The sequence below is a fragment of the Enterobacter sp. AG326 genome (genome assembly GCF_004362415.1).
Classification (GTDB): domain Bacteria; phylum Pseudomonadota; class Gammaproteobacteria; order Enterobacterales; family Enterobacteriaceae; genus Enterobacter; species Enterobacter asburiae.
In genome coordinates this window covers 1,389,282-1,446,952 of the sequence record NZ_SNXG01000001.1, presented here as the reverse complement: position 1 = coordinate 1,446,952, position 57,671 = coordinate 1,389,282, and the positions used below count along the sequence as shown (strand labels likewise).

The window sequence follows — 57,671 nt, the reverse complement described above, 5'->3', positions numbered from 1 at the left end:
GAAGCTTTTGCCAGCGCCAACACCGATATGGTGCAGTCTACGCGCGCGGTAATTTTCTCTCGCGGCCAGCAGCTCCAGCAGGAGATTGCCGAGCGCGGCCAGTTCTTCGGCTGGCAGGCGCTGGTGCTGTTCCTGGTGAGTCTTGGGCTGGTTCTGCTCTTTACCCGCATGATCATCGGCCCGGTGAAGGGCATTCAGCGTATGATCAACCGCCTGGGGGAGGGGAAATCGCTCGGGGATACGGTCGCCTTTAAAGGTCCCCGCGAGCTGCGATCCGTGGGCCAGCGCATTATCTGGCTGTCCGAGCGCCTGGCGTGGCTCGAATCACAGCGCCATCAGTTCCTGCGCCATATCTCTCATGAGCTTAAAACGCCGCTGGCCAGCATGCGTGAAGGAACGGAGCTGCTGGCGGACGAAGTGGCCGGGCCCCTAACGCCAGAACAGAAAGAAATTGTCGAGATCCTGGATAACAGCAGCCGCAATCTGCAAAAGCTGATTGAGCAACTGCTGGACTACAACCGCAAGCTGGCAGACGGGGCGGTAGTACTGGAAAACGTTGAGATTGAGCCGCTGGTGGATATGGTGATCTCCGCCCACAGCTTGCCAGCAAGAGCTAAAATGATGCATACCGGCGTCGAGCTCAATGCGCCTACGTGCCTGGCTGAGCCTATGCTGCTAATGAGCGTACTGGATAATCTTTACTCCAATGCGGTGCACTATGGTACTGAATCCGGTAACATTTATATCCGAAGTAATACGAATGGTTCACGGGTGTTTATTGACGTCGCAAACACCGGCACCCCGATCCCCGATGACGAAAAAACCATGATCTTCGAACCCTTTTTCCAGGGGAGTCATCAGCGGAAAGGCGCGGTTAAAGGAAGCGGTCTGGGCTTGAGCATCGCCCGGGACTGCATACGACGCATGCAGGGTGAGCTAAACATTGCCGCGGACGAACGTTCAGATGTTTGCTTCCGTATCGAACTGCCCCTGAGCCGGAAAAATCAATAAAATGAATCTATGTCTGGTGAGTATGTCACACGTCTTTTTCCGCGCCGTACGCGCGGTGTTTTCCAGCAAAACGCTTCGCCTGAGCCTGCCCTGTTTATTTCTGGCAGGGTGTGTTTCCCATGCGCCACAAAGTGCCATTAGCGATAAACAGGAAGATAAATGGCCCGATAACCAGCTGGCAGATTTCCTCTCAACCCGCTGTGACGACATCTGGAACCTGTCAGGACATGACGTTGAAAGCAACCCGCTGTTCTGGCTGCGTGGAATAGACTGCGCCCAGCGTCTTGCGCCGGTAGACGCCCGCTCGAAGGCGGCGATGCTGGATGACGACACCTGGCAGGACGCTTTCAAGCGTGGGATTTTACTCGCAGATGCGAAAATCACTCCCGTTGAACGCCGCGTCAATGTGACCCGACTGGACACGTACGTGGTCAATCTTCCGGTGCAGGTACGTCCGGTATACCAGCTCTGGCGCGACGGGCAGACATTACAGCTTCAGCTGTCTGAAGAGCGCTCCCGCTACAGCAAGCTGCAACAGTCAACCGACAGCGAGCTTGATACGCTGCGTCAACAGCAGCAACATTTACGTACGCAGCTGGATACCACGACGCGCAAGCTGGAAAACCTGACCGATATCGAAAGGCAGCTCTCGTCGCGTAAATATCAGCCGGGGAGTTCATCCGCGGCACCGGACAGCGATACGCCGAAACAAGAGGATGTGAAGCATGACGAGCCGTAAACCTGCCCATCTGTTACTGGTGGATGACGATCCCGGGCTGTTAAAGCTGCTGGGGATGCGTCTGGTGAGCGAAGGCTACAGCGTCGTCACCGCTGAAAGCGGGCTGGAGGGGCTCAAGATCCTCAGCCGCGAGAAAATAGATCTGGTGATAAGCGACCTGCGGATGGACGAAATGGACGGCCTGCAGCTGTTTGCGGAGATCCAGAAGCAGCAGCCGGGTATGCCCGTGATTATCCTGACGGCGCACGGGTCGATTCCGGATGCGGTTGCCGCGACCCAGCAGGGGGTCTTCAGCTTCCTGACCAAGCCGGTGGACAAAGACGCGCTTTATAAAGCTATCGACAGCGCGCTGGAACATGCTGCCCCGGCGGGGGATGAAGCGTGGCGGGAGTCCATCGTCACCCGCAGCCCGATTATGCTGCGTCTGCTTGAACAGGCCCGGATGGTGGCGCAGTCCGACGTCAGCGTGCTCATCAACGGCCAGAGCGGAACCGGAAAAGAGATCCTGGCCCAGGCGATCCATAACGCCAGCCCGCGCAGTAAAAACGCCTTTATCGCCATTAACTGCGGCGCGCTTCCGGAACAGCTGCTCGAATCTGAACTGTTTGGTCACGCCCGCGGCGCATTCACCGGCGCGGTTAGCAGTCGGGAGGGGCTGTTCCAGGCCGCGGAAGGCGGCACGCTGTTCCTGGACGAGATTGGCGACATGCCCGCACCGCTGCAGGTTAAACTTCTCCGCGTGTTGCAGGAGCGAAAAGTTCGCCCGCTGGGCAGCAACCGCGATATCGATATTAACGTGCGCATTATTTCCGCCACCCACCGCGACTTGCCAAAAGTGATGGCGCGCAACGAGTTTCGCGAAGATCTCTACTACCGTCTGAACGTGGTGAATCTGAAGATCCCCGCGCTGGCGGAGCGTGCGGAAGACATTCCGCTGCTGGCGAACCATCTTTTGCGCCAGGCGGCCGATCGCCATAAACCGTTCGTGCGCGCGTTTTCCACCGATGCGATGAAGCGGCTGATGGCCGCAGGCTGGCCGGGTAACGTGCGCCAGCTGGTGAACGTGATTGAGCAGTGCGTGGCGCTGACCTCCTCACCGGTGATCAGCGATGCGCTGGTGGAGCAGGCGCTGGAAGGGGAAAACACGGCTCTGCCGACGTTTGCGGAAGCGCGGAATCAGTTCGAGCTGAACTATCTGCGCAAGCTATTGCAGATTACCAAAGGCAATGTGACCCACGCGGCGCGCATGGCCGGACGCAACCGCACCGAGTTCTACAAGCTGCTGTCGCGCCACGAGCTGGAAGCAAACGATTTTAAAGAGTAATGCCGTATGGTACTGTGAGCAATCGATTACGAGGCAGCTTACAGGCAAGAGTTTAAGGACCCACCATGAAAAAGATTGATGCGATTATTAAACCTTTCAAACTGGATGACGTGCGTGAAGCGCTGGCGGAAGTCGGCATCACCGGGATGACCGTGACGGAAGTGAAAGGTTTTGGTCGTCAGAAGGGCCACACCGAGCTTTACCGTGGCGCAGAGTACATGGTCGACTTTCTGCCGAAAGTAAAAATTGAAATCGTGGTCAGCGACGATATCGTCGATACCTGCGTGGATACCATTATCCGCACGGCGCAGACGGGCAAAATCGGCGACGGTAAAATCTTCGTCTTTGACGTGGCGCGCGTGATCCGTATCCGTACCGGCGAAGAAGACGACGCCGCGATTTAACATTGCCAACGGTTTTGTAGGCCGGGTAAGGTGCAACAACCCGGCGAAAAAAAGCCCCTCGAACGAGGGGCTTTTTCATTACAGCACCTTATGGGGCCCGAAACATTCGTAGTGAATATTGTCTTTGTTCACACCCAGCTCCACCAGCTGCTTCGCGGCATACTGCATAAACGCCACCGGCCCGCAGACGTAGAACTGCATGTCCGGCGCGCTAAACGCCCCTTCCATCAGGCTTAAATTCATCAGACCTTCGCTGTCAAACCGCGCGGCCGCGCGGTCTTTATCCGTCGGCAGGCGATACCAGGTGTGCGCGGTGAAGCGCGGCAGGGAGGCTCCGAGCGTTTTCACTTCATCCGCAAAGGCGTGCACATCGCCGTTTTCCGCAGCGTGGAACCAGTTTACCTGCGCCCCGTGGTTTGCTTTCGCCAGCGTATCGAGCATCGCCAGCATTGGCGTTTGGCCGACGCCCGCAGAGATCAGCGTAACCGGGGTATTCGCTTCAACCGCCATGAAGAAATCACCCGCCGGCGCGGCCAGATGAACCACGTCGCCCACGTTAGCTTCGTTGTGGAGCCAGTTGGAGACCTGACCGCCGTCCTCACGCTTCACGGCAATGCGGTAGCCTTTGCCGTTTGGCTTGCGGGTAAGAGAATACTGGCGGATCTCCTGATGCGGGAAACCTTCAGGCTTCAGCCACACGCCCAGATACTGGCCTGGCTGGTAATCGGCAACCGGCTGTCCGTCCACCGGCTCAAATTCAAAGCTGGTAATCAATGCACTGCGCGGGGTTTTCTCGACGATGCGGAAGGCGCGCGTGCCTTCCCAGCCGCCGTTCTTGCTGGCGTTTTCGCTGTAGATCTGCGCTTCGCGGTTGATAAACACGTTTGCCAGCACGCCGTAGGCTTTACCCCACGCGTCCAGCACCTCCTGGCCCGGGCTGAACATCTCGTCCAGCGTGGCCAGCAGGTGGCCACCCACAATGTTGTACTGCTCGGGCTGGATCTGGAAGCTGGTGTGCTTCTGCGCGATTTTTTCCACCGCGGGCAGCAGCGCAGCCAGGTTTTCAATATTGCTGGCATAGGCCGCGATGGCGTTGAACAGCGCTTCGCGCTGATCGCCGTTACGCTGGTTGCTCATGTTGAAAATTTCTTTGAACTCCGGGTTATGCGTGAACATGCGATCGTAGAAATGGGCGGTGAGTTTAGGGCCGGTTTCCACCAGCAGGGGAATGGTGGCTTTAACGGTAGCGATGGTTTGGGCGTCGAGCATGAGCGCATCCTTCTGATGTGACTTTAATGATGTATTTTAAATGCATCTTATAAAAAATACCCCTGCGTTGTAAATGGTTCTTTGCAAGATGAAAAATATGCATCACAAACCTGAAAAGAAATCCGCTGGAAAGGGCGAGAGCTTTATTCCTCAAACCCTTGCGTGGCGCGCAGGAAAACGTTTGCGTAAAATCGTTTGTCAAGACCTGTTATCACAGAACTAATCAGTTATACTGTTGCCCGTCGTCCAACAGGACTGCCTTTTCAGGCCAAAATTTACTTGTTAGCTGAGTCAGGAGATGCGGATGTTAAAGCGTGAAATGAACATTGCCGATTATGATGCCGAACTGTGGCAGGCTATGGAGCAGGAAAAAGTACGTCAGGAAGAGCACATCGAACTGATCGCCTCCGAAAACTACACCAGCCCGCGCGTCATGCAGGCGCAGGGTTCTCAGCTGACTAACAAATATGCTGAAGGTTACCCGGGCAAACGCTACTACGGCGGTTGCGAGTACGTTGATATCGTTGAGCAGCTGGCTATCGACCGTGCGAAAGAACTCTTTGGCGCTGACTACGCGAACGTGCAGCCGCACTCTGGCTCTCAGGCTAACTTCGCGGTCTACACCGCGCTGCTGCAGCCGGGCGATACCGTTCTGGGTATGAACCTGGCGCAGGGCGGCCACCTGACTCACGGCTCCCCGGTTAACTTCTCCGGCAAACTGTACAACATCATCCCTTACGGTATTGATGAGTCCGGTAAAATTGACTACGAAGACATGGCGAAGCAGGCTAAAGAGCACAAACCGAAGATGATCATCGGTGGCTTCTCTGCTTACTCCGGTATCGTTGACTGGGCAAAAATGCGTGAAATCGCGGACAGCATCGGTGCTTACCTGTTTGTCGACATGGCGCACGTTGCGGGCCTGATTGCCGCTGGCGTTTACCCGAACCCGGTTCCACACGCTCACGTTGTGACCACCACCACCCACAAAACCCTGGCGGGTCCACGCGGTGGCCTGATCCTGGCGAAAGGCGGTGACGAAGAGCTGTACAAAAAACTGAACTCCGCCGTATTCCCAAGCGCGCAGGGCGGCCCGCTGATGCACGTTATCGCGGCTAAAGCGGTAGCGCTGAAAGAAGCGATGGAGCCAGAGTTCAAGGTTTATCAGCAGCAGGTTGCTAAGAATGCCAAAGCGATGGTGGAAGTGTTCCTGAATCGTGGCTACAAAGTGGTATCCGGCGGTACTGAAAACCACCTGTTCCTGCTGGATCTGGTTGATAAGAACCTGACCGGTAAAGAAGCTGACGCAGCCCTGGGCCGCGCCAACATCACCGTGAACAAAAACAGCGTGCCAAACGATCCGAAGAGCCCGTTCGTGACCTCCGGTATCCGTATCGGTTCTCCGGCCGTAACTCGCCGCGGCTTTAAAGAAGCGGAAGTGAAAGAGCTGGCTGGCTGGATGTGTGACGTTCTGGACAACATCAATGACGAAGCGGTAATCGAGCGCGTCAAAGGTAAAGTTCTGGATATCTGCGCACGCTTCCCGGTATACGCATAATTCCTCTGCCTGGCAGAAATAAAAAAGGCCGCACTTGCGGCCTTTTTTTATGGCTTAACGCCGGTCGAGGGAAATGGCTCCAGGTCCGACAATCGCCAGCAAAATAAAGGCGCCAGCAATACTGACGTTCTTATAGAAGTTAATCATATTCGGCACGACCGCATCACCGGTCATATCCCAGTAGTGGTGACCGATAATCGCCGTGCCCAGCGTATAGAATACAAACAGTACCGCGAGAGGGCGGGTGAAAAAGCCCAGGACGATCAGGATAGCGGCAGGCACTTCCATCACCACCGCAATAATGGCCGCCAGCATGGGCATCGGCGTACCCAGCGAGGTCATATATTGTACGGTGCCGCTAAACCCCGTCAGTTTTGGATAACCAAAGATAATAAACAGCACGACAAGCGCGATGCGGCCAATCAGCAGCAGCAGGTGACGTGACTGACCGAAATCGAAATAACGTAGTGAGTTCATGGCAGAAAAACCTCTGCAAGTGGAGTAATTTAAACGTAATACATATTTTCATTCCCTGCCATAAGCCAGACGACTGCACAAGATGTTAATTTTTCGTTAATTTATAGCAGGCTATCTACTTGCTTAATTTTTATATTCTCGCCAGACTATGGCCTCGATTTCGGGAGGGATTCATGGTCTTGCATTCCACGCGCTGGCTGGCGCTCAGTTATTTCACCTATTTCTTTAGCTACGGTATTTTTCTGCCTTTCTGGAGCGTCTGGCTCAAGGGTATCGGCCTGACTCCTGAGACCATCGGTGTCCTGCTGGGGGCAGGGCTGGTGGCGCGTTTCCTCGGCAGCCTGCTGATTGCCCCGCGCGTCAGCGATCCCTCCTTGCTGATCAAGGCCGTGCGCATTCTTGCTCTGCTGACGCTAGTCTTCGTTGCCTGCTTCTGGGTCAGCCACCAGTTTGCCTGGCTGATGGTAGTGATGGTCGGCTTTAACCTGTTCTTCTCACCGCTGGTACCGCTGACGGATGCCCTGGCGAACACCTGGCAAAAGCAGATCACCATGGACTATGGCCGCGTGCGCCTGTGGGGCTCTATTGCCTTTGTGATTGGCTCCGCGCTGGTGGGCAAACTGGTCAGCCTTTACGATTACCGCGCCATTCTCGCCCTGCTAAGTATCGGTATTGCCTCAATGCTGCTGGGCATGCTGCTGCGTCCGTCGGTGATGCCGCAAGGGGAAAGCCGCCATCAGGAGAGCGCAGGCTGGCCCGCCTGGCGGAGCCTGGTGGCCCAGAGCTGGCGTTTTCTGGCCTGTGTCTGTCTGCTTCAGGGAGCGCATGCGGCGTACTATGGGTTCAGCGCCATCTACTGGCAGGGGGCGGGTTACTCAGCTTCCGCAGTGGGCTATCTTTGGTCGCTGGGGGTAGTGGCCGAAGTCATTATCTTCGCCCTGAGCAAGCAGCTGTTCCGTCGCTTTGGCGCGCGAGACCTGCTGCTGCTTTCCGCCGTGTGCGGCGTGGCGCGCTGGGGCATTATGGGCTGGACGACCGACCTGCCGTGGCTGATAGTGGCGCAAATTCTTCACTGTGGCACCTTTACCGTGTGTCATCTGGCGGCGATGCGCTATATCGCAGCGCGCGAGGGCGGAGACGTTATTCGCCTGCAGGCCGTCTATTCGGCGGTGGCAATGGGGGGAAGTATCGCGATCATGACGGTCTTTGCGGGGTTCCTCTACCAGCATCTGGGGCATGGCGTCTTCTGGGTGATGGCGCTGGTCGCCTTACCCGCGATCGTTGTTCGCCCTAAAGTGGCCGCTCGCGCGTCGCTATGATTCCAGCATGGCGCGAATATGTTCTTGCTGCTGCGCGTTCAATGTCTCAACGGCATGAATCAGCGGCGGCGAGAACAGCGGCAGGACGGTAGGGTAGGGGGTGATAACCAGAGCGGCCTCGCGCGGTGCCCCCTCTTTCTGGAAGGCCTGCAGCGTCAGATAGCGAATGTTGAGCGGCAGCAGCGTCAGCTCGCGAAGCTGCTGTTCAATCAGGTCCTCGGTGGCTTTATCGTCTCCCGTCAGCAGAATCACCTGTTTTTCGTGCAGATCGGTCTCCTGCATCAGCCAGGCACCGAAAATCACCGCGACAAGACTCATCTCTTCATCAGAAAAACGCAGCCCGAACTCCGCCTCCAGCTCAAACAGCGCTTCCTTCGTGGTGCGTAACAGCCGGGGATAGAGACGATGGATCTCCTCCGGCAGGCTATTGTCGATGCCAATCTCAAACAGCGAGCGGTCCAGCGCCTGAGCAAGATGGATATACAGCTGATCGGTCAGCCCTTGCTCGTCGCTGAAGTTCATTCCGGTCTGCGAGCGAAAACGGGCGACCATGCGCACGATGGCCCGACGCAAGCGCTGATCCTGCTGGTGTTTATCGAGCACCGGATCGGGCGTGCGGAGCATCATAAACAGCAGCGCCAGAAACAGCTGTTCATCCCCGTGCGCTCCCTGCGGAACGCGCCGTTTCCAGTGCCGCACGATCTCCTGGGCCGTAAAATATTCCCCTCTCGACTGGGTCCAGCTGCGCTGAACGTGAGAAAACTGCGGCGTATTCCCGAGCTGGTGCTGAATAAGACAGTATTGCAAATAGAGCTGTAAAAACTGGACGTCGCGGCATTCAAACTGACGCTGCAGCTTGCGGGAGCAGAAGCCGATCAGCGCCCGCAGGTTCGCATCATCGTAAAGCGGCCGCGCAATGCCGTGTCGTTTAAGCGCGGTTTTTAATGCGGGGGTAAACTGGTGCGAGACAAACTGCGGGCAAAGCCGCAGCGCCCGGCGCAGCCAGTGCAGCAGGCATAAACGCTGATTCAGGGATGTGCCTTCAATCCGGTAGCTGCCGTCGTGGTGCGTAACGATGTCCAGCCGGTGATAGCGCTGGATTTCATCGCGCGTCTCGGCTATATCTTGCCGTGCCATCGCGTCGTCCACCCCGTTGGCAGCAATTATGCTCTGTGCGGTGACGGCAGCATCGGGCAGGTAAAGCATCAAGAGCACCTGGCAGCGGCGCTGCGAACTGGAAAGCACAGATGGAATTTCAAGCGTCGTCATCATCTGTCGGGTATCCAGTGTGAATGTTTGATAAGAATAGCTAAAGGATGAGCGCTGAAAAGCGCGCCGGCAGGCCTTTCACTCAGGATTGCTGGGGAACATCACAGAATTTTTGACGTGAGGAAATGATGCAAACAGTTAAACAAAGTGCGATGGCGTTATTTTTGGCGGTTATCAGCTTCACCGCCAGCGCACACCCTCACAGTTTTATTGACCTCCAGACCGAGCTGGTTACCGACGGCACGCAGCTGAGCGGCCTGAAGATGCGCTGGACGATGGATGAAATCACCTCGGCCGATCTGCTCTATGATGCGGGAAACGCGAAGCCTGGCGATGAAATCTGGAAAAAGCTGGCGGCGGAAGTGATGGCTAACGTGCTCGGCCAGCACTACTTCACGGAATTCTGGCACAACGGGCAGAAGGTCAAATTTCTTAACCGGCCAACGGAATACGGTATGACGCGTGACGGGCATCAGGCGGTGCTGACCTTCGTGCTCCCGCTGGCGCATCCGCAGCCGCTGGCGGGGCAAACGTACCGTTTTTCCACCTTTGACCCTACCTACTATGTCGACATGCGCTATGACAAAGACAGCGACGTACGGCTGCCGGACGCTCTGCAAAAAAACTGCAAAATTGGCGTGCATACACCGAAACCCAGCGAAGAGACGCTGAAATTTGCGGTCTCGCTTGATAAAGAAGATGCACCGCCTGAGGACATGGAGTTGGGTAAACAGTTCGCGCAGGAGGTGACGTTACAATGTCAGTGATCTCTTCTCCGCTTCGGAAACCGCGCCGATGGCTGCATCTCTGGCCCCTGGCGCTCTTTCTCCTGCTAGCCGTCTGCGTTTCGCTCTGGCTATGGCAGGCCTGGCCGCAGGTGATGATGAAAAGTATTGTCTGGCAGCGTGAGGTCAACCAGCAGATGAGCAGTCTGCTGAAGGCGGTGGCGGAGAACCCGACCAAAGCGGGTGGTTCCCTGCTGGCGTTCAGCTTTATCTATGGTGTTCTGCACGCGCTTGGGCCGGGGCACGGCAAAATCGTGATAACGACCTGGCTCGCCACCCATCCGTCGAAGCTGAGATCGAGTATCGGCCTGACGCTGGCCTCCTCGCTGCTTCAGGGCGGCGTGGCGATTGCGCTCGTCGTGGTGGTGCTTTCGCTGTTACAGCTTCCCGCGCGCCAGCTGCACTTGAGCAGCTTCTGGCTGGAGAAGGGGAGTTACTCGCTGGTTGGCGTGCTGGGGCTGATCCTCTGCTGGCGGGCGCTGAAAAAGCTGCGCGTGCTGCTGCAAAAACCGAAATTCAAAACCTTTACGCCGCACCACGTTCATGATGAAAACTGCGGCTGCGGGCATCAGCATTTGCCCACGCAGGAACAATTGCAGAACGGTGACGACTGGCGCGCGCGGCTGATGATTATTCTCTCGATGGGCATGCGCCCGTGTTCGGGGGCAATCATGGTGCTGCTGTTTAGTAAGGTGATTGGCGTGTTTGGCTGGGGAATGCTTTCCGCGCTGGCGATGGCGGCAGGGACGTCTCTCACCATTTCGTCTTTAGCGCTGCTGGTTCACAGCTTCCGTCAGCTTGCGGTCAAACTGAGCGGCAATAAAACGCCGGTGCTGTGGCGACAGGTAGGGTGGACAACGCTTGCGCTGGCGGGCGGGGTGATTCTGCTGGTGGCGGCGGTGACGATGTGGATGAGCGCTGTGCCGGTGGGAAGGGGATTGCGGCCTTTCTAGCGTACTGAGGGATTTTGTAGGCCCGGTAAGCGTGGCGCCACCGGGCTTAACTAACTGGATTAACGCTTCAGCGCATCGCTCAGTTCATCACGCATGTTGGCCAGCATGGCTTTAACAACGCGTGGGTTACCCGCAACGATGTTGCCGGTAGACATATAGTTATGGCCGCCGGTGAAATCACACACGATGGCGCCTGCTTCACGTGCGATCAGCTCGCCCGCAGCAAAGTCCCACGGCTTCAGAGACAGCTCAAAGTAACCGTCAACGCGGCCGGTCGCCACGTATGCCAGATCCAGCGCAGCAGAACCGGTGCGGCGGAAGTCCGCGCATTCGGTAAACAGTTTGCCCAGGATATTCATATAGGTGGTCGCGTGCTGTTTCGCCTTGAACGGGAAACCGGTCGCCAGGATGGTGCCGTCCAGATCGCGTGCGTTGCTGCAGCGCAGACGGTAGCCGTTCAGCTGTGCGCCCTGACCGCGGGTAGCGGTGAACAGTTCGTTACGCATTGGATCGTAAACAACGGCGACTTCAGTACGGCCTTTAATGCGTACTGCGATAGACACAGAGAAGTGTGGCAGGCGTTTAACAAAGTTGGTGGTGCCATCCAGTGGATCGATAACCCATTGAACATCCTGATCGGTACCTTCATGTTCACCGCTTTCTTCGGTGATGATGGTGTGCTGCGGGTAAGATTTGCGGATCGTTTCGATAATAATCGCTTCTGCGGCTTTATCGACGTTAGTCACGAAATCATTGCTGCCTTTCTGGCTGGTTTCTACGGAGTCTGGCGTTTCGTAGTGTTTGGCAATTACATTACCCGCCTTGCGCGCTGCGCGCACGGCGATGGTCAGCATCGGATGCATCGGTCTCTCTCACTGGATGTTAAAGAACAGGAAAATCGGCGCAGAGTATAGCAGTGGGATCGGATTATGTCTCCCGTTTATGATAATATGCCGGAATATTCTTCAGACGCTGAATTCAGACATTAAAAATTATGCTGCAAAACATTCGAATCGTGCTGGTCGAAACATCGCACACCGGCAACATGGGCTCCGTTGCCCGCGCTATGAAAACCATGGGCTTAACGAACCTGTGGCTGGTTAACCCGCTGGTGAAACCTGACTCGCAGGCCATCGCCCTGGCGGCCGGTGCCAGCGACGTGATCGGCAACGCCCAGATCGTCGACACCCTTGACGAAGCGCTGGCCGGCTGCAGCCTCGTTGTTGGCACCAGCGCACGTTCACGCACGCTGCCGTGGCCGATGCTGGATCCGCGCGAATGCGGCCTGAAAAGCGTCTCAGAAGCGGAACAGGCTCCGGTTGCGCTGGTGTTTGGCCGCGAGCGCGTTGGCCTGACCAACGACGAGCTGCAGAAGTGCCACTATCACGTCGCCATCGCGGCAAACCCGGAATACAGCTCGCTGAACCTGGCGATGGCGGTGCAGGTTATCGCCTATGAGGTGCGTATGGCGTGGCTGGCGACGCAGGAGAAACCGGTCGAACAGAAAGAAGAGACGGCCTACCCGCTGGTGGACGATCTTGAGCGCTTCTACGGTCACCTGGAGCAGACGCTGCTCTCAACCGGCTTTATTCGTGAAGGTCACCCGGGCCAGGTGATGAACAAGCTGCGCCGCATGTTTACCCGCGCTCGCCCGGAAAGCCAGGAGCTGAACATCCTGCGCGGGATTCTGGCGTCGATTGAGCAGAAGAATAAAGAGTAGTGTCGATTTCCCCCTCTCCCCGTGGGAGAGGGCCGGGGTGAGGGCATCAGGCCGCACCTGGGTTATGAAGGCACGGAACGTTAAATACCTGACTAAAACAGTCAAGTAAATAGTTGACCATTTTAGTCAGGAATGTCAGACTTGGCCCTGCTATGCAATACCCCCATTTTACAATAAAAAACCCCGGGCAGGGGCGAGTTTGAGGTTAAGTAAGACATGAGACTGACATCTAAAGGGCGTTATGCCGTGACCGCGATGCTGGACGTTGCGCTCAACTCCGAAGCGGGCCCGGTTCCGTTGGCTGATATTTCTGAACGACAAGGGATCTCCCTCTCTTACCTGGAACAGCTGTTCTCCAGACTGCGTAAAAATGGACTGGTTTCCAGCGTTCGTGGCCCAGGCGGCGGTTATCTGCTGGGTAAAGACGCGGGCAGTATTGCAGTTGGTGAAGTGATTAGCGCAGTTGACGAATCCGTTGACGCGACCCGTTGCCAGGGTAAAGGCGGCTGCCAGGGCGGCGACAAATGCCTGACCCACGCGCTGTGGCGCGATCTGAGCGACCGTCTCACCGGCTTCCTGAACAACATCACCCTGGGTGAACTGGTCAATAATCAGGAAGTTCTGGATGTCTCTGGTCGTCAGCACGGTCAGGATTCCCAACGCAGCACCCGCGCGCAGGACGCTATCGACGTCAAACTGCGCGCGTAATAAAACGATAAAGATTTCAGAATCAGGCCGGGGCGGTCACGCCCCGCGTACTCGGTCGTACATCCAGCCGGTTGCCTGATTCCTTGCATTGAAGCGATGTACGGAGTTTAAAGAGCAATGAAATTACCGATTTATCTCGATTACTCCGCAACCACGCCGGTGGACCCGCGTGTTGCCGAGAAAATGATGCAGTGTCTGACCCTGGACGGAAACTTTGGTAACCCAGCTTCCCGTTCACACCGTTTTGGCTGGCATGCTGAAGAGGCGGTTGATATCGCCCGTAATCAGATTGCCGACCTGGTGGGTGCCGACCCGCGTGAGATTGTTTTCACCTCCGGTGCGACCGAATCCGACAACCTGGCGATCAAAGGTGCAGCCAACTTTTATCAGAAAAAAGGCAAGCACATCATCACCAGCAAAACCGAACACAAAGCCGTGCTGGATACCTGCCGTCAGCTGGAGCGTGAAGGGTACGAAGTGACTTACCTGGCGCCACAGAGCAACGGGATCATCGACCTCAAAGAGCTCGAAGCGGCCATGCGTGATGACACCATTCTGGTTTCCATCATGCACGTCAACAACGAAATCGGCGTGGTACAAGACATCGCGACCATCGGCGAAATGTGCCGCGCGCGCGGTATCATCTATCACGTTGACGCGACCCAGAGCGTGGGCAAACTGCCTATCGACCTGAGCCAGCTGAAAGTGGACCTGATGTCCTTCTCCGGCCACAAAATTTATGGTCCGAAAGGGATCGGCGCGCTGTACGTTCGTCGTAAACCGCGTATCCGCATCGAAGCACAGATGCACGGTGGCGGTCACGAGCGCGGCATGCGTTCCGGCACGCTGCCTGTTCACCAGATCGTGGGCATGGGCGAAGCGTACCGCATTGCAAAAGAAGAGATGGAAACCGAGATGGCGCGCCTGCGCACGCTGCGTAACCGTCTGTGGGACGGCGTGAAAGATATGGAAGAAGTGTATCTGAACGGCGATCTCGAGCAGGGCGCTCCGAACATCCTCAACGTCAGCTTCAACTACGTTGAAGGCGAATCGCTGATCATGGCGCTGAAAGACCTGGCCGTTTCTTCCGGTTCTGCCTGTACGTCTGCAAGCCTGGAGCCATCCTACGTGCTGCGCGCGCTGGGTATGACCGACGAGCTGGCGCACAGCTCTATCCGTTTCTCTTTAGGTCGTTTCACTACCGAAGAAGAGATTGACTACACCATCAAGCTGGTTCGCAACTCCATCGGCCGTCTGCGCGACCTTTCTCCACTGTGGGAAATGTTCAAGCAGGGCGTGGATCTGAACAGCATTGAATGGTCACATCACTAATCGGTACATAAGGAGAATTCAATCATGGCATACAGCGAAAAAGTCATCGATCATTACGAGAACCCGCGCAACGTTGGCTCTTTTGACAACAGCGACGAATCTGTCGGTAGCGGCATGGTTGGCGCACCGGCGTGTGGCGACGTGATGAAGTTGCAGATTAAAGTCAACAATGAAGGTATCATTGAAGACGCGCGCTTCAAGACCTACGGCTGCGGTTCTGCTATCGCGTCCAGCTCCCTGGTCACCGAATGGGTGAAGGGCAAGTCTCTGGACGAAGCACAGGCAATCAAGAACACCGATATTGCTGAAGAACTCGAACTGCCACCGGTGAAAATTCACTGTTCAATTCTGGCAGAAGACGCGATCAAAGCCGCCATTGCGGACTATAAAAGCAAACGTGAAGCAAAATAATTGAGGTTTGAGTATGTCGATTACCCTTAGCGACAGCGCTGCCGCGCGAGTAAGCTCTTTTCTGGCGAACCGTGGTAAAGGCTTTGGCCTGCGACTGGGCGTACGTACCTCCGGCTGTTCTGGTATGGCTTACGTACTGGAGTTTGTTGATGAACCGGCGTCTGATGACACCGTGTTTGAAGACAAGGGCGTGAAGGTGGTGGTCGATGGCAAAAGCCTGCAATTCCTCAACGGCACTCAGCTGGACTTCGTTAAAGAAGGCCTGAACGAAGGGTTCAAATTCACGAACCCGAACGTCAAAGACGAGTGTGGTTGCGGCGAAAGCTTCCACGTTTAACCGCGCGTCATCCGAAACCCCACCGTGGCGTTACCCGCTACGCGTGGGGTTTGTTCTAACAGGCTACCCCTGAGATTGTTATGGATTACTTCACTCTCTTCGGACTACCCGCTCAATACCCGATTGATCTCCAGGCGCTGACGATCCGCTTTCAGGATCTTCAGCGTCAGTATCACCCGGATAAATTCGCCAGTGGTACTCAGGCAGAACAGCTGGCTGCGGTATCGCACTCTGCGACCATCAACCAGGCCTGGCAGACGCTGCGTCATCCGCTGAGCCGTGCCGAGTACCTGCTCTCGCTCCACGGTTTCGATCTGGCTAGCGAACAGCATACCGTGCGCGACACCGCGTTTCTGATGGAACAGCTGGAACTTCGCGAAGAGCTGGATGAGATTGAACAGGCCAAAGACGAAGCGCGTCTGGAAAGCTTCATCACGCGCGTGAAGGGCATGTTCGATACCCGCCATCAGCAGATGGTGGAGCAACTGAACAACGAGACCTGGGACGTGGCGGCAGACACTGTGCGCAAACTCCGTTTTCTCGATAAACTGCGAAGCAGTGCTGAACAACTCGAAGAAAAGCTGCTCGATTTTTAATTTCGGAAGCAATTATGGCCTTATTACAAATTAGTGAGCCTGGCTTAAGTGCCGCACCGCACCAGCGTCGTCTGGCGGTGGGTATCGATCTGGGCACCACCAATTCCCTCGTGGCGACCGTGCGCAGCGGCCAGGCGGAAACGCTGGCCGACGAGCAGGGCCGCCATCTGCTGCCTTCCGTAGTCCACTACCAGCAGCAGGGTCACGCGGTCGGCTATGACGCCCGCGCCAACGCCGCGCGCGATCCGGCCAACACCATCAGCTCCGTAAAGCGCATGATGGGCCGCTCGCTGGCCGATATTCAGACCCGCTATCCGCATCTGCCGTATCAGCTGCAGGCCAGTGAAAACGGCCTGCCGATGATTGCGACCGCGGCCGGTCTGCTGAACCCGATTCGCGTTTCCTCCGACATCCTCAAAGCGCTGGCGGCGCGCGCTACGGCGACGCTCGGCGGCGATCTGGACGGCGTAGTCATCACCGTTCCGGCCTATTTTGACGATGCACAGCGTCAGGGCACCAAAGACGCCGCGCGTCTGGCGGGCCTGCACGTGCTGCGTCTGCTGAACGAACCGACGGCGGCGGCGATTGCCTACGGCCTCGACTCCGGTCAGGAAGGGGTCATTGCGGTTTACGATCTCGGCGGCGGTACCTTTGATATCTCGATCCTGCGCTTAAGCCGCGGGGTGTTTGAAGTGCTGGCGACCGGCGGGGATTCCGCGCTGGGCGGCGATGACTTCGACCATCTGCTGGCGGATTACATTCGCGAGCAGGCGGGCATCAGCGATCGCAGCGATGCGCGCGTGCAGCGTGAGCTGTTGGATGCGGCCATCGACGCTAAAATCGCCCTGAGCGATGCGCAGACGGTTACCGTAAACGTTGCGGGCTGGCAGGGTGACATCACCCGCGACCAGTTCAGCGATCTGATTGCCCCGCTGGTGAAGCGCACCCTGCTGGCCTGCCGTCGCGCATTGAAAGATGCGGGCGTTAAGGCGAACGAGGTGCTGGAAGTGGTCATGGTGGGCGGTTCGACCCGCGTGCCGCTGGTGCGCGAGCGCGTGGGCGAATTCTTTGGCCGCACGCCGCTGACCTCCATCGACCCGGACAAAGTGGTTGCCGTGGGCGCCGCAATCCAGGCCGATATTCTGGTCGGCAACAAGCCGGACAGCGAAATGCTGCTGCTGGACGTCATCCCGCTGTCGCTGGGTTTAGAAACCATGGGCGGCCTGGTGGAGAAAGTGATCCCGCGTAACACCACTATTCCGGTGGCGCGCGCGCAGGAGTTCACGACCTTCAAAGACGGTCAGACCGCGATGTCCATCCACGTAATGCAGGGCGAGCGCGAGCTGGTGCAGGACTGCCGCTCTCTGGCGCGCTTTGCGCTGCGCGGCATCCCGGCGCTGCCTGCGGGCGGGGCGCATATTCGCGTCTCCTTCCAGGTGGATGCGGACGGTCTGCTGAGCGTCACGGCGATGGAAAAATCCACCGGCGTGGAATCGTCCATTCAGGTGAAGCCGTCCTACGGCCTGACCGATGGCGAAATCGCCTCCATGATTCAGGACTCAATGAGCTACGCCGAGCAGGATGTGAAGGCGCGTATGCTGGCCGAACAGAAAGTTGAAGCCGCACGCGTGCTGGAAAGTCTGAACGGCGCGCTCGCTGCCGATGCCGCGCTGTTAAGCGCCGCTGAGCGCCAGGTGATTGATGATGCTGCCGCGCGCTTAAGCGCAGTAGCAGAAGGCAATGACGCTGACGCAATAGAAGAAGCCATTAAAAACGTTGATAAACAAACCCAGGACTTTGCTGCTCGCCGCATGGACAAATCTGTCCGCGTCGCGCTGAAAGGCCAGTCCGTGGACGAGGTTTAATATGCCAAAGATTGTTATTTTGCCTCATGCGGACCTTTGTCCGGATGGCGCTGTTCTGGAAGCGAAGACCGGTGAAACCATTCTCGATGTTGCCCTGCGTGCAGGTATCGAAGTGGAACACGCCTGTGAAAAATCCTGTGCCTGCACCACCTGCCACTGCATCGTGCGTGAAGGTTTTGACTCTCTCGCCGAGAGCACCGAAGACGAAGACGACATGCTGGATAAAGCATGGGGTCTGGAGCCTGACAGCCGCCTGAGCTGCCAGGCCGCGGTGACCGATGAAGATCTGGTCGTGGAATTCCCACGCTACACCATCAACCACGCACGTGAGCATTGATATGGGACTGAAGTGGACAGACAGCCGTGAAATCGGCGAAGCGCTCTACGACGCGAACCCGGATCTCGATCCGAAGACCGTACGATTCACCGACATGCACCAGTGGATCTGCGATTTAGAGGATTTCGACGACGATCCAAACGCATCCAATGAAAAAATTCTGGAGGCGATTCTGTTAGTCTGGTTAGATGAAGCAGAATAAATAACATAACGGGCTGCCTTCAGGCGGCCCGTTTGCTAGTTGCTAATAAGGAAAAATAAAATGACCGAAGCGATGAAGATTACGCTCTCGAATCAGCCTGCTGACGCACGCTGGGGCGAAAAAGCCACCTACAGCATTAACAACGACGGTATTACCCTGCACCTGACGGGCAAAGACGATCTGGGCCTGATCCAGCGCGCCGCGCGTAAAATTGATGGCCTGGGCATTAAGCATGTCTCCCTGGAAGGCGAAGGCTGGGACACAGACCGCAGCTGGGCATTCTGGGCTGGCTACAAAGGGCCGAAAGGCACCCGCAAAATTGAGTGGGCGAACCTTGACGCTGCCGGTCAGAAAGAGCTGGAAAGCCGCCTGCAAATCATCGACTGGGTGCGCGACACCATCAACGCCCCGGCGGAAGAGCTTGGTCCGGAGCAGCTGGCGCAGCGCGCGGTTGACCTGCTGTGCGGCGTGGCGGGCGAGAAAATGTCCTACCGCATCACCAAAGGTGAAGACCTACGCGAGCAGAATTACATGGGCATCCACACCGTGGGCCGTGGTTCTGAACGTCCTCCGGTCCTGCTGGCGCTGGATTACAACCCAACCGGCGATAAAGCGGCGCCAGTATTTGCCTGCCTGGTGGGTAAAGGCATTACCTTCGACACCGGCGGCTACAGCCTGAAGCAGAGCGCGTTCATGGACTCCATGAAGTCCGACATGGGCGGCGCGGCAACCATCACCGGCGCGCTGGCGTTCGCCATCACCCGCGGTCTGAACAAGCGCGTGAAGCTGTATCTATGCTGCGCGGACAACATGGTGAGCGGTAACGCCTTCAAGCTGGGCGACATCATTCGCTACCGCAACGGTAAAAACGTCGAAGTGATGAACACCGACGCCGAAGGCCGTCTGGTGCTGGCCGATGGCCTGATCGACGCGTCTGCGCAGAAGCCAGAGCTGATTATTGACATGGCGACCCTGACCGGCGCGGCGAAAACCGCCCTGGGCAACGATTACCATGCGCTGTTCAGCTTCGACGACAAGCTGGCCGCTCGCCTGCTGGCAAGCGCCGCTGCGGAAAACGAGCCGTTCTGGCGTCTGCCGCTGGCCGAGTTCCACCGCAGCCAACTGCCGTCCAACTTTGCCGAGCTGAACAACACCGCGAGCGCGGCGTACCCGGCGGGTGCAAGCACGGCGGCAGGCTTCCTGTCCCACTTTGTTGAGAATTATCACGAAGGCTGGCTGCACATCGACTGCTCCGCAACCTACCGTAAAGCGGCGGTTGAGCAGTGGTCCGCGGGCGCGACAGGTCTGGGCGTGCGTACCGTGGCGAACCTGCTGACGGCTGAGTAATGCTCTTTGCCCTCACCCTAACCCTCTCCCATGGGGAGAGGAGATGGTTTGCTCCCTCTCCCTTGAGGGAGAGGGCTGGGGTGAGGGGGAAATTCGACATCTGGAATTGTTATGTCCGAAACCAAAAACGAATTAGAAACCCTGCTGGAGCAGGCGGCGACCGAGCCCGCCCATCGTCCGGCATTTTTCCGCACGCTGCTGGAATCCACCGTCTGGGTGCCGGGCACCGCGGCGGAAGGTGAGCTGGTCGTAGAAGACAGCGCGCTGGATCTGCTGCACTGGGAGAAAGACGACGGCACGTCGGTGATCCCGTTCTTCACCTCGCTGGAAGCCCTGCAGGAAGCGGTAGAAGACGAACAGGCGTTCGTGGTGATGCCGGTGCGTACCCTGTTCGAAATGACGCTGGGCCAGACGCTGTTCCTTAACGCGAAGCTGCCGACCGGGAAAGAGTTTACGCCGCGTGAAATCAGCCATCTGATTGGCGAAGAGGGCAACCCGCTCAGCACCCAGGAAGTGCTGGAAGGGGGCGAAACGCTGCTGCTGTCTGAAGTAGCCGAGCCGCCCGCGCAGATGATTGATTCCCTGACGACGCTGTTCAAAACCCTGAAACCGGTTAGACGCGCGTTTCTCTGCTCCATTAAAGAGCGCGCGGACGAGCATCCGGTACTGCTGATTGGTATTGAGGCGGACGGCGATATCGACGAAATCATTCAGGCGGCGGGAAGCGTGGCGACCGACACGCTGCCGGGCGATGAGCCGATTGATATCTGCCAGGTGAAGAACGGTGAGAAGGGCATCAGCCACTTTATCACCGAGCACATCACCCCGTTCTACGAGCGTCGCTGGGGCGGCTTCCTGCGCGATCTCAAAACTAACCGCATCATCTGATTATGGCGGGGTGAATATCACCCCGTTGCTTCCAGCAGCAGTAAATCCATCAGCAGCACCAGATTCGACTCAAACGACGTCACCCCCGCGGCTTCGGCGGCGAAGTGTACCGCTTCGTCATAGAGGGCAAAATGCACGTCCGCCATCCCCGCCAGCGTATTGGCCGAGGCGCGGGTAAACGCGACGATCGTCATACCGACGTTTTTGGCAATCCGCGCTTTATCCAGCACCTGCTCCGTTTCGCCGCTGCGCGAGACGGCAATAAACACCTGATAGCGTGAGGCGTTGCTGAGGAAAATATTCCGGCTGTCTCCCGGCCCGGAGATAAACGCCGTTTTGCCCAGCACCTGCAGCTTCTTGGTCAGGTACTCCGCAAACAGATAGGAAAACCCGGCCCCGTAGAGAAAGAAGCTCTCTTTCTGGCGCAGCAGGTCGGCAAACTGCTGGCGCTTCTCCTGTGTGACCCACTGGAAGGTGTGCTGATAGTTGGCGATAAACTGATTAAACAGCGCCGGGAGTTCTGGAAGGGAGGGAGCCTGGGTGGCAATATGCGGCGTGTCGGAGAGCAGCTGCTTGCAGTGCCAGATAAACTCGCTAAAGCCGCTAAACCCCAGCTTCTGACACAGCCGCATGATGGTGGCGGTAGAAACAAATGTCGCCTGCGCCAGCTCGCGTACCGTGATGTTGCCCACCAGAAGCGGGTGCTCCGTGAGGTGGGCGAGGACGCGATACTCCGCGCGGGTCAGCGACGCCCCGCGCGTTAACAGCGTGGCCAGGCGGTTATCCATTATTTCGCGGGTTCGACAGGGAGATCGTCTCGCGCACCCCATTCGCTCCAGGCGCCGTCGTATAGCGTGACGTCGTTCGCGCCGAGCGTGGCGAGCGCCAGGATCACCACGCAGGCCGTGACGCCGGAGCCGCAGCTGGCAATAATCGGACGATGTAAATCCACGCCTGCACGGTCAAAAATGGCGCGCAGCTCGTCGGTGGTTTTCAGCTCGCCCTCAAACACCAGGTCGCCCCACGGCACGTTCAGCGCCCCCGGAATATGTCCGCGCTTCAGCCCCGGACGCGGTTCATCCGCTTCGGCATTGAAGCGCGGAGCAGGACGGGCATCGACGATTTGCGCCGTTTTTTCATGGCTCACGACCAGCACGTCGGTCAGGCGTTTCACCACGTGCGCGTCGAACGTGGCATCGAATTCGCCTTCCGGCAGCGTCACGTCGCCCTGCTGCAGCGGCAGCTCGTCACGCTTCCAGCCCGCCAGCCCGCCCGCCAGAATAGAGACTTTTTCCACGCCGAAGTTTTTCAGCATCCACCACGCGCGCGGTGCGGAGAAGAGGTTCCCTTCATCATAGACAACAAGGTGTTTGTCTTTGCTGACGCCCAGCTCGCGCATCGCCACGGAAAATGCTTCCGGGCGCGGCAGCATGTGCGGCAGGGGAGAGTTGTGATCGGAGAGGGCTTCGATATCAAAAAATACCGCGCCAGGAAGATGTCCGGCACGGTATTCCGCGACCATATCGCGAAGGTGTTCCTGCCCGGCCGGGGCCATACGCGCGTCAATAATCTGAACTTCCGGATCGTCACCGTGCTCAATCAGCCAGTCGGCGGCGACAAAATATGAGGTGGACATGGGTTGCCTCCATTCTTTTCCGTAAAAAAGGATTGTCGGTGTTTTTTATGACACCGACAAGCAAACCACGTTCAACTCGCGAGCAAGCCCCTATTTTTTCACCGTTTCGCCGTCCTGCCAGGCTTTTTGCAGCGCAGGCCAGTAGTCGCGGTTGGCCTCGATCATCTCATCCAGAATCGCTTTTGCATGCTCCATGGTCGGCACGGTGCGGTTGAGGGTAAACGCCTGCAGTGCTTTCTCATAGCTGCCCTCGATGGTTGCCTCCACCAGCAGCTGTTCAGACGCCAGCTGCTGTTGCAAAAGTGTCTGATGAAACAGAGGTACCTGACCGATGCGAATCGGTTCCGGGCCTTCGGAGGTGATATAAGCGGGCACTTCCACCACGGCATCGTACGGCAGGTTGGTAATCGCCCCGCGGTTTTCCACCATCACCAGGTGGCGGCTCCGCAGGTTAAAGGCCAGCGAGCAGGCGACATCGACGATAAACTCGCCGTGCACGCCCACGTGGAAGGCGTCCGGCAGGATCCCGGTGCGCTTATATTCTTCTGCTGCGGCAAACAGCTTTTTCTCGCGCCCGTCCATGACTTCATTGGCGCGGGTATAGTCCGGGTTCTGATGCTCCACAATCTGGTTCGGCATCAGGTAGTACTGCAGATACGGATTCGGCAGATACTCCGGGAAGTTGTCCATGATTGGCTTAATGTTGCGCCAGGTTTTTACCCACGAAGGATCCGAGTGCTGCGGGTCGGTTTTGGCCGCATCTTCCGTCAGCAGGCCAAACTTCGCGATATGCTTACGCAGCTCGGGCAGCTTGTCTTCGCCGTCCACCAGCACGCGGGTAAACCAGCCGAAGTGGTTCAGGCCGAAGTATTCCACCTCCAGCCTGCGGCGATCGACACCCAGAATCGCCCCCATATTGCGCATCGCGGCGACAGGCATATCGCAGATGTTCAGCACCCGCGCATTTGGCCGCAGCCGGCGCACGCCCTCTGCGACAATCGCCGCCGGGTTGGAGTAGTTCACGATCCAGGCTTTTTCGTGCGCGTAGCGATCCACCAGATCGATAAGCTCCACCATCGGCAGGATCGTGCGCAGCCCGTAGGCCAGCCCGCCGGGTCCGCACGTTTCCTGGCCGACCACGCCGTGGCGCAGCGGGATCTTTTCATCCTGCTCGCGCATTTTATACTGGCCGACGCGCATCTGGGCGAAGACGAAATGCGCGCCGCTGAAGGCCACTTCCGGGTCGCTGGTGACGGTAAATTTGATGCTCTGACTGTGGTCGCGAATGACCTTCTCGACGACGGGCGCAATGGTGTTCTGACGCGCCTCGTCGATGTCATAAAGGCGGATTTCGGCCAGCGGGAAATCCTGCAGGCGCACCATCAGGCTTTTCACAATACCCGGCGTGTAGGTGCTACCGCCGCCGGCAATCGACAGAATGAATGGGGGTGTAAACATCTTTAGCTCCTTTCAGAGAAACGTCTCAACGGCTTCTCGCATTTTTTTGACGTGCAGCCCGTAGACCACCTGAACGTTGTTACCTTGTTTGATAATTCCTTTCGCGCCGGTCGCCTTCAGGCGCGGCTCGTCGATGATGTCGACGTCCTTCACCGTGACGCGTAAGCGGGTGTAGCAGTTGTCCACCACCTCAATGTTTTCCCGGCCGCCCAGACCCGTCACGATGGATTCGCCCAGCCCGTCGTTATTGCCCTTCGCCTGGTACTCCTGCTTGCTGTAGAGGCGCGTCTCCCGATCGTCATCCTCGCGGCCCGGCGTTTTCATGTTGAAGCGCAGGATCAGGAAGCGGAACACCACGAAGTAGAGGGCAAACATGATCAGCCCGACCACGATGTACATAGGCCAGTTGGACTTCTCCGTGCCGAGCGGCAGGTTGTAGAGGATGAAGTCGATAATCCCGTTGGCGCCGATGGCGTGAACGCCCAGCAGCGAGAACAGCATCATGCCGATGCCGGTTAGCACCGCGTGCACCACGAAGAGCAGCGGGGCGACGAACAGGAAGGAGAACTCAATCGGCTCGGTTACGCCGACCAGCAGCGATGTCAGCGCCGCCGGGATCAGAATGGCTTTCGCAATGGCTTTACGCTCTGGCTTTGCGGTCATATACATCGCCAGGGCTGCGGCAGGCAGGCCGAACATCTTGCTGATGCCGCGCGCGTCCCACACCACGGTGTTGCTGAGCTGCTTCACGTCCGGGCAGGCCATCTCGGCGAAATAGATATTGCGCGCGCCCTGATAGGTTGCGCCGCACACCTCCTGCGTGCCGCCCAGCTCGGTATAGAGGAACGGGGTATAAACCAGATGGTGCAGGCCGGTGGGGACCAGAATACGTTCCAGGAAACCGTAGATTGCCACGCCAAACGGCCCGGAGCCTTTGATGGCCAGCGCCAGGGCGCTAATGCCGTGCTGGGCAAACGGCCACAGTTCACTCATCACCACGCCGAGCAGCATGGAGACGGGAAGCATGACGATGGCGACAAAACAGTGGCCGGAGTAAATCGCCATCGCGCCGTTAAACTGTACGCCGGAGTATTTGTTGTACAGATATCCGGAGAGCGCCCCGGTCAGGATCCCGGCAAAAACGCCCATCTCCAGCACCTGCACGCCCAGTACCATGGCCTGCCCGGCCGCTTTCATCTGGGCCGCTGGCGCCAGCGCGCCCTGCAGCTGTAGCGTGACGTTCATGGCGTTGATGAACACGACGAAGGTCACCAGACCAATCAGCGCGGCATAGCCTTTATCACGCGTCGCCAGACCAATCGGGATCCCGACGGCAAACACCAGCGCCAGGTTAACCAGCACCGACACGGCAGATTTAGCGATAAGCTGACCAGTATGCTGAATCAGCGGATGGCCCAGAAACGGCAGGTATTCAGCGAGATTACCGTTACCCAGCACGTTACCAAAGGCGATAAACAGACCGACGATCGGTAAGATAAGTACCGGTCCGTACAATGATTTTCCGAAATTTTGTAGGGCGTTCACGGCTCGTTTCATGGCTTTCTCTCTTTTTGAACCGCGCACTCGAGGTGCGTCATGGTCATAAAACTAGCAGCCTTCAGGCGAGTTTAGCCAGCTATCTTATTGTTTTAAAAACAAATGACTTGAAAGGTAACATGTGACGTTATGTGCTGTGATCGCGGTTCCATCACGGTGTAGCGACGTGATGCCATTCTGCGAGGCGCTTTCCAGATTTTAAAATTGACCTTTTTGAATTAATGAAACTTGCGGATAATACTTATCCGGACGACGACCAACAGGCTCCATGGGCCAGGGATAAAGGATGAAACCGTTTCGCTTAGCCGCGCTCTCTCTTGCGCTGCTTACCACGTTTACGCTTGTCGGCTGTGATAACAGCGACGATAAATCTCAGGCTGCGGCTCCCGCGGCATCCACCGCATCTACACCGAAAGCTGCAGAAAAGCCTAATGCTGAAACGCTGGCTAAACTGGCTGCCCAGAGTCAGGGAAAAGCGCTGACGTTGCTGGATACCTCAGAAGTTCAGCTCGACGGTGCCGCCACGCTGGTGCTGACCTTTTCTGTTCCGCTTAATCCCGATCAGGATTTCGCCAAAACGGTGCATGTCGTGGATAAGAAAAGCGGTAAGGTTGACGGGGCGTGGGAACTTGCGCCTAACCTGAAAGAGCTTCGACTGCGCCATCTGGAACCTAACCGTAACCTGGTCGTCACCGTTGAACGTGACCTGCAGGCGCTGAACAAGGCGACGTTTGGCATTGATTATGAAAAAGCCCTGACCACCCGGGACATTGAACCGACCGTTGGTTTTGCCAGCCGCGGCTCGCTGCTGCCGGGTAAGGTGGTGGAAGGTCTGCCGGTGATGGCGCTCAACGTCAACAATGTCGATGTCAACTTTTACCGCGTGAAGCCGGAATCGCTGGCCTCCCTTGTCAGCCAGTGGGAGTACCGTAACTCGCTGACCAACTGGGAATCCGATAACCTGCTGAAGATGGCGGAGCTGGTTTACACCGGTCGATTCGATCTTAATCCGGCACGCAATACGCGCGAAAAATTGCTGTTGCCCCTGAAGGATATTAAACCGCTCCAGCAGTCTGGCGTTTATATCGCGGTCATGAACCAGGCAGGGCACTACAACTACAGCAACGCCGCAACGCTCTTTACCTTAAGCGATATTGGCCTGTCCGCTCACCGTTACCATAACCGCCTGGATATTTTCACTCAGAGTCTGGAAAACGGTGCTGCGCAGTCCGGCGTGACCGTCACGCTGCTGAACGACAAAGGCCAGACGCTTGCCGAGGCAAATAGCGACGCTGACGGTCATGCGAAGCTTGAAACGGACAAAGAAGCCGCGCTGATTCTGGCGAGCAAAGACGGCCAGACCACGCTGCTTGATCTTAAGCTTCCGGCGCTGGATCTGGCGGAGTTCGATATTGCCGGTAGCCCCGGCTACAGCAAGCAATTCTTTATGTTTGGCCCGCGCGATCTCTATCGTCCGGGTGAAACGGTGATCCTCAACGGCTTACTGCGCGACAGTGACGGTAAGCCGCTTCCGGATCAGCCCGTGAAGCTTGACGTGCTGCGCCCGGATGGACAGGTCGCGCGTACGATTGTCGTCAAGCCAGAGAACGGGCTCTATCGCTTTAACTATCCGCTGGACAGCGGGGCGCAGACCGGTATGTGGCATATCCGCGCCAACACGGGCGATAACCTACAGCGCATGTGGGACTTCCACGTCGAAGACTTCATGCCAGAGCGTATGGCGCTCAACCTGAGCGGACAAAAAACGCCGGTTTCACCGCAGGATAACGTGGACTTTAACGTGGTGGGCTATTACCTGTATGGCGCCCCGGCCAACGGTAATTCTCTGCAGGGCCAGCTTTTCCTGCGTCCGCTGCGTGACGCGGTGGCTGCGCTGCCGGGCTTCCAGTTTGGCGATATCGCCGAGGAGAACCTGAGCCGCAGCCTGGATGAAGTTCAGCTTACGCTTGATGAGCAGGGGCGTGGGCAGGTTTCTACCGAAAGCCAGTGGAAAGAGGTGCATTCTCCGCTGCAGCTGATCCTGCAGGCCAGCCTGCTGGAGTCGGGCGGCCGTCCGGTGACGCGTCGCGCTGAGCAGGCCATCTGGCCGGCGGCTGAGCTGCCGGGTATCCGCCCTCAGTTCGCCAGTAAAGCCGTTTACGACTACCGAACCGATACCACCGTCAACCAGCCGATTGTTGACGAGAACGGCAATGCCAGCTTCGACATCGTTTACGCCGATGCCAGCGGAGCGAAAAAAGCGGTTTCAGGGTTACAGGTTCGTCTCATTCGCGAGCGTCGGGACTACTTCTGGAACTGGTCTGAGAGCGAAGGCTGGCAGTCTCAGTTCGATCAGAAAGACCTGGTTGAAGGCGAGCAGGAGCTGACTCTCAAGGCTGACGAGACGGGTAAAGTCACCTTCCCGGTGGAGTGGGGCTCATATCGTCTGGAGGTTAAAGCGCCTGATGAGATGGTCAGCAGCGTGCGCTTCTGGGCGGGGTATAGCTGGCAGGATAACAGCGACGGCACCGGGGCTGCGCGCCCTGACCGCGTGACGCTGAAACTGGATAAGCCAGCCTATCAGCCAGGCGATACTATTAACCTGCACATTGCAGCGCCGTCAGCAGGTAAGGGCTATGCGATGATTGAGTCCAGCGAAGGGCCGCTGTGGTGGAAAGAGATTGACGTACCGGCAAACGGGCTCGATCTCGCTATCCCGGTCGACAAAGCCTGGAAACGTCACGATCTCTACCTGAGTACGCTGGTGGTGCGTCCTGGTGATAAATCCAAATCCGCCACGCCGAAACGCGCGGTCGGCCTGCTGCATCTGCCGATGGGCGATGAAAATCGCCGTCTGAACATTGCGCTCGATAACCCGCAGAAAATGCGTCCAAACCAGACGCTCTCGGTGAAGGTGAAAGCCAGCGTGAAAGAGGGGGCGGTGCCGCAGAAAGTGAACGTGCTTGTCTCGGCGGTGGACAGCGGCGTGCTGAATATTACCGATTACGTTACGCCCGATCCGTGGCAGGCTTTCTTCGGCCAGAAGCGCTACGGCGCGGATATCTACGATATCTACGGACAGGTCATCGAAGGGCAGGGCCGCCTGGCCGCGCTGCGCTTTGGTGGTGACGGTGATGAGCTGAAGCGCGGCGGTAAGCCGCCGGTGAACCACGTCACCATTATTGCCCAGCAGGCACAGCCGGTTACGCTGGATGCCAACGGAGAAGGCACAATTACGCTGCCGATTGGTGATTTCAACGGCGAGCTGCGTCTGATGGCGCAGGCATGGACGGAAGACGATTTCGGCAGCAGTGAAAGCAAGGTTGTAGTGGCCGCGCCGGTCATTACCGAGCTTAACACGCCGCGCTTCCTGGCAAGCGGGGACACCTCACGGCTGACGCTGGATCTCACCAACCTGACCGACAAGCCGCAAACGCTGAATGTCGCCCTGACCGCGACAGGCAAACTGTCGCTGGAAGGCGGGCAGCCGCAGCCGGTTCAGTTGTCTCCGGGCGCGCGCAGCACCCTGTTTATTCCGGTGCGTGCGCTGGAGGGTTATGGTGACGGTGAGGTGACCGCTCAGGTGACCGGCCTGCAGCTTCCGGGCGAGACTTTCGCACCGCAGCAAAAGAGCTGGAAAATCGGCGTGCGTCCGGCGTTCCCGGCGCAGACGGTGAATACTGGTGCCATGCTGAACCCCGGCGAGTCCTGGACCGCACCGGCGCAGCATAGTAACGGTTTCTCTCCTGCTACCCTGCAGGGACAACTGCTGCTGAGCGGCAAACCACCGCTTAACCTGGCGCGCTACATTCGCGAACTGCAGGCGTATCCGTATGGCTGCCTGGAACAGACCACCAGTGGTCTGTTCCCGTCGCTCTACACCAACGCGGCGCAGCTGACTGCACTTGGCATCAAGGGCGACACCGATGACAAGCGCCGTGCGGCGATTGATATTGGCATCTCTCGCCTGTTGCAGATGCAGCGTGAGGACGGTGGTTTTGCGCTGTGGGATAAAAACGGTCCGGAAGAGTACTGGCTGACGGCCTACGTGACCGACTTCCTGGTGCGCGCGGGCGAGCAGGGTTACAGCGTACCTGCCGATGCAGTGAATAACGCCAATAACCGCCTGCTGCGCTACCTGCAGGATCCGGGAATGATGTCCATTCGCTACAGCGATGATACTCAGGCCAGCAGGTTTGCCGTGCAGGCCTATGCCGCGCTGGTGCTGGCACGTCAGCAAAAAGCGCCGCTGGGCGCGCTGCGTGAAATCTGGGATCGCCACGAGCAGGCGGCTTCCGGGCTGCCGCTGATGCAGCTGGGCATGGCGCTCAAACTGATGGGCGATGCGCCGCGAAGCCAGCAGGCGCTGGATCTGGCGCTCAAAACATCGCGTAACGACAGCAAAACCTGGATGGCCGATTACGGCAGCCAGCTTCGCGATAACGCGCTGATGCTCTCTCTTCTGGAGGAGTACAAGCTGCTGCCTGATGCGCAAAATACGCTGCTGAATGCCCTGTCTGAACAGGCCTTCAGCCAGCGCTGGCTGTCAACGCAGGAGAGCAATGCGCTGTTCCTGGCAGGACGTTCGCTGCAAACCCTGTCCGGTACATGGCAGGCGAAAACGTCTCTGTCTGAGACCGCATCAGGCGGCGATAAGTCACAGGTACAAAACGTGAGCGGCGACCAGCTTGGCGCGCTGCAGGTCACCAATACCGGAACGACGCCGCTGTGGGTGCGTCTGGACAGCACCGGCTATCCGGAATATGCCCCTCAGCCGAGCTCGAACGTGCTGCAGGTTGAACGTCATATCCTGGCAACCGACGGCAGCAGTAAATCGCTCTCTTCCCTGAAGAGCGGCGAACTGGTGCTGGTGTGGCTGGAAGTTAAAGCCAGCCAGAACGTGCCGGATGCGCTGGTGGTGGATCTCCTCCCTGCGGGTCTGGAGCTGGAAAACCAGAACCTGGCGAGCAGCAGCGCCAGCCTGCAGGACAGCGGCAGTGAGGTACAGAACCTGCTCAGCCAGATGCAGCAGGCGGATATTCAGCATATGGAGTTCCGCGACGACCGCTTTGTGGCTGCCGTGCCGGTAAACGAAGGTCAGCCGGTCACGCTGGTTTATCTGGCTCGCGCCGTGACGCCGGGAACCTACCAGGTGCCGGTGCCGATGGTGGAGTCTATGTACGTTCCGCAGTGGCGAGCAACGGGTGCGGCCAGCGGCCCGCTGATTGTTGTTCCGTAATATGCAAATGGCACGTCTGACACGCTCCCGCTGGCTATGGCTGGCGGGAGCGCTTCTCGTTTTATGGGGGCTGATCGTCGCCGCCGACCGCCTGTGGCCGTTGCCTCTGAAAGAGGTTAACCCCGCCCGGGTGGTGGTGGATGAGAAGGGCACGCCGCTCTGGCGTTTTGCCGATAGCGACGGTATCTGGCGCTATCCGGTTACGATTGAAGAGGTCTCTCCCCGCTATCTTGAGGCGCTGATCCAGTACGAAGATCGCTGGTTCTGGGATCATCCTGGCGTAAACCCGCTCTCTGTTCTGCGCGCCGCCTGGCAGGATCTCAGTTCTGGCAAAGTCGTCTCTGGCGGCAGTACGCTCACCATGCAGGTGGCACGCCTGCTGGACCCGCATCCGCGCACCTTTGGCGGCAAAGTTCGTCAGCTCTGGCGGGCGATGCAGCTGGAGTGGCACCTCTCTAAACGCGATATCCTGACGCTCTATCTCAACCGTGCCCCCTTTGGCGGCACGCTGCAGGGCGTTGGGGCGGCAAGCTGGACCTATCTTGGCAAACCGCCGTCGCAGCTCAGCTATTCCGAAGCGGCGCTGCTGGCGGTATTGCCGCAGGCACCCAGCCGCTTACGTCCGGACCGCTGGCCTGACCGGGCCGAGGCGGCGCGCAACAAAGTGCTAGACCGCATGGTAACGCAGGGCGTCTGGTCCGCGAAGCAGGTCATAGAATCACGGGAGGAGTCGGTATGGCTGGCGCCCCGGCAGATGCCGCAGCTGGCGCCGCTCTTTGCACGCATGATGCTAGGCAAAAGCCGCGACACTAAAATTGTCACCACGCTGGATGCCGGACTACAGCGGCAGCTGGAAGAACTGGCGATGAACTGGAAATCTCGCCTGCCAGCACGCAGCTCGCTGGCGATGATCGTCGTGGATCACACCGATATGAAAGTGCGTGGCTGGGTCGGCTCGGTGGATATTAACGATGACACGCGTTTCAGCCACGTGGATATGGTCAATGCGATCCGATCCCCGGGATCGGTGTTAAAGCCCTTTATTTACGGTATGGCGCTGGACGATGGCTTGATCCATCCCGCCTCGCTGCTCCAGGACGTTCCCAGAAAAACCGGTGATTATCGCCCAGGGAATTTTGATAGCGGGTTCCACGGACCGGTCAGCATGAGTGAAGCGCTGGTGCGCTCCCTCAACCTGCCCGCGGTACAGGTACTGGAAGCCTACGGGCCAAAACGGTTTGCCGGGATGCTGAGCAACGCGGGCTTGCCGCTGATCCTGCCCGCGGGGGCGCAGCCGAATCTTTCTCTGATCCTCGGCGGGGCAGGGGCGCGGCTGGCCGATATCGCCGCTGCCTACAGCGCCTTTGCCCGACACGGTAAGGCGGGAAGGCTGCGGTTACAGCCGGGCGATCCGCTGATTGAACGTCCGCTGCTGTCGAAAGGCTCGGCGTGGATTATTCGCCGTATTCTGGCGAACGAGGCGCAGCCGCTGCCGGATAATGCGTTACCGCAGCTCGCGCCGCTGGCGTGGAAAACCGGCACCAGCTACGGCTACCGCGATGCCTGGGCCATCGGTCTGAATGCCCGTTACGTGATTGGCATCTGGACCGGACGACCGGACGGCACGCCCGTAGCGGGGCAGTTTGGTTTCGCCAGCGCGGTTCCGCTATTAAACCAGGTCAATAATCTGCTTCAGTCGCGCTCAACGGTAGACGAGGCCCGCCTGCCGCGCGACCCGCGTCCGGAGAGCGTCGGGCGGGGCGTGATCTGCTGGCCGGGCGGCCAGTCGCTGCCGGAAGGGAGTGAAAACTGTCGGCGTCGCCTGTCGACCTGGCTGCTGGAAGGGAGTGAGCCGCCCACGCTGCTATTGCCCGAACAGGAAGGGATACGCGGCATTCGTTTTCCGGTCTGGCTGGATAAAACGGGTAAACGCGTGGCGGCAGATTGCCCTGATGCAACTGAAAAAGTCCTTGATGTCTGGCCGCTGCCGCTGGAGCCTTGGCTGCCGGCGACCGAGCGTCGCGAGGTACGGGTCCCTCCTTCATCAACCACCTGTCCTCCGCTGTCGCAGGACGCACCTGCGCCACTCATCCTGACAGGCGTGCGCGAAGGGGCCGTCATCAAACGTCTGCCGGGGGAATCCCGCGTTTCGCTGCCGCTTCAGGCGACCGGCAATAGCGGTGAGCGCTGGTGGTTTTTGAACGGTGAACCGCTGAATGTGAAGGGAAGAGTTTACACATTACTGCTTGATAAATCGGGCGATTATCAGTTACTCGTTATGGATGAGACCGGGCAGGTCGCGACGGTGAATTTTACGCTGCAGTGATCTGAAAACAGCTTTCAGATGTGAGCTGTTGCTAAAACTCGTCTTATTTTAAAAAAATGTTACCTGAATCCATAGGCAATGGCGCTATTGCTCATTATAATCCGCGCCACACCATACTCAGGTATGCAAAACAACAGAACATTGACAGAGGTTATCATGGCTATTGAACGTACTTTTTCCATCATCAAACCAAACGCGGTGGCAAAAAACGTTATTGGCAGCATCTTCGCTCGCTTTGAATCAGCAGGGTTCAAAATTGTTGGCACCAAAATGCTGCACCTGACCGTTGAGCAGGCTCGCGGCTTCTACGCTGAGCACGAAGGTCGCCCATTCTTTGACGGCCTGGTTGAGTTCATGACCTCCGGTCCAATCGTGGTATCCGTGCTGGAAGGCGAAAACGCAGTACAGCGTCACCGCGATCTGCTGGGCGCAACCAACCCGGACAACGCGCTGGCAGGTACTCTGCGCGCTGACTATGCGGACAGCTTCACCGAGAACGGCACCCACGGTTCTGACTCTGTTGAATCTGCTGCACGCGAAATCGCTTTCTTCTTCGCAGAAGGCGAAGTGTGTCCACGCACCCGTTAATTTAACGGTTTCGTTTACACATTATTTTCGTAAATGCCGCGTCCAAACGTGGCATCCCTGCGCCAGACTTTGTACAATGCAACGCCCCGGACGAGCAGACTGCTTTCCGGGGCGTTTCTATTCAACCCTCCATGGGCCATAACGTGTAACAACGAGGCCGGAAAATATTATGTCTGAATTAGTGAATACCTCCGAAGTCGCCATTCCTGCGGTTCCCAATAAAAATGGAAAAATCAACCTGCTGGATCTGAACCGTCAGCAGATGCGCGAGTTCTTTAAAGAGATGGGCGAAAAGCCGTTTCGTGCCGATCAGGTCATGAAGTGGATGTACCATTACTGCAGCGACAATTTTGATGACATGACTGACATCAACAAGGTCCTGCGCAACAAGCTTAAGGAAGTGGCTGAAATCCGCGCACCGGAAGTGGTGGAAGAGCAGCGCTCAGCGGATGGCACCATCAAATGGGCGATTGCGGTCGGCGATCAGCGCGTTGAAACCGTCTACATCCCGGAAGAAGACCGAGCCACGCTGTGCGTCTCCTCTCAGGTAGGCTGTGCGCTGGAGTGCAAATTCTGCTCAACCGCGCAGCAAGGCTTTAACCGTAACCTGCGCGTGTCCGAAATTATCGGCCAGGTCTGGCGTGCCGCGAAAATCGTGGGCGCGGCAAAAGTAACCGGTACGCGTCCTATCACCAACGTGGTGATGATGGGGATGGGTGAGCCGCTGCTGAACCTGACCAACGTCGTTCCGGCGATGGAAATCATGCTGGATGACTTCGGTTTTGGTCTGTCCAAGCGTCGCGTCACGCTGTCTACCTCTGGCGTTGTCCCTGCGCTGGACAAGCTGGGCGACATGATTGATGTTGCGCTGGCAATCTCCCTGCATGCACCAAACGACGAAATTCGTGACGAAATTGTGCCGATCAACAAAAAGTACAATATCGAAACCTTCCTCGCTGCGGTGCGTCGCTATCTGGAGAAATCCAACGCCAACCAGGGCCGCGTCACCATCGAGTACGTGATGCTTGACCACGTCAACGACGGTACCGAACATGCGCATCAGCTGGCTGAACTGCTGAAAGATACGCCATGTAAAATCAACCTGATCCCATGGAACCCGTTCCCGGGCGCGCCGTATGGCCGTAGCTCGAACAGCCGTATCGACCGTTTCTCCAAGGTGCTGATGGAGTATGGTTTCACCACCATCGTGCGTAAAACCCGTGGTGATGACATTGATGCAGCATGCGGACAGCTGGCAGGTGATGTTATTGACCGTACCAAACGTACCCTGCGTAAACGCATGCAGGGCGAGACGATCGCGGTTAAAGCTGTTTGATTATTATGCACTCACGGCGCATTATCTGCGCCGTGAAGCATACTCTTACTGAATAATCAGTCAGATTCGTGATGACTGAACAATAATTACGGTGCGTTTCATCCGACTTTCGGGCAGTATGTAACGACGTAACAACAGTTTAGCCGTACGGGCAGGGCTGTACTGTCATCTCCGGGCTGACAGTCTTATACTCTCTGTTCAAGGTTAACTGACCAGAAGTTTCGCGGTGCGGGTGGCGTTGTGACTCACCGGCACCTGAACCCTTATTTTTCACGTACCAGTAGTTGTAGCGAATGAATACTGAAGCCACTCACGACCAACATGAAGCACTCTCCACTGGCGTTCGTCTTCGCAACGCCCGTGAACAACTCGGACTCAGCCAGCAAGCCGTTGCGGAACGCTTGTGCCTGAAGGTTTCCACGGTTCGCGATATTGAAGAAGATAAGGCACCTGCCGATCTGGCTTCAACGTTCTTGCGCGGTTATATCCGCTCTTACGCAAAACTGGTGCATATCCCCGAAAACGAATTACTGCCAATGATGGAGAAGCAGGCACCGGTCCGTGCAGCGAAAGTTGCGCCGATGCAGACCTTCTCCCTGGGGAAACGTCGTAAAAAACGCGATGGCTGGCTGATGAGCTTTACCTGGCTGGTGCTGTTTGTGGTGATCGGTCTGACCGGCGCATGGTGGTGGCAAAACCACAAGGCCCAGCAGGAAGAGATTACTACTATGGCCGATCAATCCTCCGCCGAACTCAACCAGGCCGGAAGTGAGAACGGTCAGAGCGTGCCGCTGAATACCGACGGCGCAGCTTCCTCAAGCGAGCCACAGACCGCAGCGCCAGACGCGTCGGCGACCGATGCTGCACAGGCTCCGGTAGCAACGGCTAACACCGCTGCGCCGCAGGCTCAGGATCTAAACGCGGTTGTTGCCCCTTCTCAGGCTAATGTTGATACTGCGGCGAACGCGCCTGCGGCTACTCAGCCTGCAGACAATAGCGCAGCGAATCTGCCAACCAGCCCGGCAGGTACGGCGACAGCAGCCGATCCCAACGCACTGGTGATGAACTTCAGCGCCGACTGCTGGCTGGAAGTGACTGACGCGACAGGTAAAAAACTGTTCAGCGGCCTGCAGCGTAAAGATGGCACGTTAAACCTAACCGGCCAGGCTCCCTATAAACTTAAAATCGGCGCTCCGGCAGCGGTACAGATCCAGTATCAAGGAAAACCTGTCGACCTGAGCCGCTTTATCAGAACTAACCAGGTTGCACGTCTTACCGTTAATGCCGAACAATCAGCAGCACAGTAACAGACGGGCAACGCGGGAGATTTTTCATGCATAACCAGGCTCCGATTCAACGTAGAAAATCGAAACGGATTTACGTTGGGAATGTGCCAATCGGCGATGGGGCACCTATCGCCGTTCAGTCGATGACCAATACGCGCACCACCGATGTGGAAGCGACGGTCAATCAAATCAAAGCATTAGAACGTGTAGGCGCGGACATTGTTCGCGTCTCCGTCCCGACCATGGATGCCGCTGAGGCGTTCAAACTGATCAAACAGCAGGTCAGCGTTCCGCTGGTGGCTGATATCCACTTCGACTATCGCATCGCACTGAAAGTGGCCGAATATGGCGTTGATTGCCTGCGCATTAACCCGGGCAACATCGGTAACGAAGAGCGTATCCGCATGGTTGTGGACTGCGCCCGCGATAAAAATATTCCTATCCGTATCGGCGTTAACGCCGGTTCCCTGGAAAAAGACCTGCAGGAAAAATACGGCGAGCCGACGCCACAGGCGCTGCTCGAATCCGCGATGCGCCATGTGGATCATCTCGATCGTCTTAACTTTGACCAGTTTAAGGTCAGCGTAAAAGCGTCCGACGTGTTCCTGGCGGTTGAATCTTATCGCCTGCTGGCAAAGCAGATCGACCAGCCTCTGCACCTCGGGATCACCGAAGCGGGAGGCCTGCGCAGCGGCTCTGTTAAATCCGCGATCGGTCTGGGACTGCTGCTCTCTGAAGGGATCGGTGACACCCTGCGCGTCTCGCTGGCGGCCGATCCGGTCGAAGAGATCAAAGTCGGTTTCGATATCCTGAAATCACTGCGTATTCGCGCGCGTGGGATCAACTTCATTGCCTGCCCAACCTGCTCACGTCAGGAGTTTGATGTGATCGGGACGGTGAATGCCCTGGAGCAGCGTCTGGAAGATATTATCACCCCGATGGACGTCTCCATCATCGGCTGCGTGGTAAACGGTCCGGGTGAAGCGCTGGTGTCAACTCTGGGCGTGACCGGCGGTAACAAGAAAAGTGGTCTCTATGAAGATGGCGTTCGTAAAGATCGTCTGGATAATAGCGACATGATCGACCAGCTTGAAGCCCGCATCCGCGCCAAAGCCGCCATGATGGACGAAACACAGCGTATCAGCGTTCAGCAGGTTGAAAAATAACGTGATGGGAAGCGTGCCGCTTCCCATGTATGATTGAACCCATTCTTTGGGTTTTTTTTGTATATAGAAAGAGAATAAACGTGGCAAAAAACATTCAAGCCATCCGCGGCATGAACGATTATCTGCCTGGCGAAACCGCCATCTGGCAGCGCATTGAAGGCACACTGAAGCAGGTGCTCGGCAGCTACGGTTACAGCGAAATCCGTTTGCCGATTGTAGAGCAGACCCCGTTATTCAAACGCGCGATTGGTGAAGTCACCGACGTGGTTGAAAAAGAGATGTACACCTTTGAGGACCGCAACGGCGACAGCCTGACCCTGCGTCCGGAAGGTACGGCGGGCTGCGTACGCGCCGGCATCGAACATGGTCTTCTGTACAATCAGGAGCAGCGCCTGTGGTATATCGGCCCGATGTTCCGCCACGAACGTCCTCAGAAAGGTCGTTATCGCCAGTTCAATCAGCTGGGTGTGGAAGTCTTTGGCCTGCAGGGCCCGGACATTGACGCCGAACTGATTATGCTGACCGCCCGCTGGTGGCGAGCTCTCGGTATCGCCGATCACGTTTCCCTTGAGCTGAACTCTATCGGTTCTCTGGAAGCACGTGCTAACTACCGCGATGCGCTGGTGGCGTTCCTTGAACAGCATAAAGAGAAGCTGGACGAAGACTGCAAACGTCGCATGTACAGTAACCCGCTGCGCGTTCTGGATTCCAAAAACGCGGATATTCAGGCACTGCTGAACGATGCGCCTGCGCTGGGTGACTACCTGGATGAAGAATCTCGTGAACACTTCGCGGGCCTGTGCAAGCTGCTGGAAGCGGCAGGCATCGCCTATACCGTGAACCAGCGCCTGGTGCGCGGTCTGGACTACTACAACCGTACCGTGTTTGAGTGGGTGACCTCCAGCCTCGGTTCTCAGGGCACCGTATGTGCGGGCGGCCGTTATGACGGTCTGGTTGAGCAGCTTGGCGGTCGCGCAGCCCCGGCTGTTGGCTTCGCGATGGGCCTTGAGCGACTTGTTTTGCTGGTTCAGGCAGTTAATCCGGAATTTAAAGCAGATTCCGTTGTCGATATATACCTGGTGGCTTCAGGCGCGGAAACGCAGTCTGCGGCGATGCAGCTTGCCGAACGCGTGCGCGATGCGCTGCCGGGCGTTAAGCTGATGACCAACCATGGCGGCGGCAACTTCAAAAAACAGTTTGCTCGTGCCGATAAGTGGGGCGCAAGTATTGCACTGGTGCTGGGCGAGTCCGAAGTGGCTAACAGCGAAGTGGTGGTGAAGGACCTGCGCTCTGGTGAGCAGACAACGGTAACGCAGGACGGCGTTGCGGCGCACTTGCGCACTCTATTGGGCTAAGGAGAAGGACTGCGTGGAAATTTACGAGAACGAACACGATCAGGTCGACGCGATTAAACGCTTCTTTGTTGAAAACGGCAAAGCGCTGGTTGTTGGGGTTATTTTAGGTGTCGGTGCGCTGGTGGGCTGGCGTTACTGGAACAATCATCAGGCGGATTCCGCGCGCGGCGCGTCACTGTCTTATGAAACTACCGTTAGCGCAATTCGTGCCGATCAGCCGCAAACGCTGGCTGCGGCAGAAAAATTTGCGGCTGACAACAAAAACACCTACGGTGCACTGGCTGCGCTGGAAGTGGCTCAGCAGTACGTTGATAAGAACGAACTGGATAAAGCCGCTGCACAGCTCTCGCAGAGCCTTGCTGCGGCCAGCGATGAGAACCTGAAAGCGGTGATCAATCTGCGCCTGGCACGTATTCAGGTTCAGCAGAAGAAAGCTGACGATGCGCTGAAAACGCTCGATACCATCAAAGGCGAAGGTTTTGCTGCCATCGTTGCCGATCTGCGCGGTGAAGCACTGCTGAGCAAAGGTGACAAAGCGGGCGCGCGTAAAGCGTGGCAAGCTGGCGTAGAGAGCAATGCTTCACCTGCGCTGAGCGAAATGATGCAGATGAAAATAAATAATTTGTCCGTCTGAGAGGGACCCGATGCAATTGCGTAAATTACTTCTGCCAGGACTGCTTTCTGTTACGTTATTGAGTGGTTGTTCACTGTTCAGTGGCGAAGAAGACGTTGTGAAAATGTCCCCACTGCCGACGGTTGAAAACCAGTTTACCCCATCCACCGCGTGGGATGTCTCCGTGGGCAATGGGATTGGTGATTTCTATTCCAACCTTCATCCGGCGTATGCAGACAGCGTTGTCTATGCCGCTGACCGCAAAGGTACCGTGAAAGCGGTGAACGCCGATGACGGGAAAGAAGTATGGTCCGTTAACCTGGCGGAAAAAGACGGCTGGTTCTCCCGTAAACCTGCACTGCTGTCTGGCGGTCTGACCGTTGCCGGTGGCCATGTCTACGTGGGCAGCGAAAAAGCGCAGGTTTATGCGCTGAACAGCAGCGACGGTTCTATTGCCTGGCAAACAACCGTAGCGGGTGAATCCTTGTCTCGTCCGGTGGTGAGCGACGGCCTGGTGCTGATTCATACCAGCAACGGCCAGCTGCAGGCGCTGAACGAAGCTGACGGTCTGGTGAAATGGACCGTTAACCTGGATATGCCTGCGCTCTCTCTGCGCGGCGAATCCGCACCGGCTACCGCATTTGGTGCTGCCATTGTGGGCGGTGACAACGGTCGCGTGAGCGCAGTGCTGATGCAGCAGGGCCAGATGATCTGGCAGCAGCGTATCTCTCAGGCCACTGGCTCAACGGAAATTGACCGTCTGAGCGACGTAGACACAACGCCGGTCATCGTTAACGGTGTGGTTTACGCGCTGGCCTATAACGGCAACCTGACCGCGCTGGATCTGCGCAGCGGCCAGATTATGTGGAAACGTGAGCTGGGTTCTGTGAACGATTTCATCGTTGAGGGTAACCGCATCTATATGGTCGATCAGAACGACCGTCTGCTGGCGCTGAGCACCGAAGGCGGCGTCACGCTGTGGACGCAAAGCGATCTGCTGCACCGTCTGCTGACCGCGCCTGCGCTGTACAACGGTAGCCTGGTGGTCGGTGACAGTGAAGGGTATATGCACTGGATCGATCCGGATAACGGCCGCTTTGTTGCACAGCAAAAAGTCGACAGCTCTGGTTTCCTGACCGATCCGGTTGTGGCCGACGGCAAACTGCTGATTCAGGCAAAAGACGGCACGCTGTACGCGATCACGCGTTAATTACCCGGCGGTTGTAGTATACTAAACGGCTCCTGTTCACTCAGGAGCCGTTTTGACATTTTTAAAAACGCCGCGAAAGCGACGTTATTTTGAATTTTATGAGGCTTCAAACATGGTACCTGTGGTCGCGCTTGTCGGGCGCCCTAACGTTGGAAAATCCACTCTTTTTAACCGTTTAACACGCACCCGTGATGCGCTGGTTGCGGATTTCCCGGGGCTGACGCGTGACCGTAAGTACGGTCGTGCAGAGGTGGAAGGACGCGAGTTCATCTGTATTGATACCGGTGGTATTGACGGCACGGAAGACGGCGTCGAAACCCGCATGGCGGAACAGTCGCTGCTGGCGATTGAAGAAGCGGATGTGGTGCTGTTTATGGTGGATGCGCGCGCTGGCCTGATGCCGGCGGACTCCGCTATTGCCAAACACCTGCGTTCACGCGAAAAGCCGACCTTCCTGGTGGCGAACAAAACTGACGGCATCGATGCCGATCAGGCCGTCGCGGATTTCTGGTCTCTGGGCCTGGGTGAAATCTACCCGATTGCGGCATCGCATGGCCGTGGCGTGACCAGCCTGCTGGAAACCGTCCTTCTGCCGTGGGTTGACGAAGTAAACCCGCCGGAAGAAGTCGACGAAGACGCTGAATACTGGGCGCAGTTCGAAGACGGAGAAGAGGGCGAAGAAGAGCCTGAAGACGACTTCAACCCGCAGGATCTGCCAATCAAGCTGGCTATCGTGGGTCGTCCAAACGTAGGTAAGTCTACGCTTACTAACCGTATTCTGGGTGAAGAGCGCGTGGTCGTTTACGATATGCCGGGCACCACCCGTGACAGTATCTACATTCCTATGCAGCGCGATGAGCGTGAGTATGTCCTCATCGACACCGCCGGGGTGCGTAAGCGCGGGAAAATCACCGATGTGGTGGAAAAATTCTCCGTTATCAAAACCCTGCAGGCGATCGAAGATGCCAACGTAGTGCTGCTGGTCATCGACGCACGCGAAGGTATCTCCGATCAGGATCTCTCTCTGCTCGGCTTTATCCTCAATAGTGGGCGCTCACTGGTTATCGTGGTCAACAAGTGGGATGGCCTGAGCAATGAAGTGCGCGAGCAGGTGAAAGAGACCCTCGACTTCCGTCTGGGCTTTATCGACTTCGCCCGCGTGCACTTCATCTCTGCGCTGCACGGCAGCGGCGTGGGTAACCTGTTCGAATCCGTACGTGAAGCGTATGACAGCTCCACCCGTCGTCAGAGCACCGCGATGCTGACCCGCATCATGAACATGGCTGCAGAAGACCATCAGCCGCCGCTGGTGCGCGGCCGTCGCGTGAAGCTGAAATATGCCCACGCCGGTGGTTATAACCCGCCAATCGTAGTAATTCACGGCAACCAGGTGAAAGACCTGCCGGATTCCTACAAGCGCTATCTGATGAACTACTTCCGTAAATCGCTGGACGTAATGGGCACGCCTATCCGTATCCAGTTTAAGGAAGGGGAAAACCCGTTTGCCAACAAGCGCAACACCCTGACGCCAAACCAGATGCGTAAGCGTAAGCGTTTGATTAAGCACATTAAGAAAAGCAAATAAGCTTTGCCTGCTTCACGAAAGCCCGCGTTTATCGCGGGTTTTTTTTGCCCAATCATACAGCCGGTTTTCTCTGTGTGAAGTCAATCACTATTCACTTTTAACCAAGTTTAAATCTAAGAAAGTAGACAATCGTCGAATTTTCATCTTAAAGTCCAGGGTCCGGTACTAGACAAAACTAGCGCCTGGTTATCAAATGGTTAACTAACTTTTCGCCGCATGTAAAAAATCGGCCAGATACGTAACTGGCCGGCGTACCTGCTGGTGTTTACAAGCACGACGACATACCTTTCGGGAGAATTATGCAATCCACTGTTAATCAAAAAGAGAGCCGAACGTTCTTCGGCCATCCGTATCCGCTCGGTTCCCTGTTCTTCACCGAGATGTGGGAGCGTTTCTCGTTTTACGGCATCCGTCCGTTACTGATCCTGTTTATGGCCGCCACCGTCTATGACGGCGGGATGGGCCTGGCGCGTGAAAACGCCTCGGCGATTGTCGGTATCTTTGCCGGTACCATGTACCTGGCCGCGCTGCCGGGCGGCTGGCTGGCCGATAACTGGCTCGGTCAGCAGAGAGCCGTCTGGTACGGTTCGATCCTGATTGCGCTCGGACACCTGTCAATCGCGCTCTCTGCGGTAATGGGGAACAACCTGTTCTTTATCGGCCTGATGTTCATCGTGCTTGGCTCCGGGCTGTTTAAGACCTGTATCTCGGTGATGGTCGGCACCCTGTATAAAAAAGGCGACGCGCGTCGTGACGGCGGTTTCTCGCTGTTCTATATGGGCATCAACATGGGCTCGTTCATCGCGCCGCTGATTTCCGGCTGGCTGATCAAAACCCACGGCTGGCACTGGGGCTTTGGTATTGGCGGCATCGGGATGCTGGTGGCGCTGATTATCTTCCGCGTGTTTGCCGTTCCGGCGATGAAACGCTATGACGGCGAAGTCGGCCTCGACTCCACCTGGAACAGCCCGGTGGTGAAGCGTAACGGCGTGGGCGTTTGGCTGCTGGCGCTGGCAGCAGGCGTGGCAACGATCGTGACGCTGATTGCGCAGGGCGTGATTGTGATTAACCCGGTCGCGGTAGCCAGCGTGCTGGTCTACGTGATTGCGGCGTCCGTAGCCCTCTACTTCATTTATCTGTTTGTTTTTGCAGGGCTGAACCGTAAAGAGCGCGCCAGGCTGCTGGTCTGCTTTATTCTGCTGATCTCCGCGGCGTTCTTCTGGTCCGCGTTTGAGCAGAAGCCAACCTCATTCAACCTGTTTGCCAACGACTACACTAACCGCATGATTGGTGATTTTGAAATCCCGGCGGTGTGGTTCCAGTCAATCAACGCCCTGTTCATCATCCTGCTGGCACCGGTGTTTAGCTGGGCATGGCCGAAGCTCGCGAGCAAAAACATTCGTCCGAGCAGCATCACCAAGTTTGTTATTGGTATTTTGTGCGCGGCGGCAGGCTTTGGCCTGATGATGCTGGCGGCACAAAACGTGCTGAGCAGCGGTGGAGCGGGCGTATCGCCGTTCTGGCTGGTGGGCAGCATCCTGATGCTGACGCTCGGCGAACTGTGCCTGAGTCCGATTGGCCTGGCGACCATGACGCTGCTTGCGCCGGAAAGAATGCGCGGCCAGATGATGGGGCTGTGGTTCTGCGCCAGCGCGCTGGGTAACCTGGCGGCGGGCCTGATCGGCGGCCACGTGAAGGCCGATCAGCTGGATATGCTGCCGGATCTCTTTGCTCGCTGCTCCATCGCGTTGCTGATCTGTGCTGCGGTACTGATCGTCCTCATTGTTCCGGTGCGCCGCATGCTGGAAAATGCGCAGACTAAACCGGCAGCTAACGCCTCATAAACCTCGATCTTGCCGGGGCGGCGTTATGCCCCGGCAATTTACTCAACGAGGTAAGAACATGCTGTTAGGGTTTGTTGGTCTTGGCGCAGTCGTTGAAACAGCTTACCTGCCCGCAATACGAAAACGCTTTGATAATCTCCCTCACTGTCTGGGTTTTGATATCCAGCCCGTAAAACAGCCGGAGGGCGTAACGCGCTGTGCCACACTGGCTGAACTCCTCTCCCAGCCGCTTGATACCCTGTTTATTACCACGGCGTCGCTGCACCATCTTGAGGTGCTTGAACACGCTCTCGCCTCATCGGTTTCCCGCATCGTGGTTGAAAAACCGATTGTCGCCACGCTTCCCCAAATAGAAAAACTCAACGCGCTGCTGGCGAACCCCGACGCCGCCTCCCGCGTGCTGGCGCTCGATCACTGGATGACGCGCATCGAAACGGTGAAGCGGTCGCTTGTAGGCAGCATCTCTGACATCGTCAAAATCGACGGTTTTTTGCAGGAGCCGAGCGGATATAACGCTACAGGGGAGCCCATCGCGCTTAACTTTGCCACGGGAGAGCCGGACGCGCGTACGCTTCTCCACCCTGATGGCGTGATTCTGGATATCGGTACGCACGTGCTGGCGATGCTGCGCGAAACGGTGCGCTATCTGGGCGGGAATGATGAGATGACGCTGCGAGTCGTCACGGCTAAAGACCGCCTGGGTCGCGATATCGCAAAAGGCGACCTGACCACGGCGGAAGGCGAGGCGCATCTTCAGGGAAGCATCAGCGGCGTGCCGGTGGATATCTGGCTTAACAAATACGCGGGACCCGCAGGCGGGCAAAAAGGCTTACGGCTCTATTTGCGCGACGGGCGGACCATCAGCTACGACCGGCGCGGTGCTGAAGATGTACTGGAGCTGATAAATGGCAACACGCGACAATGCTGGGAAATCCCCGGTACGATCTACGAGCACTGTCTTGCAGAGCATATCCTGGGTGCCAACAGCCTGTTTGAGCGGGATCCGCAAGAGGTGAGCCGCACAACGCGCCGCAGGATAGAGGAAGTAACGCTGCTGCTGACGTTACAGCAGCAGCTGCGTGGCCCGCACTGAACGTAACGTGGTAAAATTACCGCAGACCTGAACGCTTTTAAGGAGTCACCATGACGATTACCTGCCCGGAATGCCAGGCACCGCTGGAGCCCCTGAACGGGGTAGCGCACTGCGACAGCTGTAATAAAGATATTGCGCTTGAAGCCCGCTGCCCGAAGTGCCATCAGCCACTCCAGGTATTAAAGGCCTGCGGGGCGGTGGACTATTTCTGCCAGAACGGCCACGGTCTTATCTCTAAAAAACGCGTGGAGTTTGTTCGGGCCGAAGGTTAATCGCAGACGCAGCCTTCGCCTTTCTGCCACAGCTCGACCAGCGACTCGGGCGCTTCCTGCTCGGGCACCAGCACGATGATATCGGCGTAGTGCGCCTGATTTTGCCCGGTCCAGATAATCTGGATGCGGAAATAGCGCTGGTCGCCGCTGCCGGGTGAAGAGGCTTGCCCGGGCGGCTGGCCGCGTGGAAAAGCCTGCTCCAGGATGCTCACCAGGCGCTGGCGCTGGGCCTCATTGAGCGACGAAAGCGCGATGGTGCGCTGTCCGCTCAGCTTGGGAATAAAAGCGACGCCGCCTTCCCGGGCCAGCTCAACCACGGCGTCATCCGTCAGTTCCGGAACCTGCATTTACAACACTCCCACCTGTTCCCAGGCTTGTTTAATGGCCGCACCAGCGTCGCTGCCGGAGCGTTTCTCTCCGTGCGCGATCGTCAATTTTGCGAAGGCCTCAAAATCCGCATCCTGCGCCAGTTTGCGATCGCAAACCGTGTCGTACCAGGCATAACCCGCTTTTTCCCAGGCGTAGCCGCCGATCGCTGTCGCGGCCAGATAAAATGCCCGGTTGGGGATGCCGGAGTTCAGGTGCACGCCGCCGTTATCCTCGCGCGTTTTAATGAAATCTTTCATGTGGGCAGGCTGCGGGTCTTTGCCGAGCAGAGGATCGTCATAGGCGGTGCCGGGTTCAGACATCGAGCGCAGCCCTTTGCCGTTGATCCCTTTCGCCAGCAGCCCTTCGCCAATGAGCCAGTCAGCTTTATCGGCGGTTTGCTTCAGATGGTACTGTTTAACCAGCGAGCCAAACACGTCCGACAGAGACTCGTTCAGCGCGCCCGACTGTTCAAAATAGATAAGCCCGGCTTCGGTCTCGGTCACGCCGTGGCTCAGCTCGTGCGCCACCACGTCGATGGCGATGGTAAAGCGGTTAAATATTTCCCCGTCGCCGTCGCCAAATACCATCTGCTGTCCGTTCCAGAAGGCGTTCTGATATTCCCGACCGTAATGCACGGTGCCGGTCAAAATAAGCCCTTTATTATCGAGCGAATCACGCTGATATTCTTTCCAGAAGAAATCATGGGTGATACCTAAATAGTTATAGGCTTCATCCACCGCCACATCGCCGTTCGACGGCTGGCCTTCGTAACGCACCTGGGTACCCGGCAGCTCCTGGGTCTGCTTCGCGTCGTAAATATCGCGCTCCAGCTGCCCGGCTTTATTCACGTGCGGCGCGGCGGGTTTGCCGGGCATGTGGGCCATCAGCGTCTGGACATGAGTTAACGTCTGACGGGCACAGCGCTGCTGCGGTTCGGAGCCGCTTTCGATAATACGACGAAGAATATAAGGGGGAATAACGCTACGAAGATGGGGCATGCTGCTCTCCTTATTAAAAAAGGGAATAGCAGCAGTATAGTAAGTAACCGGCGAAGAATTATCCGGTTTTACGCTGACGCGTCTTTTTCACCGGTTTAATTGATTTCACTTCGCTTTCTACCCAGCCGTCTGAAAGACGCGTCGTCAGCACATCGCCGGTATTCACCTGTTTGGTCTGCTTCAGCACTTTGCCGTCCGTCGCCGTCGTCACGCTATAGCCGCGCGCCAGCGTGGAGAGGGGGCTGACTGCTTCAAGATGTGTCACCGCATTGCCAAAACGTTCGCGGGTGGTGCTCAGGCGCGCCCGGACAGTTTCCGCCAGACGATACTCTAGCTGCTGGATCCGCGTTTGCGCGCGATAAATTTTCGGCTGCGGGTTCTGCTGATTCAGGCGCTGGGTTACGCGCTGCTGGCGCGATACCGCGCGCTTGAGCTGCGCGTCCACCGCAACGCTCATGCGCTGACGCAGGCGCTCAAGCACGGTCTGCTGACGCGCCAGACGCAGCTGCGGATGCTGCTGCTGAAGACGATGATGAAGCTGGGTAAAGCGGCGGGTACGGTTGGCAATGAAGTAATCCATCGCCATCTCAAGGCGCTGCTGGCCGTTCTGAATCTGACGCAGCAGCTCCAGCTGGTTGCGGCTGACCACTTCCGCCGCCGCCGAAGGCGTAGGCGCGCGCAGATCCGCGACGAAATCCGCAATCGTCACGTCCGTTTCGTGGCCGACGGCGCTCACCACGGGGATAAGGCTTGCAAAGATTGCCCTCGCCACGCGCTCGTCGTTAAAGCTCCACAGGTCTTCCAGCGAGCCGCCGCCGCGCCCGACGATTAATACGTCGCACTCCTGACGGGCGTTCGCCAGCTCAATGGCGCGAACTATCTGTCCCGGCGCATCGTCACCCTGAACGGCGGTCGGATAGATGATGACGGGCAGGGAAGGATCGCGACGCTTCAGCACGTGCAAAATATCGTGCAGCGCCGCACCGGTTTTCGAGGTGATGACCCCAACGCAGTGGGCGGGGGAGGGCAGCGTCTTTTTGTACTGCTGGTCGAACAGCCCTTCGGCAGAGAGCCTGGCTTTTAGCTTTTCATACTTCTGCTGCAGCAGGCCTTCACCCGCAGGCTGCATGCTCTCGACGATAATCTGATAATCGCCGCGCGGCTCATACAGGGTGATATTGGCGCGAACCAGAACCTGCTGGCCGTGCTGAGGGCGAAACGTCACGCGGCGGTTGCTGTTGCGGAACATGGCGCAGCGCACCTGAGCGGTGTCGTCTTTTAAGGTAAAGTACCAGTGACCGGAGGACGGCTGCGTGAAGTTAGAGATCTCACCGCTGATCCAGACCTGCCCCATTTCCTGCTCAAGCAGCAAACGCACCGTCTGATTCAGGCGGCTGACGGTATAAATTGAGGGGGATTGAGAGGATAACATGTGAGCGGGATCAAATTCTAAATCAGCAAGTTATTCAGTCGATAGTAACCTGCTGAGAGGTGAGCGCAAGCATTTTTTTTAAAAAAGTGTGGATGCAATCGGTTACGCTCTGTATAATGCCACGGCAATATTTAACCACCCAGGTCAGAGATATTGCCCATGCTACGTATCGCTAAAGAAGCACTGACGTTTGATGACGTCCTCCTCGTTCCCGCTCACTCCACCGTTCTGCCGAATACTGCCGATCTCAGCACGCAGTTGACGAAAACCATTCGCCTGAACATTCCTATGCTCTCTGCGGCAATGGACACCGTGACTGAAGCGCGCCTGGCTATCGCCCTGGCACAGGAAGGTGGCATTGGCTTTATTCACAAAAACATGTCTATCGAACGTCAGGCCGAAGAAGTTCGCCGCGTGAAGAAACATGAATCCGGCATCGTGTCTGACCCACAGACCGTTCTGCCAACTACCACGCTGCACGAAGTGAAGGCCCTGACCGAACGTAACGGCTTCGCCGGTTACCCGGTTGTGACCGAAGAGAACGAACTGGTCGGTATCATCACCGGTCGTGACGTGCGTTTCGTGACTGACCTGAACCAGCCTGTCAGCGTCTACATGACGCCAAAAGAGCGTCTGGTTACCGTTCGCGAAGGTGAAACCCGCGACGTGGTGCTGGCAAAAATGCACGAAAAACGCGTTGAAAAAGCGCTGGTTGTTGACAGCAGCTTCCACCTGCGCGGCATGATCACCGTTAAAGATTTCCAGAAAGCAGAACGTAAGCCTAATGCCTGTAAAGACGAGCATGGCCGTCTGCGCGTTGGCGCTGCGGTTGGCGCAGGTGCCGGTAACGAAGAGCGCGTTGACGCGCTGGTTGCTGCGGGCGTTGACGTCCTGCTGATTGACTCCTCTCACGGCCACTCCGAAGGCGTTCTGCAGCGTATTCGTGATACCCGTGCTAAATACCCTGACCTGCAGATCATTGGCGGCAACGTGGCCACTGGCGCAGGCGCTCGCGCGCTGGCTGACGCTGGCTGCAGCGCGGTGAAAGTGGGTATCGGTCCTGGCTCTATCTGTACTACCCGTATCGTCACCGGCGTGGGCGTTCCGCAGATCACCGCTGTGTCTGACGCGGTTGAAGCGCTGGAAGGCACCGGTATTCCGGTTATCGCTGACGGCGGTATCCGCTTCTCTGGCGACATCGCCAAAGCGATCGCCGCGGGTGCAGCTGCAGTTATGGTAGGCTCCATGCTGGCCGGTACCGAAGAATCCCCGGGTGAAATCGAACTCTACCAGGGCCGTTCTTACAAATCTTACCGCGGTATGGGCTCCCTGGGCGCGATGTCCAAAGGTTCCTCTGACCGTTACTTCCAGACTGATAACGCCGCAGACAAACTGGTGCCGGAAGGTATCGAAGGTCGCGTTGCCTATAAAGGCCGTCTGAAGGAGATCATTCACCAGCAGATGGGCGGCCTGCGCTCCTGTATGGGTCTGACCGGCTGTGGTACCATTGACCTGCTGCGTACTAAAGCGGAATTCGTACGCATCAGCGGTGCGGGTATCCAGGAAAGCCACGTTCACGACGTGACGATCACCAAAGAGTCCCCGAACTACCGTCTGGGCTCCTGATAAGTTTCCGCGCCCGGCTTCTGCCGGGCGCTCTGTTTTTGTTTCACTTGCCTCGGAATTAGCGTCAATGACGGAAAACATTCATAAACATCGCATTCTCATCCTGGACTTCGGTTCTCAGTACACTCAGCTGGTGGCGCGTCGCGTACGTGAACTGGGCGTTTACTGTGAGCTGTGGGCGTGGGATGTCACGGAAGCACAGATTCGCGAATTCAATCCAAGCGGCATCATCCTGTCCGGCGGCCCGGAAAGCACCACCGAAGAGAACAGCCCGCGCGCGCCGCAATACGTATTCGAAGCTGGCGTGCCGGTATTCGGCGTTTGCTACGGTATGCAGACCATGGCAATGCAGCTGGGCGGCCACGTCGAAGGCTCTAACGAGCGCGAGTTTGGCTATGCGCAGGTAGAAGTCGTCACCGACAGCGCGCTGGTGCGCGGTATCGAAGACTCCCTGACCGCAGACGGCAAACCGCTGCTGGACGTGTGGATGAGCCACGGCGACAAAGTTACCGCCATCCCGTCTGACTTCGTGACCGTTGCCAGCACCGAAAGCTGCCCGTTCGCCATCATGGCGAACGAAGAAAAACGCTTCTACGGCGTGCAGTTCCACCCGGAAGTGACCCACACCCGTCAGGGTATGCGCATGCTGGAGCGCTTCGTGCGTGACATCTGCCAGTGCGAAGCCCTGTGGACCCCGGCTAAAATCATCGACGACGCCGTTGAGCGTATCCGCCAACAGGTTGGCGATGACAAAGTGATCCTCGGCCTCTCCGGCGGCGTGGACTCCTCCGTGACCGCGATGCTGCTGCACCGCGCCATCGGTAAAAACCTGACCTGCGTCTTCGTGGACAATGGTCTGCTGCGTCTCAACGAAGCCCAGCAGGTTATGGACATGTTCGGCGACCACTTCGGTCTGAACATCGTTCACGTGGAAGGCGAGCAGCGCTTCCTGGACGCGCTGAAAGGCGAGAACGATCCGGAAGCGAAACGTAAGATCATCGGCCGCGTGTTCGTTGAAGTGTTCGACGAAGAAGCGCTGAAGCTGGAAGACGTGAAGTGGCTGGCGCAGGGCACCATCTACCCTGACGTGATCGAATCCGCGGCCTCTGCAACCGGTAAAGCACACGTCATCAAATCTCACCACAACGTGGGCGGCCTGCCGAAAGAGATGAAGATGGGCCTGGTTGAACCGCTGCGCGAGCTGTTCAAAGACGAAGTGCGTAAGATCGGTCTGGAACTGGGTCTGCCGTACGACATGCTCTACCGTCACCCGTTCCCGGGTCCGGGTCTGGGCGTGCGCGTGCTGGGCGAAGTGAAGAAAGAGTACTGCGACCTGCTGCGTCGCGCGGACGCGATCTTCATCGAAGAGCTGCACAAAGCTGACCTGTACAACAAGGTAAGCCAGGCGTTCACCGTGTTCCTGCCGGTTCGCTCCGTCGGCGTAATGGGCGATGGCCGTAAGTACGACTGGGTTGTTTCCCTGCGTGCGGTGGAAACCATCGACTTCATGACCGCGCACTGGGCGCACCTGCCGTATGACTTCTTAGGCCGCGTGTCTAACCGCATCATCAACGAAGTGAACGGTATTTCCCGCGTAGTGTATGACATCAGCGGTAAGCCACCGGCTACGATTGAGTGGGAATGATTTCCCGCTGAATTAACAACCAAACCCTCTGCCTGTGCAGGGGGTTTTTTTATTGCCTTACTTCCCCTCTCCCAACCGATACGCCAGCGCCACCACCAGCGACTGCACCAGGCACAGCGTCGCCGACTGGGAGCGAAACGCATCCACCTGCGCCTCTTTCACTACAAAGCAGAGATCGCTGAACGTCGCCAGCGGGCTTATCTGGCTGTCCGTAATCACAATCTGCCGCGCGCCAACGCTGGCGGCGGTTTCGCTGACCATCACCGTCTCTTCCGCGTACGGCGAGAAGCTGATCGACACCACAATGTCGCGCGCCTTAATGCGGCTGATCTGCTCGCGCAGCATGCCGCCCATGCCGTCGAGCAGGATAGGGCGACACTCGAGGTGGCTCAGGGCGTAGGTCAGATACGCGGCAACGCTAAAGGAGCGGCGCAGCCCGGCGATGTAGATGGTGTCGGCGTCAGCCAGCAGCTGTACCGCGCGCTCCAGCATTTCCGGCTCGGCGCGGGCGGCCAGCTGCTGCAGCGCCTGCGCGTTCGAGCGGGCAAACTCCTGCAGGATATCGAGCGGCGTTTCCGGCACGGCCTCGCTCTCCATCTCGCGGAACAGTCGGGCGCGGTCGCTGTAGCTGGCGGTCTCCTCCACCAGGTTCATGCGAAACAGCTGTTTCATTTCGTTGAAGCCGGTGAAGTCAAAGGCGTTGGCAAAGCGGATCAGCGTCGAAGGCGGCACGTCGGCGCGCTCGGCAATGACGGCAACCGTATCAAAGGCCACGCTGTTGGTGTTGTCCAGCACGTAGCGGGAGACCTGCTGCAGCCTCTTGCTGAGGCTATCGTAGCGATCGCGGATTTGCTGCTGCAGTTCGTTCAGGCTGGTTGCTGTCGTCATCTTATCCCCCAAATACAGTCTTATGATTCTAAACGCAAAACCGCGTCTTTTAAATGTCGGCCATCCATCTGGCAGCAAAAATGAAACAGAAACTTCAGTCATTTCCTCGCCCGAAATTCCTTAATAGCGCACGCTGCGTCAGTGTTGTTGCCTGTTAACATAAAAATCCATCCGTGATCACAATAATCATCATTTATTTTATTTCAACTTAAAATGGAATATTTGTTTCATATATAGTGTTCAGTACACAGTGTTCAGGTAACAGTCACGTATCAACAGCGAGAGGTTAAGGATGGAGACGGTAGCGAATTTTATTCACGGCGAATGTGTCACCGGTTCAGGCCAGCGCGTTCAGGCGATCTTCAACCCGGCCACCGGCGAGCAGATCCGCCAGGTGGTGATGAGTACGGCGCGGGAAACCGAGCAGGCGATTGCCGCCGCGCAGCAGGCGTTGCCGGCCTGGGCGCGCCATGCTCCGCTGAAGCGCGCGCGCGTGATGTTCCGCTTCAAGGCGCTGCTGGAGGAGAACATGGATCGCCTGGCCCGCATCATCAGCGAAGAGCACGGCAAGGTCTTCTCCGACGCGGTGGGCGAACTGACCCGCGGCCTGGAGGTGGTGGAGTTTGCCTGCGGCATTCCGCATCTGCAAAAGGGCGAACACTCGGCGAACGTCGGCACGGGCGTCGACAGCCACTCGCTGATGCAGCCGCTCGGGGTCTGCGCCGGGATCACGCCGTTTAACTTCCCGGCGATGGTGCCGATGTGGATGTTCCCGATTGCGCTGGCGACCGGCAACACCTTCGTGCTGAAGCCGTCGGAAAAAGATCCTTCTCTGGCGCTCGCGCTGGCGCAATTGCTGAAAGAGGCCGGCCTGCCGGACGGCGTGTTCAACGTGGTGCAGGGCGATAAAGAGTCCGTTGACGTGCTCCTGGCCGACCCGCGCGTGCAGGCGGTGAGCTTTGTCGGCTCTACGCCGATTGCGGAATACATTTACCAGACCGCGTCCGCCCACGGTAAGCGCTGTCAGGCGCTGGGCGGCGCGAAAAACCACTGCATCCTGATGCCGGACGCCGACATGGAGATGGCGACCAACGCCATCATGGGCGCGGCCTACGGCGCGGCGGGGGAACGCTGCATGGCGCTCTCGGTGGTGCTGGCGGTGGGGGATAAAACCGCCGATGACCTCTGCGCCCGGCTGGAGAAACAGATTGCCGCGCTGCGCGTCGGGCCGGGCCTGGACCAGTCGCCGGAAAACGAAATGGGGCCGCTCATCTCCTCTGTGCACCGCAGCAAGGTGCTGGGCTACATCGACAGCGGGGAAGCGCAGGGAGCAAAACTGCGCGTGGACGGTCGCGGCTTCAGCGTGAAGGGCCACGAGCAGGGCTACTTCGTCGGGCCGACGCTGTTCGATAACGTCACTCCTGAGATGACCATCTATAAAGAAGAGATCTTCGGTCCGGTGCTTTCTGTGGTGCGGGTAGCAGATTACGCCAGCGCGGTGGATCTGATTAACCGCCATGAATATGGTAATGGCTCGGCGATCTTCACCCGCGACGGCGGCTGCGCGCGCCGCTTCTGCGAAGAGGTGCAGGCGGGCATGGTGGGGGTCAACGTGCCGATCCCAGTGCCGATGGCGTTCCACAGCTTCGGCGGCTGGAAGCGCTCGATTTTTGGCGCGCTCAACGTCCACGGCAACGACGGCGTGCGCTTTTACACCCGAATGAAAACCATCACCGCGCGCTGGCCGGAAATGCAGCAGGAGACAGGCGCTGCGTTCTCCATGCCGACGCTGGGCTGACAGGAGGTTTTATGCAAACCGAACGTATGACCATGGCCCAGGCGCTGGTCCGGTTCCTCAATCAACAGTACGTCAGCGTGGACGGTGACGAAACGCCCTTCGTGGAGGGCGTCGCCACCATATTTGGTCACGGCAACGTGCTGGGTATCGGCCAGGCGCTGGAGCAGGACCCCGGTCATCTGCACATCATGCAGGGCTGCAACGAGCAGGGTATCGCCCATATGGCGACGGGATTCGCCAAACAGCACCGCCGCCAGCGTATTTTTGCCGTCACCTCCTCCGTCGGGCCGGGCGCCGCCAATATGGTCACGGCGGCGGCAACCGCCACCGCAAACCGTATCCCGCTTTTACTGCTGCCGGGCGATATCTATGCAAGCCGCCAGCCGGACCCGGTGCTGCAGCAGATCGAGCAGTATCACGATCTCAGCATCAGCACCAACGACTGCTTCCGTCCGGTCTCCCGCTACTGGGACCGTATTAACCGCCCCGAGCAGCTGATGAGCGCCATGCTAAGCGCGATGCGAACGCTTACTGACCCCGCCAATACCGGCGCGGTGACCATTTGTCTGCCGCAGGACGTGCAGGGGGAGGCCTGGGACTACCCGCTGAGCTTCTTCGCGCGTCGCGTGCACCATATTGAGCGTCGTCCGCCCGATCCGCAGCGTCTGGCGCAGGCGCGGGCGCTGATCGCCCGCAAGCGTCGTCCGCTGGTGGTATGCGGCGGCGGCGTGCGCTATTCCGGCGCGCATGAGGCGTTTCGCGAGTTTGTCGAGACGCTGCGGCTGCCGTTTGCCGAAACCCAGGCCGGAAAGGGGGCGCTGGTAAGTGACCACCCACTTAACCTGGGCGGCGTAGGGGTAACGGGCGGAATGGCCGCCAACCAGCTCGCACCGCAGGCGGATTTAGTGATCGGCATCGGCACGCGCCTGACCGACTTTACTACCGGCTCCAAGGCGCTCTTTTCCCACCCGGACGTTGAGTTTCTGCTGCTGAACGTGGCCGAGTTTGACGCTCTGAAGCTGGACGCCACCGCGCTGATTGCCGATGCCCAAACCGGGCTCCAGGCATTGACCCACGCGCTCGGGGATTATCGCAGCGGTTGGGGAGAGGCGATAGCCGAGGCGAAGTCCGCCTGGCTCGACGAGTGCCGCCGCCTGTGGGATCGTCAGTGGCGTCCTGACGACGCGCCCGAAGTGGCAGGACACCTGGATGCGCAGCTGGCGGAATACGGCGAGACGCTCAACACCCGCCTGACCCAGACGCGGGTGCTGGGGCTGATCAACCAGCATGTTGAAGATAACGCCATCGTGGTGGGCGCGGCCGGTTCGCTGCCGGGTGATTTACAGCGCCTCTGGCAGGTCAAAACGCCGGACAGCTATCACCTGGAGTACGGCTACTCCTGCATGGGCTACGAGATCGCGGCAGCTCTCGGCGCGAAGCTCGCCAGACCCGAGCTGCCGGTGTACGCCATGGTGGGGGATGGCTCCTACATGATGCTGCACTCCGAGCTGCAAACCGCCGTTCAGGAGGGTATTAAGATCACCGTTCTGCTGTTTGATAATGCCAGCTTTGGCTGCATTAACAACCTGCAGATGGGGCACGGCATGGGCAGCTTTGGCACGGAAAACCGTCGGCGCAACCCGGAAACCGGGCGGCTTGACGGGCCGCTGGTGAAGGTCGACTTTGCGCAAAACGCGGAAAGCTACGGCTGCCGCGCATGGCGGGTGAACGATGAGCAAAGCCTGCTGGCGGCGCTGGAGGCATCACGGGCGCATCCGGGCCCGACGCTGCTGGACATCAAGGTGCTGCCGAAGACAATGACCCACGACTACGCCTCGTGGTGGCGAACCGGTGACGCGCAGGTGGCGGCGTCGCCTGCCGTGCGTGAGGCCGCTGAGCAAACGCAGGCGCAGGTGAAAAAAGCCCGTCAGTATTGAGTTTTCCCACCGTAACGAAATTTTCATTTCATTTTCCCCTCACCCTAACCCTCTCCCCAAAGGGGAGAGGGGATAGTTTGGTGCGCGCTTTTCTCCCTCGCCCCATTGGGGAGAGGGCCGGGGTGAGGGGAGTTGCCGCACGTCCTTCCATGTTGTGAGATTGATAACAAAATTTATCTCATTCATCTCAAAAGTGTTAACCCGCACTCAAAAACATAATTTTCACTATTTATAAAAATGAAATAAATGTTTTATTTATAGAGTCGTTAGTTCACAGCATTCACCAACACCGGGAGCCGTTATGTTTAACATTGCTTTACTGGGCGCTGGCCGAATTGGCCAGGTACATGCAGCTAACATCGCCAGCCACGGCGCGACCACGCTCTGGTCCGTGGTTGACCCGAATCAGGAATTTGCCACCCGTCTCGCCGCGCAGTATCAGGCCCGCCAGCAGAGCCTGAACGAGGCGATGACCGACCCTAACGTTCACGCCGTGCTGATTGCCTCCGCCACCGATACCCACGCGGATCTGATTGAAATGGCCGCCCGCCACGGCAAGGCCATTTTCTGTGAAAAGCCGGTACACCTTGACCTCGCCCGCGTGCGCGACTGCCTGAAGGTAGTCAAAGAGTACGACGTGCCGCTGTTCATCGGCTTCAACCGCCGCTTTGACCCGCAGTTTCGCCGCGTGAAAACCGACGTGCAGGCCGGGCGCATCGGCAAACCGGAATCGCTGCTGATCATCTCTCGCGACCCGTCTCCGCCGCCTGCGGAGTACGTGCGCGTCTCCGGCGGCATGTTCCGCGATATGACCATTCATGACTTTGACATGGCCCGCTTCATCATGGGCGAAGAGCCGGTGTCGGTGTATGCCCAGGGCAGCAACCTGGTGGATCCGGCGATTGGCGAGGCGGGGGATATCGATACCGCGTTTATCGTTCTGAAATACGCCTCCGGCGCGATGGCAACCATCGTCAACAGCCGCCGTTCATCTTACGGCTACGACCAGCGCCTGGAGCTGCACGGCTCCGAAGGGCTGCTGTGCGCGGGCAACATTCTTGAAAACCAGGTGCAGCACTACGGCAAACAGGGCTGCACCAGCGCGCTGCCGGAACACTTCTTCCTGCAGCGCTACAAATCCGCTTACGCCGCGGAATGGGAACACTTTGTTGCGGTCCTGCGCGGCGAAGCGGTGCCTGACTGCAGCGGCGATGATGGTGAACGTGCGCTGTACCTTGCGGATAAAGCGCTGGAGTCACTGCGCAGCCAGCGCGAGATCGTCCTCTAAACACAACAACCCTACACAGAGAGACATAATAATGAAAAAACTGATCGTAGCCGCCCTCATCGCCATGACGTCCGGGGCCGCCCTCGCCGAAAACGAGCAAATCGTTTTCAGTACGCCAAACCTGGCCATGCCGTTTGAAGTTCACATGCAGCGCACGGCGGTGAAAGCCGCAAAAGAGATGGGCGTGAAGCTTCAGGTGCTGGACGGGCAGGGCAGCTCGCCGAAGCAGGTGGCTGACCTGGAAAACGCCATCACCCGTGGGGCGCAGGGCTTTA

At 57.7% G+C, this 57,671-nt stretch carries 50 protein-coding genes (2 of these 50 cut by a window edge); 38 read left to right on the top strand and 12 right to left on the bottom strand.

Going from position 1 to position 57,671, the window contains the following annotated elements; translation table 11 throughout:
* The 4 genes from qseE to glnB all read left to right on the top strand — a co-directional run.
* Positions 1-1,011, top strand: partial view of a two component system sensor histidine kinase QseE/GlrK gene (gene qseE / locus DFO52_RS06785; RefSeq protein ID WP_133549808.1) — the 3' portion only. Its footprint begins 417 nt before the window's first position; the window shows 1,011 of its 1,428 coding nt (coding positions 418-1,428); its start codon lies beyond the left edge, outside the window; the stop codon is at positions 1,009-1,011.
* A gap of 1 nt (position 1,012) precedes the next feature.
* On the top strand, positions 1,013-1,750 hold the full coding sequence (qseG, locus tag DFO52_RS06780) for a two-component system QseEF-associated lipoprotein QseG (protein ID WP_033146230.1): 738 nt from the start codon (positions 1,013-1,015) through the stop codon (positions 1,748-1,750).
* On the top strand, positions 1,737-3,074 hold the full coding sequence (gene glrR, locus DFO52_RS06775; protein ID WP_023308835.1) for a two-component system response regulator GlrR: 1,338 nt from the start codon (positions 1,737-1,739) through the stop codon (positions 3,072-3,074). Before qseG ends, glrR begins: the two co-directional genes overlap by 14 nt.
* A 65-nt stretch (positions 3,075-3,139) precedes the next feature.
* Positions 3,140-3,478, top strand: coding sequence for a nitrogen regulatory protein P-II (gene glnB / locus DFO52_RS06770; protein ID WP_003860685.1), 339 nt, complete (start codon positions 3,140-3,142; stop codon positions 3,476-3,478).
* Between the two features lie 78 nt (positions 3,479-3,556).
* On the opposite strand, the gene hmpA is transcribed toward glnB, so the two are convergent.
* The gene (hmpA, locus tag DFO52_RS06765; RefSeq protein ID WP_133549806.1) at positions 3,557-4,747 is read right to left on the bottom strand and encodes an NO-inducible flavohemoprotein; all 1,191 of its coding nucleotides are present in this window, start codon (positions 4,745-4,747) and stop codon (positions 3,557-3,559) included.
* A 304-nt stretch (positions 4,748-5,051) separates the two neighbouring features.
* On the opposite strand from hmpA, the gene glyA reads away from it, so the two are divergent.
* Positions 5,052-6,305: a serine hydroxymethyltransferase gene (gene glyA / locus DFO52_RS06760; RefSeq protein WP_008502165.1), complete on the top strand. Its 1,254-nt coding sequence runs from the start codon at positions 5,052-5,054 to the stop codon at positions 6,303-6,305.
* Positions 6,306-6,359: 54 nt separating this feature from the next.
* Here the strand turns inward: glyA and DFO52_RS06755 are convergent, their stop codons facing one another.
* Positions 6,360-6,782, bottom strand: coding sequence for a DoxX family protein (locus DFO52_RS06755; protein ID WP_029741147.1), 423 nt, complete (start codon positions 6,780-6,782; stop codon positions 6,360-6,362).
* Positions 6,783-6,955: 173 nt separating this feature from the next.
* Between DFO52_RS06755 and DFO52_RS06750 the strand changes: the two genes are divergently transcribed.
* Positions 6,956-8,101, top strand: a complete 1,146-nt coding sequence (locus DFO52_RS06750; RefSeq protein ID WP_133549804.1) for a 3-phenylpropionate MFS transporter — start codon at positions 6,956-6,958, stop codon at positions 8,099-8,101.
* Here DFO52_RS06750 and csiE read toward each other — a convergent pair.
* On the bottom strand, positions 8,096-9,373 hold the full coding sequence (gene csiE / locus DFO52_RS06745; protein ID WP_133549802.1) for a stationary phase inducible protein CsiE: 1,278 nt from the start codon (positions 9,371-9,373) through the stop codon (positions 8,096-8,098). The genes DFO52_RS06750 and csiE overlap by 6 nt on opposite strands.
* A gap of 125 nt (positions 9,374-9,498) precedes the next feature.
* On the opposite strand from csiE, the gene DFO52_RS06740 reads away from it, so the two are divergent.
* Both DFO52_RS06740 and DFO52_RS06735 read left to right on the top strand, forming a co-directional pair.
* A complete protein-coding gene (locus DFO52_RS06740; protein WP_047647057.1) occupies positions 9,499-10,137 on the top strand; it encodes a DUF1007 family protein in 639 nt (212 codons plus the stop codon).
* Positions 10,128-11,108, top strand: coding sequence for a nickel/cobalt transporter (locus DFO52_RS06735; protein WP_133549800.1), 981 nt, complete (start codon positions 10,128-10,130; stop codon positions 11,106-11,108). The genes DFO52_RS06740 and DFO52_RS06735 overlap by 10 nt, the downstream gene beginning before the upstream one ends.
* A 59-nt stretch (positions 11,109-11,167) precedes the next feature.
* Here the strand turns inward: DFO52_RS06735 and suhB are convergent, their stop codons facing one another.
* Positions 11,168-11,971 (bottom strand): inositol-1-monophosphatase, encoded by an 804-nt coding sequence (gene suhB / locus DFO52_RS06730; RefSeq protein WP_003860668.1) that lies wholly within the window; start codon positions 11,969-11,971, stop codon positions 11,168-11,170.
* A gap of 131 nt (positions 11,972-12,102) precedes the next feature.
* Between suhB and trmJ the strand changes: the two genes are divergently transcribed.
* From trmJ to sseB, 11 genes are all read left to right on the top strand, one after another.
* A complete protein-coding gene (gene trmJ, locus DFO52_RS06725; RefSeq protein WP_029741152.1) occupies positions 12,103-12,828 on the top strand; it encodes a tRNA (cytosine(32)/uridine(32)-2'-O)-methyltransferase TrmJ in 726 nt (241 codons plus the stop codon).
* 216 nt (positions 12,829-13,044) lie between these two features.
* Positions 13,045-13,536 (top strand): Fe-S cluster assembly transcriptional regulator IscR, encoded by a 492-nt coding sequence (iscR, locus tag DFO52_RS06720; protein WP_023308826.1) that lies wholly within the window; start codon positions 13,045-13,047, stop codon positions 13,534-13,536.
* Positions 13,537-13,653: 117 nt separating this feature from the next.
* Positions 13,654-14,868: a cysteine desulfurase gene (gene iscS / locus DFO52_RS06715; protein ID WP_008502157.1), complete on the top strand. Its 1,215-nt coding sequence runs from the start codon at positions 13,654-13,656 to the stop codon at positions 14,866-14,868.
* A 24-nt stretch (positions 14,869-14,892) separates the two neighbouring features.
* The gene (gene iscU, locus DFO52_RS06710) at positions 14,893-15,279 is read left to right on the top strand and encodes a Fe-S cluster assembly scaffold IscU (protein ID WP_003860661.1); all 387 of its coding nucleotides are present in this window, start codon (positions 14,893-14,895) and stop codon (positions 15,277-15,279) included.
* Positions 15,280-15,292: 13 nt separating this feature from the next.
* Positions 15,293-15,616: an iron-sulfur cluster assembly protein IscA gene (gene iscA, locus DFO52_RS06705; protein WP_003860659.1), complete on the top strand. Its 324-nt coding sequence runs from the start codon at positions 15,293-15,295 to the stop codon at positions 15,614-15,616.
* An 80-nt stretch (positions 15,617-15,696) separates the two neighbouring features.
* Positions 15,697-16,212 carry a co-chaperone HscB gene (hscB, locus tag DFO52_RS06700; protein ID WP_119915345.1) on the top strand — a complete coding sequence of 172 codons (516 nt, stop codon included), beginning with the start codon at positions 15,697-15,699 and terminating at the stop codon, positions 16,210-16,212.
* A gap of 14 nt (positions 16,213-16,226) precedes the next feature.
* Positions 16,227-18,077 (top strand): Fe-S protein assembly chaperone HscA, encoded by a 1,851-nt coding sequence (gene hscA / locus DFO52_RS06695; protein ID WP_133549798.1) that lies wholly within the window; start codon positions 16,227-16,229, stop codon positions 18,075-18,077.
* Position 18,078: 1 nt separating this feature from the next.
* Positions 18,079-18,414, top strand: a complete 336-nt coding sequence (gene fdx / locus DFO52_RS06690; protein WP_003860652.1) for an ISC system 2Fe-2S type ferredoxin — start codon at positions 18,079-18,081, stop codon at positions 18,412-18,414.
* A gap of 1 nt (position 18,415) precedes the next feature.
* Complete coding sequence (gene iscX / locus DFO52_RS06685) at positions 18,416-18,616, top strand: Fe-S cluster assembly protein IscX (RefSeq protein WP_003860650.1); 201 nt, start codon at positions 18,416-18,418, stop codon at positions 18,614-18,616.
* A gap of 60 nt (positions 18,617-18,676) precedes the next feature.
* Positions 18,677-19,963, top strand: a complete 1,287-nt coding sequence (gene pepB, locus DFO52_RS06680) for an aminopeptidase PepB (RefSeq protein WP_029741155.1) — start codon at positions 18,677-18,679, stop codon at positions 19,961-19,963.
* 111 nt (positions 19,964-20,074) lie between these two features.
* Complete coding sequence (sseB, locus tag DFO52_RS06675) at positions 20,075-20,851, top strand: enhanced serine sensitivity protein SseB (RefSeq protein WP_133549796.1); 777 nt, start codon at positions 20,075-20,077, stop codon at positions 20,849-20,851.
* Between the two features lie 17 nt (positions 20,852-20,868).
* Here the strand turns inward: sseB and DFO52_RS06670 are convergent, their stop codons facing one another.
* The 4 genes from DFO52_RS06670 to DFO52_RS06655 form a co-directional block, all read right to left on the bottom strand.
* Positions 20,869-21,639, bottom strand: a complete 771-nt coding sequence (locus DFO52_RS06670) for a MurR/RpiR family transcriptional regulator (protein WP_133549794.1) — start codon at positions 21,637-21,639, stop codon at positions 20,869-20,871.
* A complete protein-coding gene (gene sseA / locus DFO52_RS06665) occupies positions 21,639-22,487 on the bottom strand; it encodes a 3-mercaptopyruvate sulfurtransferase (RefSeq protein ID WP_032659439.1) in 849 nt (282 codons plus the stop codon). Before sseA ends, DFO52_RS06670 begins: the two co-directional genes overlap by 1 nt.
* 90 nt (positions 22,488-22,577) lie before the next feature.
* Entirely contained in the window at positions 22,578-23,945 is a 1,368-nt protein-coding gene (locus tag DFO52_RS06660; protein WP_133549792.1) for a 6-phospho-alpha-glucosidase, read from the bottom strand.
* A 12-nt stretch (positions 23,946-23,957) separates the two neighbouring features.
* Positions 23,958-25,502 carry a PTS transporter subunit EIIC gene (locus tag DFO52_RS06655; RefSeq protein ID WP_133549790.1) on the bottom strand — a complete coding sequence of 515 codons (1,545 nt, stop codon included), beginning with the start codon at positions 25,500-25,502 and terminating at the stop codon, positions 23,958-23,960.
* 286 nt (positions 25,503-25,788) lie between these two features.
* Between DFO52_RS06655 and DFO52_RS06650 the strand changes: the two genes are divergently transcribed.
* The 13 genes from DFO52_RS06650 to DFO52_RS06590 all read left to right on the top strand — a co-directional run bounded on the left by DFO52_RS06650 (position 25,789) and on the right by DFO52_RS06590 (position 45,415).
* Positions 25,789-30,741, top strand: a complete 4,953-nt coding sequence (locus DFO52_RS06650; RefSeq protein ID WP_133549788.1) for an alpha-2-macroglobulin — start codon at positions 25,789-25,791, stop codon at positions 30,739-30,741.
* Position 30,742: 1 nt separating this feature from the next.
* A complete protein-coding gene (gene pbpC / locus DFO52_RS06645; RefSeq protein ID WP_133549786.1) occupies positions 30,743-33,067 on the top strand; it encodes a peptidoglycan glycosyltransferase PbpC in 2,325 nt (774 codons plus the stop codon).
* A 156-nt stretch (positions 33,068-33,223) separates the two neighbouring features.
* Positions 33,224-33,655, top strand: a complete 432-nt coding sequence (ndk, locus tag DFO52_RS06640) for a nucleoside-diphosphate kinase (RefSeq protein ID WP_003860625.1) — start codon at positions 33,224-33,226, stop codon at positions 33,653-33,655.
* Between the two features lie 169 nt (positions 33,656-33,824).
* Positions 33,825-34,991: a bifunctional tRNA (adenosine(37)-C2)-methyltransferase TrmG/ribosomal RNA large subunit methyltransferase RlmN gene (locus DFO52_RS06635; RefSeq protein WP_014171168.1), complete on the top strand. Its 1,167-nt coding sequence runs from the start codon at positions 33,825-33,827 to the stop codon at positions 34,989-34,991.
* Between the two features lie 293 nt (positions 34,992-35,284).
* Positions 35,285-36,298 carry a cytoskeleton protein RodZ gene (gene rodZ, locus DFO52_RS06630; protein ID WP_133549784.1) on the top strand — a complete coding sequence of 338 codons (1,014 nt, stop codon included), beginning with the start codon at positions 35,285-35,287 and terminating at the stop codon, positions 36,296-36,298.
* A gap of 26 nt (positions 36,299-36,324) precedes the next feature.
* Entirely contained in the window at positions 36,325-37,443 is a 1,119-nt protein-coding gene (gene ispG, locus DFO52_RS06625; RefSeq protein WP_023308814.1) for a flavodoxin-dependent (E)-4-hydroxy-3-methylbut-2-enyl-diphosphate synthase, read from the top strand.
* An 80-nt stretch (positions 37,444-37,523) separates the two neighbouring features.
* A complete protein-coding gene (gene hisS, locus DFO52_RS06620) occupies positions 37,524-38,798 on the top strand; it encodes a histidine--tRNA ligase (RefSeq protein ID WP_133549782.1) in 1,275 nt (424 codons plus the stop codon).
* A gap of 13 nt (positions 38,799-38,811) precedes the next feature.
* The gene (locus DFO52_RS06615) at positions 38,812-39,432 is read left to right on the top strand and encodes a YfgM family protein (protein ID WP_029741660.1); all 621 of its coding nucleotides are present in this window, start codon (positions 38,812-38,814) and stop codon (positions 39,430-39,432) included.
* Between the two features lie 10 nt (positions 39,433-39,442).
* Positions 39,443-40,621, top strand: a complete 1,179-nt coding sequence (gene bamB / locus DFO52_RS06610) for an outer membrane protein assembly factor BamB (protein ID WP_008502135.1) — start codon at positions 39,443-39,445, stop codon at positions 40,619-40,621.
* A 112-nt stretch (positions 40,622-40,733) separates the two neighbouring features.
* Positions 40,734-42,206: a ribosome biogenesis GTPase Der gene (der, locus tag DFO52_RS06605; RefSeq protein ID WP_023308811.1), complete on the top strand. Its 1,473-nt coding sequence runs from the start codon at positions 40,734-40,736 to the stop codon at positions 42,204-42,206.
* A gap of 299 nt (positions 42,207-42,505) precedes the next feature.
* Positions 42,506-44,050: a peptide MFS transporter gene (locus DFO52_RS06600; RefSeq protein ID WP_029741661.1), complete on the top strand. Its 1,545-nt coding sequence runs from the start codon at positions 42,506-42,508 to the stop codon at positions 44,048-44,050.
* A gap of 58 nt (positions 44,051-44,108) precedes the next feature.
* Entirely contained in the window at positions 44,109-45,143 is a 1,035-nt protein-coding gene (locus DFO52_RS06595; protein WP_133549780.1) for a Gfo/Idh/MocA family oxidoreductase, read from the top strand.
* Between the two features lie 50 nt (positions 45,144-45,193).
* Positions 45,194-45,415 (top strand): zinc ribbon domain-containing protein, encoded by a 222-nt coding sequence (locus DFO52_RS06590; protein ID WP_133549778.1) that lies wholly within the window; start codon positions 45,194-45,196, stop codon positions 45,413-45,415.
* Here the strand turns inward: DFO52_RS06590 and DFO52_RS06585 are convergent.
* Genes DFO52_RS06585 through xseA form a run of 3 tightly spaced genes read right to left on the bottom strand, consistent with a single transcriptional unit; the run spans position 45,412 to position 48,214 of the window.
* A complete protein-coding gene (locus tag DFO52_RS06585) occupies positions 45,412-45,762 on the bottom strand; it encodes a protealysin inhibitor emfourin (RefSeq protein ID WP_006811517.1) in 351 nt (116 codons plus the stop codon). The two genes, DFO52_RS06590 and DFO52_RS06585, sit on opposite strands and share 4 nt — an antisense overlap.
* On the bottom strand, positions 45,763-46,782 hold the full coding sequence (locus DFO52_RS06580) for a M4 family metallopeptidase (protein ID WP_133549776.1): 1,020 nt from the start codon (positions 46,780-46,782) through the stop codon (positions 45,763-45,765). It abuts the gene before it with no gap.
* A 58-nt stretch (positions 46,783-46,840) separates the two neighbouring features.
* Complete coding sequence (gene xseA, locus DFO52_RS06575) at positions 46,841-48,214, bottom strand: exodeoxyribonuclease VII large subunit (protein WP_133549774.1); 1,374 nt, start codon at positions 48,212-48,214, stop codon at positions 46,841-46,843.
* A gap of 159 nt (positions 48,215-48,373) precedes the next feature.
* Between xseA and guaB the strand changes: the two genes are divergently transcribed.
* Both guaB and guaA read left to right on the top strand, forming a co-directional pair.
* Positions 48,374-49,840: an IMP dehydrogenase gene (gene guaB, locus DFO52_RS06570; RefSeq protein ID WP_023333022.1), complete on the top strand. Its 1,467-nt coding sequence runs from the start codon at positions 48,374-48,376 to the stop codon at positions 49,838-49,840.
* 67 nt (positions 49,841-49,907) lie between these two features.
* Complete coding sequence (guaA, locus tag DFO52_RS06565; protein WP_006811514.1) at positions 49,908-51,485, top strand: glutamine-hydrolyzing GMP synthase; 1,578 nt, start codon at positions 49,908-49,910, stop codon at positions 51,483-51,485.
* Positions 51,486-51,542: 57 nt separating this feature from the next.
* Here guaA and DFO52_RS06560 read toward each other — a convergent pair whose 3' ends face one another.
* Positions 51,543-52,373, bottom strand: a complete 831-nt coding sequence (locus DFO52_RS06560; protein ID WP_008502123.1) for a MurR/RpiR family transcriptional regulator — start codon at positions 52,371-52,373, stop codon at positions 51,543-51,545.
* A 292-nt stretch (positions 52,374-52,665) separates the two neighbouring features.
* Here DFO52_RS06560 and DFO52_RS06555 point away from each other — a divergent pair, with 292 nt between their 5' ends.
* From DFO52_RS06555 to DFO52_RS06540, 4 genes are all read left to right on the top strand, one after another.
* Positions 52,666-54,171: a CoA-acylating methylmalonate-semialdehyde dehydrogenase gene (locus tag DFO52_RS06555; RefSeq protein ID WP_133549772.1), complete on the top strand. Its 1,506-nt coding sequence runs from the start codon at positions 52,666-52,668 to the stop codon at positions 54,169-54,171.
* A gap of 11 nt (positions 54,172-54,182) precedes the next feature.
* Positions 54,183-56,108 carry a 3D-(3,5/4)-trihydroxycyclohexane-1,2-dione acylhydrolase (decyclizing) gene (gene iolD, locus DFO52_RS06550; RefSeq protein WP_133549770.1) on the top strand — a complete coding sequence of 642 codons (1,926 nt, stop codon included), beginning with the start codon at positions 54,183-54,185 and terminating at the stop codon, positions 56,106-56,108.
* A 301-nt stretch (positions 56,109-56,409) separates the two neighbouring features.
* Complete coding sequence (iolG, locus tag DFO52_RS06545; RefSeq protein ID WP_063440001.1) at positions 56,410-57,396, top strand: inositol 2-dehydrogenase; 987 nt, start codon at positions 56,410-56,412, stop codon at positions 57,394-57,396.
* A 31-nt stretch (positions 57,397-57,427) separates the two neighbouring features.
* Positions 57,428-57,671, top strand: the beginning of a protein-coding gene (locus DFO52_RS06540; protein ID WP_023333011.1) for a sugar ABC transporter substrate-binding protein. It continues 686 nt past the right edge of the window; the window shows 244 of its 930 coding nt (coding positions 1-244); the start codon lies at positions 57,428-57,430; the stop codon falls past the right edge of the window.

Excerpts from the sequence above, each read along its gene's own strand:
- DFO52_RS06600 (WP_029741661.1), top strand. The coding sequence starts at position 42,506 with ATGCAATCCACTGTTAATCAAAAAGAGAGCCGAACGTTCTTCGGCCAT.
- DFO52_RS06585 (WP_006811517.1), bottom strand. The coding sequence starts at position 45,762 with ATGCAGGTTCCGGAACTGACGGATGACGCCGTGGTTGAGCTGGCCCGG.
- iolD (WP_133549770.1), top strand. The coding sequence starts at position 54,183 with ATGCAAACCGAACGTATGACCATGGCCCAGGCGCTGGTCCGGTTCCTC.
- DFO52_RS06735 (WP_133549800.1), top strand. The coding sequence starts at position 10,128 with ATGTCAGTGATCTCTTCTCCGCTTCGGAAACCGCGCCGATGGCTGCAT.
- guaA (WP_006811514.1), top strand. The coding sequence starts at position 49,908 with ATGACGGAAAACATTCATAAACATCGCATTCTCATCCTGGACTTCGGT.
- csiE (WP_133549802.1), bottom strand. The coding sequence starts at position 9,373 with ATGATGACGACGCTTGAAATTCCATCTGTGCTTTCCAGTTCGCAGCGC.
- DFO52_RS06555 (WP_133549772.1), top strand. The coding sequence starts at position 52,666 with ATGGAGACGGTAGCGAATTTTATTCACGGCGAATGTGTCACCGGTTCA.
- DFO52_RS06590 (WP_133549778.1), top strand. The coding sequence starts at position 45,194 with ATGACGATTACCTGCCCGGAATGCCAGGCACCGCTGGAGCCCCTGAAC.
- pepB (WP_029741155.1), top strand. The coding sequence starts at position 18,677 with ATGACCGAAGCGATGAAGATTACGCTCTCGAATCAGCCTGCTGACGCA.
- trmJ (WP_029741152.1), top strand. The coding sequence starts at position 12,103 with ATGCTGCAAAACATTCGAATCGTGCTGGTCGAAACATCGCACACCGGC.
- hmpA (WP_133549806.1), bottom strand. The coding sequence starts at position 4,747 with ATGCTCGACGCCCAAACCATCGCTACCGTTAAAGCCACCATTCCCCTG.
- DFO52_RS06660 (WP_133549792.1), bottom strand. The coding sequence starts at position 23,945 with ATGTTTACACCCCCATTCATTCTGTCGATTGCCGGCGGCGGTAGCACC.
- DFO52_RS06670 (WP_133549794.1), bottom strand. The coding sequence starts at position 21,639 with ATGGATAACCGCCTGGCCACGCTGTTAACGCGCGGGGCGTCGCTGACC.
- DFO52_RS06755 (WP_029741147.1), bottom strand. The coding sequence starts at position 6,782 with ATGAACTCACTACGTTATTTCGATTTCGGTCAGTCACGTCACCTGCTG.
- iscU (WP_003860661.1), top strand. The coding sequence starts at position 14,893 with ATGGCATACAGCGAAAAAGTCATCGATCATTACGAGAACCCGCGCAAC.
- iolG (WP_063440001.1), top strand. The coding sequence starts at position 56,410 with ATGTTTAACATTGCTTTACTGGGCGCTGGCCGAATTGGCCAGGTACAT.
- qseG (WP_033146230.1), top strand. The coding sequence starts at position 1,013 with ATGAATCTATGTCTGGTGAGTATGTCACACGTCTTTTTCCGCGCCGTA.
- iscX (WP_003860650.1), top strand. The coding sequence starts at position 18,416 with ATGGGACTGAAGTGGACAGACAGCCGTGAAATCGGCGAAGCGCTCTAC.
- DFO52_RS06580 (WP_133549776.1), bottom strand. The coding sequence starts at position 46,782 with ATGCCCCATCTTCGTAGCGTTATTCCCCCTTATATTCTTCGTCGTATT.
- glyA (WP_008502165.1), top strand. The coding sequence starts at position 5,052 with ATGTTAAAGCGTGAAATGAACATTGCCGATTATGATGCCGAACTGTGG.
- suhB (WP_003860668.1), bottom strand. The coding sequence starts at position 11,971 with ATGCATCCGATGCTGACCATCGCCGTGCGCGCAGCGCGCAAGGCGGGT.
- glnB (WP_003860685.1), top strand. The coding sequence starts at position 3,140 with ATGAAAAAGATTGATGCGATTATTAAACCTTTCAAACTGGATGACGTG.
- DFO52_RS06740 (WP_047647057.1), top strand. The coding sequence starts at position 9,499 with ATGCAAACAGTTAAACAAAGTGCGATGGCGTTATTTTTGGCGGTTATC.
- ispG (WP_023308814.1), top strand. The coding sequence starts at position 36,325 with ATGCATAACCAGGCTCCGATTCAACGTAGAAAATCGAAACGGATTTAC.
- pbpC (WP_133549786.1), top strand. The coding sequence starts at position 30,743 with ATGCAAATGGCACGTCTGACACGCTCCCGCTGGCTATGGCTGGCGGGA.
- ndk (WP_003860625.1), top strand. The coding sequence starts at position 33,224 with ATGGCTATTGAACGTACTTTTTCCATCATCAAACCAAACGCGGTGGCA.
- DFO52_RS06650 (WP_133549788.1), top strand. The coding sequence starts at position 25,789 with ATGAAACCGTTTCGCTTAGCCGCGCTCTCTCTTGCGCTGCTTACCACG.
- fdx (WP_003860652.1), top strand. The coding sequence starts at position 18,079 with ATGCCAAAGATTGTTATTTTGCCTCATGCGGACCTTTGTCCGGATGGC.
- DFO52_RS06750 (WP_133549804.1), top strand. The coding sequence starts at position 6,956 with ATGGTCTTGCATTCCACGCGCTGGCTGGCGCTCAGTTATTTCACCTAT.
- sseA (WP_032659439.1), bottom strand. The coding sequence starts at position 22,487 with ATGTCCACCTCATATTTTGTCGCCGCCGACTGGCTGATTGAGCACGGT.
- iscS (WP_008502157.1), top strand. The coding sequence starts at position 13,654 with ATGAAATTACCGATTTATCTCGATTACTCCGCAACCACGCCGGTGGAC.
- guaB (WP_023333022.1), top strand. The coding sequence starts at position 48,374 with ATGCTACGTATCGCTAAAGAAGCACTGACGTTTGATGACGTCCTCCTC.
- DFO52_RS06595 (WP_133549780.1), top strand. The coding sequence starts at position 44,109 with ATGCTGTTAGGGTTTGTTGGTCTTGGCGCAGTCGTTGAAACAGCTTAC.
- bamB (WP_008502135.1), top strand. The coding sequence starts at position 39,443 with ATGCAATTGCGTAAATTACTTCTGCCAGGACTGCTTTCTGTTACGTTA.
- DFO52_RS06635 (WP_014171168.1), top strand. The coding sequence starts at position 33,825 with ATGTCTGAATTAGTGAATACCTCCGAAGTCGCCATTCCTGCGGTTCCC.
- der (WP_023308811.1), top strand. The coding sequence starts at position 40,734 with ATGGTACCTGTGGTCGCGCTTGTCGGGCGCCCTAACGTTGGAAAATCC.
- iscR (WP_023308826.1), top strand. The coding sequence starts at position 13,045 with ATGAGACTGACATCTAAAGGGCGTTATGCCGTGACCGCGATGCTGGAC.
- DFO52_RS06560 (WP_008502123.1), bottom strand. The coding sequence starts at position 52,373 with ATGACGACAGCAACCAGCCTGAACGAACTGCAGCAGCAAATCCGCGAT.
- xseA (WP_133549774.1), bottom strand. The coding sequence starts at position 48,214 with ATGTTATCCTCTCAATCCCCCTCAATTTATACCGTCAGCCGCCTGAAT.
- sseB (WP_133549796.1), top strand. The coding sequence starts at position 20,075 with ATGTCCGAAACCAAAAACGAATTAGAAACCCTGCTGGAGCAGGCGGCG.
- hscB (WP_119915345.1), top strand. The coding sequence starts at position 15,697 with ATGGATTACTTCACTCTCTTCGGACTACCCGCTCAATACCCGATTGAT.
- glrR (WP_023308835.1), top strand. The coding sequence starts at position 1,737 with ATGACGAGCCGTAAACCTGCCCATCTGTTACTGGTGGATGACGATCCC.
- iscA (WP_003860659.1), top strand. The coding sequence starts at position 15,293 with ATGTCGATTACCCTTAGCGACAGCGCTGCCGCGCGAGTAAGCTCTTTT.
- rodZ (WP_133549784.1), top strand. The coding sequence starts at position 35,285 with ATGAATACTGAAGCCACTCACGACCAACATGAAGCACTCTCCACTGGC.
- DFO52_RS06655 (WP_133549790.1), bottom strand. The coding sequence starts at position 25,502 with ATGAAACGAGCCGTGAACGCCCTACAAAATTTCGGAAAATCATTGTAC.
- hscA (WP_133549798.1), top strand. The coding sequence starts at position 16,227 with ATGGCCTTATTACAAATTAGTGAGCCTGGCTTAAGTGCCGCACCGCAC.